The 42,911-nt window shown below is 42.2% G+C and carries 39 protein-coding genes and 1 pseudogene; 19 read left to right on the forward strand and 21 right to left on the reverse strand.

The annotated features are described in order from the left end of the window. Both HC723_RS17455 and HC723_RS11105 read left to right on the forward strand, forming a co-directional pair. A partial coding sequence (locus tag HC723_RS17455; protein WP_238925462.1) for a hypothetical protein occupies nt 1-260 on the forward strand: 260 nt, incomplete at its 5' end. Nucleotides 261-267: 7 nt separating this feature from the next. Further along, a complete protein-coding gene (locus tag HC723_RS11105) occupies nt 268-597 on the forward strand; it encodes a TusE/DsrC/DsvC family sulfur relay protein (RefSeq protein WP_153447063.1) in 330 nt (109 codons plus the stop codon). A gap of 24 nt (nt 598-621) precedes the next feature. Here the strand turns inward: HC723_RS11105 and yccX are convergent, their stop codons facing one another. Beyond that, nucleotides 622-894 carry an acylphosphatase gene (gene yccX / locus HC723_RS11110; protein ID WP_153447062.1) on the reverse strand — a complete coding sequence of 91 codons (273 nt, stop codon included), beginning with the start codon at nt 892-894 and terminating at the stop codon, nt 622-624. Nucleotides 895-1,056: 162 nt separating this feature from the next. On the opposite strand from yccX, the gene HC723_RS11115 reads away from it, so the two are divergent. Both HC723_RS11115 and HC723_RS11120 read left to right on the forward strand, forming a co-directional pair. Next, nucleotides 1,057-2,244 (forward strand): class I SAM-dependent methyltransferase, encoded by a 1,188-nt coding sequence (locus HC723_RS11115; protein WP_190339129.1) that lies wholly within the window; start codon nt 1,057-1,059, stop codon nt 2,242-2,244. Between the two features lie 103 nt (nt 2,245-2,347). Next, nucleotides 2,348-2,698, forward strand: coding sequence for a DUF2750 domain-containing protein (locus HC723_RS11120; protein WP_190339130.1), 351 nt, complete (start codon nt 2,348-2,350; stop codon nt 2,696-2,698). A gap of 141 nt (nt 2,699-2,839) precedes the next feature. Here HC723_RS11120 and HC723_RS11125 read toward each other — a convergent pair whose 3' ends face one another. The 4 genes from HC723_RS11125 to HC723_RS11140 form a co-directional block, all read right to left on the reverse strand. Further along, entirely contained in the window at nt 2,840-3,184 is a 345-nt protein-coding gene (locus tag HC723_RS11125) for a rhodanese-like domain-containing protein (protein WP_153447059.1), read from the reverse strand. 75 nt (nt 3,185-3,259) lie between these two features. Next, the gene (gene queC / locus HC723_RS11130; RefSeq protein ID WP_153447058.1) at nt 3,260-3,949 is read right to left on the reverse strand and encodes a 7-cyano-7-deazaguanine synthase QueC; all 690 of its coding nucleotides are present in this window, start codon (nt 3,947-3,949) and stop codon (nt 3,260-3,262) included. Between the two features lie 23 nt (nt 3,950-3,972). Next, complete coding sequence (locus HC723_RS11135; protein WP_190339131.1) at nt 3,973-5,457, reverse strand: bifunctional NUDIX hydrolase/phosphatase PAP2 family protein; 1,485 nt, start codon at nt 5,455-5,457, stop codon at nt 3,973-3,975. 17 nt (nt 5,458-5,474) lie between these two features. Next, a complete protein-coding gene (locus tag HC723_RS11140) occupies nt 5,475-5,951 on the reverse strand; it encodes a GNAT family N-acetyltransferase (RefSeq protein WP_153447056.1) in 477 nt (158 codons plus the stop codon). A 214-nt stretch (nt 5,952-6,165) separates the two neighbouring features. Between HC723_RS11140 and HC723_RS11145 the strand changes: the two genes are divergently transcribed. Beyond that, nucleotides 6,166-6,789 (forward strand): LysE family translocator, encoded by a 624-nt coding sequence (locus HC723_RS11145; RefSeq protein ID WP_153447055.1) that lies wholly within the window; start codon nt 6,166-6,168, stop codon nt 6,787-6,789. Nucleotides 6,790-6,979: 190 nt separating this feature from the next. After that, nucleotides 6,980-8,368 carry an L-cystine transporter gene (locus HC723_RS11150; RefSeq protein ID WP_153447054.1) on the forward strand — a complete coding sequence of 463 codons (1,389 nt, stop codon included), beginning with the start codon at nt 6,980-6,982 and terminating at the stop codon, nt 8,366-8,368. Nucleotides 8,369-8,508: 140 nt separating this feature from the next. Here HC723_RS11150 and HC723_RS11155 read toward each other — a convergent pair whose 3' ends face one another. Further along, on the reverse strand, nt 8,509-9,057 hold the full coding sequence (locus tag HC723_RS11155) for a 3'-5' exonuclease (protein WP_153447053.1): 549 nt from the start codon (nt 9,055-9,057) through the stop codon (nt 8,509-8,511). A 309-nt stretch (nt 9,058-9,366) separates the two neighbouring features. Here HC723_RS11155 and HC723_RS11160 point away from each other — a divergent pair, with 309 nt between their 5' ends. From HC723_RS11160 to HC723_RS11175, 4 genes are all read left to right on the forward strand, one after another. Continuing rightward, nucleotides 9,367-9,993 carry a DUF2760 domain-containing protein gene (locus HC723_RS11160; protein WP_153447052.1) on the forward strand — a complete coding sequence of 209 codons (627 nt, stop codon included), beginning with the start codon at nt 9,367-9,369 and terminating at the stop codon, nt 9,991-9,993. Then, the gene (locus HC723_RS11165) at nt 9,993-11,876 is read left to right on the forward strand and encodes an Hsp70 family protein (RefSeq protein ID WP_190339132.1); all 1,884 of its coding nucleotides are present in this window, start codon (nt 9,993-9,995) and stop codon (nt 11,874-11,876) included. Before HC723_RS11160 ends, HC723_RS11165 begins: the two co-directional genes overlap by 1 nt. 99 nt (nt 11,877-11,975) lie before the next feature. Further along, nucleotides 11,976-14,780 (forward strand): Hsp70 family protein, encoded by a 2,805-nt coding sequence (locus HC723_RS11170; RefSeq protein ID WP_446751402.1) that lies wholly within the window; start codon nt 11,976-11,978, stop codon nt 14,778-14,780. A gap of 483 nt (nt 14,781-15,263) precedes the next feature. Then, on the forward strand, nt 15,264-15,857 hold the full coding sequence (locus HC723_RS11175; RefSeq protein WP_190339134.1) for an HD-GYP domain-containing protein: 594 nt from the start codon (nt 15,264-15,266) through the stop codon (nt 15,855-15,857). A 2-nt stretch (nt 15,858-15,859) separates the two neighbouring features. Here the strand turns inward: HC723_RS11175 and HC723_RS11180 are convergent, their stop codons facing one another. From HC723_RS11180 to HC723_RS11220, 9 genes are all read right to left on the reverse strand, one after another. Continuing rightward, a complete protein-coding gene (locus HC723_RS11180; RefSeq protein WP_190339135.1) occupies nt 15,860-17,251 on the reverse strand; it encodes a mechanosensitive ion channel family protein in 1,392 nt (463 codons plus the stop codon). A gap of 44 nt (nt 17,252-17,295) precedes the next feature. After that, nucleotides 17,296-17,679: a VOC family protein gene (locus HC723_RS11185; protein WP_190339136.1), complete on the reverse strand. Its 384-nt coding sequence runs from the start codon at nt 17,677-17,679 to the stop codon at nt 17,296-17,298. Nucleotides 17,680-17,824: 145 nt separating this feature from the next. Next, on the reverse strand, nt 17,825-18,301 hold the full coding sequence (locus HC723_RS11190) for a DUF2947 domain-containing protein (RefSeq protein WP_190339137.1): 477 nt from the start codon (nt 18,299-18,301) through the stop codon (nt 17,825-17,827). A 51-nt stretch (nt 18,302-18,352) separates the two neighbouring features. Further along, nucleotides 18,353-18,967: a GNAT family N-acetyltransferase gene (locus tag HC723_RS11195; protein WP_238925463.1), complete on the reverse strand. Its 615-nt coding sequence runs from the start codon at nt 18,965-18,967 to the stop codon at nt 18,353-18,355. Then, nucleotides 18,967-20,568 carry a transcriptional regulator TyrR gene (tyrR, locus tag HC723_RS11200; RefSeq protein WP_190339138.1) on the reverse strand — a complete coding sequence of 534 codons (1,602 nt, stop codon included), beginning with the start codon at nt 20,566-20,568 and terminating at the stop codon, nt 18,967-18,969. Before tyrR ends, HC723_RS11195 begins: the two co-directional genes overlap by 1 nt. Nucleotides 20,569-20,636: 68 nt before the next feature. Continuing rightward, a complete protein-coding gene (locus tag HC723_RS11205) occupies nt 20,637-21,803 on the reverse strand; it encodes a YcjF family protein (protein ID WP_190339139.1) in 1,167 nt (388 codons plus the stop codon). Continuing rightward, nucleotides 21,800-23,206 (reverse strand): YcjX family protein, encoded by a 1,407-nt coding sequence (locus HC723_RS11210; protein ID WP_190339140.1) that lies wholly within the window; start codon nt 23,204-23,206, stop codon nt 21,800-21,802. The genes HC723_RS11205 and HC723_RS11210 overlap by 4 nt, the downstream gene beginning before the upstream one ends. Nucleotides 23,207-23,336: 130 nt before the next feature. After that, entirely contained in the window at nt 23,337-23,531 is a 195-nt protein-coding gene (locus HC723_RS11215; RefSeq protein WP_153447042.1) for a hypothetical protein, read from the reverse strand. A 119-nt stretch (nt 23,532-23,650) separates the two neighbouring features. After that, on the reverse strand, nt 23,651-25,168 hold the full coding sequence (locus tag HC723_RS11220) for a fumarate hydratase (RefSeq protein ID WP_153447041.1): 1,518 nt from the start codon (nt 25,166-25,168) through the stop codon (nt 23,651-23,653). Nucleotides 25,169-25,422: 254 nt separating this feature from the next. Here HC723_RS11220 and HC723_RS11225 point away from each other — a divergent pair, with 254 nt between their 5' ends. From HC723_RS11225 to HC723_RS11240, 4 genes are all read left to right on the forward strand, one after another. After that, nucleotides 25,423-26,892: a chorismate-binding protein gene (locus HC723_RS11225; protein WP_153447040.1), complete on the forward strand. Its 1,470-nt coding sequence runs from the start codon at nt 25,423-25,425 to the stop codon at nt 26,890-26,892. 69 nt (nt 26,893-26,961) lie between these two features. After that, nucleotides 26,962-27,558 carry a CoA pyrophosphatase gene (locus HC723_RS11230; RefSeq protein WP_190339141.1) on the forward strand — a complete coding sequence of 199 codons (597 nt, stop codon included), beginning with the start codon at nt 26,962-26,964 and terminating at the stop codon, nt 27,556-27,558. A gap of 224 nt (nt 27,559-27,782) precedes the next feature. Then, the gene (locus HC723_RS11235; protein WP_190339142.1) at nt 27,783-29,039 is read left to right on the forward strand and encodes an aromatic amino acid transport family protein; all 1,257 of its coding nucleotides are present in this window, start codon (nt 27,783-27,785) and stop codon (nt 29,037-29,039) included. 84 nt (nt 29,040-29,123) lie between these two features. Continuing rightward, complete coding sequence (locus HC723_RS11240) at nt 29,124-30,485, forward strand: L-serine ammonia-lyase (protein ID WP_153447037.1); 1,362 nt, start codon at nt 29,124-29,126, stop codon at nt 30,483-30,485. 121 nt (nt 30,486-30,606) lie between these two features. On the opposite strand, the gene HC723_RS11245 is transcribed toward HC723_RS11240, so the two are convergent. Continuing rightward, a complete protein-coding gene (locus tag HC723_RS11245) occupies nt 30,607-31,200 on the reverse strand; it encodes a hypothetical protein (RefSeq protein WP_190339143.1) in 594 nt (197 codons plus the stop codon). Between the two features lie 278 nt (nt 31,201-31,478). Between HC723_RS11245 and asnS the strand changes: the two genes are divergently transcribed. Beyond that, nucleotides 31,479-32,879: an asparagine--tRNA ligase gene (gene asnS, locus HC723_RS11250; protein WP_153447035.1), complete on the forward strand. Its 1,401-nt coding sequence runs from the start codon at nt 31,479-31,481 to the stop codon at nt 32,877-32,879. A 126-nt stretch (nt 32,880-33,005) separates the two neighbouring features. On the opposite strand, the gene HC723_RS11255 is transcribed toward asnS, so the two are convergent. From HC723_RS11255 to HC723_RS11265, 3 genes are all read right to left on the reverse strand, one after another. Next, nucleotides 33,006-33,347 (reverse strand): hypothetical protein, encoded by a 342-nt coding sequence (locus tag HC723_RS11255; RefSeq protein ID WP_153447034.1) that lies wholly within the window; start codon nt 33,345-33,347, stop codon nt 33,006-33,008. Continuing rightward, the gene (locus tag HC723_RS11260; RefSeq protein ID WP_190339144.1) at nt 33,340-34,533 is read right to left on the reverse strand and encodes an MFS transporter; all 1,194 of its coding nucleotides are present in this window, start codon (nt 34,531-34,533) and stop codon (nt 33,340-33,342) included. The genes HC723_RS11255 and HC723_RS11260 overlap by 8 nt, the downstream gene beginning before the upstream one ends. 123 nt (nt 34,534-34,656) lie before the next feature. After that, nucleotides 34,657-35,319, reverse strand: a complete 663-nt coding sequence (locus HC723_RS11265; RefSeq protein WP_190339145.1) for a YoaK family protein — start codon at nt 35,317-35,319, stop codon at nt 34,657-34,659. A gap of 243 nt (nt 35,320-35,562) precedes the next feature. Between HC723_RS11265 and HC723_RS11270 the strand changes: the two genes are divergently transcribed. From HC723_RS11270 to HC723_RS11285, 4 genes are all read left to right on the forward strand, one after another. Beyond that, nucleotides 35,563-36,753, forward strand: a complete 1,191-nt coding sequence (locus HC723_RS11270; RefSeq protein ID WP_190339146.1) for an amino acid aminotransferase — start codon at nt 35,563-35,565, stop codon at nt 36,751-36,753. Between the two features lie 295 nt (nt 36,754-37,048). Then, nucleotides 37,049-39,202, forward strand: a complete 2,154-nt coding sequence (locus HC723_RS11275) for an FAD-dependent oxidoreductase (RefSeq protein WP_190339147.1) — start codon at nt 37,049-37,051, stop codon at nt 39,200-39,202. Nucleotides 39,203-39,441: 239 nt separating this feature from the next. After that, nucleotides 39,442-41,376, forward strand: coding sequence for a DUF294 nucleotidyltransferase-like domain-containing protein (locus tag HC723_RS11280; protein ID WP_190339148.1), 1,935 nt, complete (start codon nt 39,442-39,444; stop codon nt 41,374-41,376). Nucleotides 41,377-41,387: 11 nt separating this feature from the next. Beyond that, entirely contained in the window at nt 41,388-42,107 is a 720-nt protein-coding gene (locus HC723_RS11285) for a 3'-5' exonuclease (protein ID WP_190339149.1), read from the forward strand. Nucleotides 42,108-42,189: 82 nt separating this feature from the next. Here HC723_RS11285 and HC723_RS11290 read toward each other — a convergent pair whose 3' ends face one another. Next, nucleotides 42,190-42,489 carry a hypothetical protein gene (locus HC723_RS11290; protein WP_190339150.1) on the reverse strand — a complete coding sequence of 100 codons (300 nt, stop codon included), beginning with the start codon at nt 42,487-42,489 and terminating at the stop codon, nt 42,190-42,192. Nucleotides 42,490-42,708: 219 nt separating this feature from the next. Then, nucleotides 42,709-42,911 (reverse strand): annotated as a pseudogene (locus HC723_RS11295) (IS5/IS1182 family transposase); the annotation flags it as partial.

Here is a 42,911-nt window from a genome sequence, read left to right on the forward strand (position 1 = left end):
GTAAATGTGACTTAACGAAGAGTAAAAGGCTTTTAGCCGAACCCTTCGGGCTGCGTTTGTTGGTCTTTTCTACTTCGTCATCGGCTTTTCGTGTAGCCAGCTACACCACAAAGCCTCTTCCTTGTATAAAAAACCAACAATTCGCAGCAAAAACAACCACGAAAGATCAACAGCCCCTAAGGTATTTTTCTGGCGATAGCTTGGCGCAAGCGACAGATTCAGATATTCTGCATCACGTCTATCGTCTCAACATTTTCTAGGTGCTTCATGTATCAACTTAACAATCAAAACATTGCCGCCGATGCGCAAGGCTATTTACTTGACCATACACAATGGACGCCAGAACTGGTGCCAATTTTAGCTCAATCGGAAAATATCGAACTCAGCGAAGCTCATTGGGAAGTGATTTTGTTTGTGCGCGATTTCTATCTTGAATTTAATACTTCTCCGGCGGTACGCATGCTGGTAAAAGCAATGGCAAAAGCCCACGGCCCAGAAAAAGGCAGCAGCAAATATTTATTTAAGTTGTTTAAAAAGGGCCCAGCGAAACAAGCCACTAAGCTCGCAGGCCTACCTAAACCGGCTAAATGTTTATAAAGCCATTCCTTAGATCCTCAGCCACTAGAGAATACTAAAATCTCGGGTGACTTGCTTGTCGGTTGGCTGCTCAACTAACTTGGCGACAAACGCGCTGCGAGGCCCTTTTTTAAGCCAAGCAACAAATTCATCTACCTTATTGGCATCACCGCATACTAAGACTTCTACATCGCCATTGTTTAAGTTTTTGGCGTACCCTGTTAATCCCAACGATAAACCTTGGTGCGCGGTTTGATAACGAAACCCGACCCCTTGAACTGAACCCGATACAAAAAATAATCGATTACAAAATGCCATATATGCTCCTTTGACTATAATTATGCTGCTATTGCTATTTTTCAAAGTCATTGTTACCACTTTATCATTAAAATATTAGCAATAATTACGGTTAAATTTGCTTTCCTTGGCACATTAACTGAAAATACTCCCTTTCCTTTCTATTTAGGCAATTCAATCATTATGACTCCAGCTATTTACCTTGTTAAAGGCCGCGAAAAAGCCCTTCTTCGTCGCCATCCTTGGATCTTCTCACGTGGCATTCAAAAAGTGGAAGGCAAGCCCGAACTTGGCGATACTGTGGATGTATTCTCGAACAATGGTCAATGGTTAGCAAAGGCGGCCTTTTCTCCACAATCTCAAATTCGCGCCCGAGTTTGGTCTTTTGAAAAAGAAGACATTGATACCGATTTTTTTGTTAAACGTCTACAAGATGCGCAAGCAATGCGTGAGCCAATTATTACTCGTGGTGGCTTAACCGGTTACCGTTTAATCGCCGGCGAATCTGACGGCTTACCTGGTATTACTATTGACCGCTACCAAGACTTTTTAGTTTGTCAGTTATTAAGCGCTGGCGCTGAAGCCAAACGTGAATTGTTGATTGATGCTATTAAGCAAGTCTTTCCAACTTGCAGTATTTATGAGCGTTCTGATGTTTCTGTACGTAAGAAAGAAGGTCTAAAAGAACGTCAAGGTATTATCCACGGTGAGATGCCGCCAAGTTCACTGGTGATTGAAGAAAACGGCGTGAAGATCCAAGTTGATATTGTCAAAGGTCATAAAACCGGTTTCTATCTTGATCAACGAGACAGCCGTCAACAAGCGATGAAATACGTTGAAGGTAAATCAGTATTAAACTGTTTCTCATACACTGGCGGTTTTGGTTTATACGCATTAAAAGGCAATGCGGCACATGTGGTTAATGCCGATGTTTCTCAACCGGCACTGGATAACGCCAAAGCAAATGCCGAACTCAATGGTTTTGATGTTTCTAAAGCTGAGTTTTTAAATGCGGATGTGTTTAAGTTATTACGCGAATATCGCGAAAACGGCACAAAATTTGATGTAGTGATCATGGATCCGCCTAAATTTGCCGAATCAAAAGCTCAGTTAAATGGTGCATGTCGCGGCTACAAAGACATCAATATGCTGGCGATGCAAATCTTAAACCCTGGTGGCACTTTATTAACCTATTCATGCTCAGGCTTAATGGAAACCAACTTATTCCAAAAAATCATCGCCGATGCCGCACTTGATGCAGGTCGTCGAGTTCAGTTTATTGAACGTTTTGCCCAAGCGGCCGATCATCCGGTCGATAGCGCCTATCCTGAAGGTTTTTACTTGAAAGGTTTTGCTTGTCAGGTTAATTAAGCCCGACCAGATAACCTATTTATTCAAATTGCCACTTGCTTAGAATGAAAGAAAATAAGTACGTGGCTATAAACCAATATCTACATTCATTAGAGAGTGAACCATGTCAAAACTAACGAACGATATCGAAGCAAATCTAGCCTTATTTGTACAAGAGACTCAAGACACTAAATTGGTTTGGGGCCTAAGAAATGAAGATGGTTGGCTAGCGTGTGATTCAACCGAATTTCAAGAAAGCGAAGTGATGCCATTTTGGTCAACTAAAGAAGATGCTCAAGCTCATAATGTGGAAGAATGGTCAGATTTTGAAGTACTAGAGATCCCACTGGATATTTTTGTTGAAGACTGGTTGATCACCCTTGCAGAAGATGGTGTTTTGATTGGCACCAACTGGAACGCTCAATTAGAAGGCAAAGAACTTGAGCCTTCTGAATTGGCAAAGCAATACCTATAAACTCATATAGCTCAATAATATGAAGTAATATTGCTGTTTTTTTATCTCAGCGGTTGATTCAATAAACCCCGTGACTGTGCTTGCCACTGTACGGGGTTTATTTTTTATATCGAGAAACCAATAAGTTTCCCCAGCTTAACACTAGTCTGGTTTACTGGTTTCCAGACCTCTCGCTTTACGAGCATCTTCAATACTACCTTCATTGAATACCTTGTTATACCCAGCTTTATTTAGCACAGACTTGGCTATTCCAGCCCGATTCCCACTGCGGCAATACAAGTGGATTTCTGTTTCAGGGTCTGGGTATAACTTACTGACCTTGTCGAGTATTTGGGTGTGAGGAATAAATACATCACCTTGTATATGGTCAACCTTATACTCAGCAGGCGAGCGCACATCAATCCAGACGCTCTCAGCTTGTGCCAAGAGAGGAAACAACAAGACGAGAGAAACCAAACTCCCTTTCAACATGTTTTTTATATTCATAACTCTATCCTTAAGTTAATAGTTCATCATTTTTTTGGAGATCGAGGCAATAGCCTGCAAATTTCTGCTTGGAGATTACCTATTTTGCATTGCGGCCAATTGCGCCATGACAGTGTTTTTATTAGCTAAATATTCATCTAGCCCTAATTTGCGTAAATCGCACGCTGGGCAGTCGCCACAACCATCACCAATAATACCGTTATAACAGGTTAGCGTTTGTGTTCTCACCAAATCGAGCGCATCGTTTTGATCGGCTAAAGCCCATGTTTGCGCCTTATTTAACCACATTAATGGGGTTTTTATCTCAAATTGTCGGTCCATACCGAGAACCAAAGATTGATTAATCGATTTAACAAACTCATCACGACAATCAGGGTATCCTGAAAAATCGGTTTCGCACACCCCAGTGATCACCGCCTTGGCCCCAACTTGGTAAGCATAGATGCCTGCCAGGGTTAAAAATAGAATATTTCGACCAGGTACAAAAGAATTGGGTAAACCGTTATCTTGTAGTTCATGTGATACTTCAATATCATCACGAGTTAACGAGCTGATCGCCAGTTCATTGAGTAAACCCACATCCATCACTTTGTGCGCATCAACGCCTAATTTTATCGCCAGTTGCTGCGCCACTTCTATTTCTAACTTATGGCGTTGGCCATAATCAAAGGTGATGGCATGAACTTCATCGTACTGTTTCAATGCTTGGATCAGACAAGTAGTCGAGTCTTGACCACCACTAAAAACCACAACTGCTTTATTCATAATTTACATCCCATTAGAATTATTTAATAGCGATAAGCGTTTTGATGGGCTTGAACTCGCCCAAGAGTCATCGCATTGAGGGTTAAGATCAATACCATTAAGTAATGAATAAGGTAAGTGAGCACCCCACTGTATGAGAAGATATCCGCCAGTTTATGGTATCCAAACATTACTAATATAGCCACAATCCAAGTCAGTAGCAGTTGTCGCTTAATGGTACCCACTTTTCCTAAATGCCATCGTCTTGGTTTAATCGTTAAAATTACAGCAAAGGCCAATGTCATTGCCGCTAATTCGCCAATTAATAATGAATGGCTATAAAAAGCAAATCCGTTTAGCAGTATCGTTAATAGCCACCACAAAGCAGGGCTCGCCATAGTATTTAGCGCGTGTAAGTTTTTTTGCTGCTCGATGCGAAGATAATGCCAAGCAATAAGCAAACCTAGGGCATAACCAAAAAACACATCCGACCAAAAATGCGTCCCTAGCCAAACACTAGCAAAACCTTGAGCCAATATCAGCAGTACCAATAAAGGTAAGTTTTTATGGTATTCAAACTCTTCATATTGCTCGACCAAGCCATTAAATATATAGCTAAGCCAAACCACACTCAAAGTGGCGCTTAAACTTGGTGTGCCAAAGCCGGCTTTTTCCGACATTTGCAGATCAGGTAAATAAGCATCTGGTCGAGGCAACTTCAATCCGATTTGAGTAAAAAACACCAAGACAGCGGCAATCACAACAATTAAACACAAATGAGTAGTAAACTTTGAGCCAAACAAATAGTTAAATAACGGCAGCATAAAGAGAATAAAGAAGAAACCTGACATGGTATCAAGCATCGTCATTACCAATGAAAATGCCTGACTGAATGGGTTATCTAAATCTCGAACACTGCTTTGCACCATTTGGATAAAAGGTAATTCTATTTGATGCAATGCGGGCGCGGCCGTAATTGCGTCATTGATATATTGGACCGGTTGATTATCAACATCATGGCCAGAAACCTGCTGTTTCCATTGGGCAGGAAAACGATATTGATTGGCCGACATATAATTCGGTGAGGCTAAATAAACACGGCGAGATTCAGAGCCAAAGCTCGGCGCAAACCAAGCCGGTAAACTATGGAATCCTTCTTTATTTTGAAAACGAAAAGCGACAATCGCGGAATCGGCGCTACACTCAAAAATATAGGCGGTATCGGTTTGGGTCAGCAGTTTCTTCACATGCACCACCAAACCACTTTCTTCCCAAGTTTCTCGCTCAGCTGCCGCCGCGGGTGTTTCTCCTGCTTCAATCGTTCCCCCTGGCAGAGAGTAGCGATTGGTGATCATTTCTTGTACAAACACCACTTGCTCGTCGGCTTTAATAAAGCACAACGCCCCTTTTAATTGAGGCGTGTTTGGATTTACTGTTTGTGCACTGCTCTGAATTGAGAAAATTAAGGTGAACATAGCGAGCATCGCAATGATGGCTTGATTCAATTTACGTTTCCATGTGAATGACATCAGATTGGGTACCATGCTTATTTAATCAATGATTTTCGGAGATAATGGATGTGAGACTCAAATTCCATTTTGTTATAAAAGGCTTTACCCGCTTGGTTAAAATCCCAAACTTCGACAAACAATTGCACCACGCCATAAGCAAATAACGTCGATTCTATACGTTCAAATAGCGCAACCGAGACCCCTGTATTTCTATGCTCTGGCAGTATAAAAAATTCATCTATACTCCCCATTGGTAATGGCTTACAGATTGAAGAGATTAGCTCGCAAAAGTGGCCAGTAATAAAACCAAGGATTTTTTGATCCTTTTCTGCCACGAAGACCAAACATTCTGGGTGCTCGATATAACGCGCGATGCTTTTTTCTTGTTCGACGTCTTGCGCGGTTTTAAACAATTCAGGTTGAGCCTGATGATGATGGTCATGCAATTGGTACATTAACTCATTCAAACACTCAAGATCTTGATTGGTTGCAGATCGGATTGTCACTGGCATCTTGTTGATAACCTATTATTATTTTTAACAAAAAAAACAGTGACTTATTTTACTGTAAACTGCCTTGCTTGTATTTAACAATTCCATGATTTGTCAAAATAATTTCAAATTTATCCCTAGATGTTATCAAATTTTAGTTAATCATTATTAATACTTGTTCAAATTCGATCTATTCATTTACACTAAATTTCAAACTCATCAATAAGAGTCACTCATGCTCGATTATGCCCTGCTTTCTGCCTTTATTCCGACCTTCTTTTTTGTCTCAATCACACCAGGGATGTGTATGACTTTAGCCCTGACCCTTGGAATGAGTATAGGGGTTAAACGTACTTTATGGATGATGGCGGGTGAATTAGTCGGTGTGGCTCTAGTGGCGACTTCAGCGGTGATCGGGGTGTCTGCCATTATGCTCAATTATCCGGGTTTATTTCTGGTTTTGAAATGGATTGGTGGTGCTTATCTGATGTGGATAGGCATTAACATGTGGCGAAATAAAGGGAAAATGTCGCTCAATTTAGAGAATATCGACCAACCAACCCAACGCTTACAATTGATGAGCCAAGGTTTTATTACCGCCATAGCAAACCCAAAAGGATGGGCATTTATGATCTCGCTATTGCCACCTTTTATCAATGTCGATAAATCGGTCCCTCATCAAATGATGGTGTTGATAAGCATCATTTTATGCACTGAGTTTGTGTCTATGCTGGCGTATGCCACCGGTGGCAAAAGTTTGCGACTATTTTTGAGTAAAGGAAACAATGTCCGTTTTCTTAATCGTATCGCGGGTTCTTTAATGATTGGGGTGGGGATATGGCTGGCGATGATTGATTAACCTGCCATTTGACTAAATAACAATACATTCTCGCTCATTTATTACTCACTTTGAGAGCTTATAACCAAATATGATATTTAATGCCTTATTCTGCTTTGTGCACCAGTTCAAAGATTGGTACTTTGTTATTAACTTGTTTAACAATAACAATCTGACCTGCGTGCAGGTTATCAATAAAGGATAATATATTATGTCGCTTGCTGTTATCGCCAATCTCGCGGTATTTGTGTGCATTCTCTTTTTCTTGTTCCAACAACAAAGAAAAGCCAGCACCTTATCTCGTCAAGTTTTATTCGGTTTAGTCTTTGGTAGCGCCTTTGGTCTTCTTATTCACCTCTTTTATGGTGAAGGCAACCCTATCATCAAAGACACGCTTGAATGGGTGAACGTGGTAGGTAGTGGTTATGTTGGCCTATTAAAAATGGTGATCATGCCATTAGTATTAGTGTCTATGATTGCTGCAGTGGTAAAACTTGAAAGTTCAGGTTCGCTAGGAAAAATTAGTGGTTTAACTATTGGTATTCTTCTTTTCACCACTATGATCGCGGCATTAATTGGTATTGCGGTTACTCAAATATTTGGCCTTTCTGTCGCTGGACTTTCTGAAGGTGTACGTGAAACGGCGCGCATGAGTGTGCTTGAATCCCGCATGGGCAGTGTGGCCGATCTCACGATTCCACAAATGCTGGTCAGCTTTATTCCAACTAATCCATTTGCTGATTTAACCGGTGCACGTTCAACCTCCATTATTGCGGTAGTCATATTTGGTATTTTAGTGGGTGTCGCTGCTCGTCGTGTGATGATTGAGAAAAAAGAACTCGAATCGCCAATTCGCACTTTCATTGAAGCGGCGCAATCTATTGTTATGCGTCTAGTGAAAATGATTATTGCTTTAACGCCTTACGGTATTGCCGCATTAATGACCAAAGTGGTGGCAACCTCAAGCCTAGGGGATATTTTAAGTCTGCTTGGGTTTATCGTGGCGTCTTATGTGGCTATTTTCTTAATGTTTATCGTGCATGGCTTGCTTGTCTCGCTGGTCGGGGTTAGCCCAAAAGAATACTTTAAACGTATTTGGCCAGTACTGACCTTTGCCTTTACTTCACGCAGTTCTGCGGCAACGATCCCGCTGAATGTTGAAGCGCAAATCGCGAAGCTTAATGTTCCGCCTGCGATTGCCAATTTATCCGCAACCTTCGGTGCCACTATTGGTCAAAATGGTTGTGCGGGTATCTACCCTGCAATGCTTGCTGTTATGGTGGCGCCAAGTGTTGGTATTAACCCAATGGACATCAACTTCATTCTTTCGCTAGTGGCTATCATTGCCATCAGTTCATTTGGTATTGCCGGTGTTGGTGGCGGCGCAACGTTTGCCGCGCTTATTGTATTACCTGCAATGGGTCTACCTGTCGCTATCGTGGCACTGTTAATTTCAATTGAACCTTTAATTGATATGGCGCGTACTGCTCTTAATGTGAGTGGCGCAATGACCGCCGGTACCATCACCTCGCGCTTATTAGGTGATAAAAAGGCCATCAATAAAGAGTTTAAAGCGATCTCAACCCAAGCGGCTGAGTAAGATTTAGCAAGCGAAAAGGGCTTAAGCGAAGGCGTTGACTGATATACGCTTAACCACATAAAACACAAAAACCCGTAATGCATATTCTGAAAAACAGAATTCATTACGGGTTTTTTATATCTATGATTTAGCTACAATCGTTATAAGATCGCTAACGCCACTTTGGCAAGGTTATAGGCATCCACATAACCAGAATGTTGACGCCCTTCCCACTCAATATTCAAACTTTCTTGTGCAGCGCGATGACCAATTCGTTTGTCTTTTAAGCGCGATTTCAAGCGATAGATGGTGGCTAAATTAACAAATTCTTTAAACGGAAAATCTAAGCCTTTTTGCTCACATTCTGCGCGTAAAATCTCGTCATCACGACCCCATGAAGCATAGATTTTTCGTGGTCCGCCAAAGTTTTTCACTAGCGAATGTAAAACATCTTCTAATGGACGGCCTTGTTTTTGAACTTTTCTTGGTGTGATGCCAGTAAGCTCATAGCAAAAACCTGAAATTTCATCATGCTCTGGTTTTACAAAAAACTGTGCCCGTTTCACAATAACACCTTGGCTAAGATCGATCTCCGCTAAGCCAATTTCTATAATCTCACCGGTACTTTTTGTGCTACGTTGATTGGCGATATCATCTTTACTCCAGCAGCACATTTCTAAATCAAAGCATACGACTCGGTTATAATTCATTGCATTGGACTCAATTTCAAAAAAAAGGATTCTAACAAAATTCTGCTTATTATTAGTAAAAAGTTTTCTTCACATCGCTACTTCGGCGACATTTTCACCGTTACTTTGTTCAGCTTTCGCCTAAGCTTATAAAAATGCATTGTTTTAGTCGATTAAATAAGCAATAGCATCGCAATGTATAACGCGACAAACCCACTTATGATAAAATAATGCCAATTTTATGACTGACTCTTATCTTTTAATCGGCCTTGATTTTTACCGTTAAGCCCAAAGATAAGCAATTGAATACTTTCTTATAGAGACATCATCATGACTTTTGATTTATCCGCAATGCCAACCACCTTTGATCTTCTCCATGTTATTTTAGCCGCCACCACCGTGCTATTTTTATTGCTGTCTTTGCGCAGTAAAACGGTTGAAAAAATCGTTGAGAAACCCGTCGAAAAGATTGTTGAGGTTGAAAAGCCAGTCGAGAAAATCGTTGAAGTCGAAAAAGTCGTCGAAGTGGAAAAAATCGTTGAGAAAATTGTCGAGGTTGAATCTAAACTCAAAACTTCGCCAACCGATTCTGCATTGCAATTGATGTCACTTTTCCAACAAGAAGCCCGTTTGATCGATTTCTTATCGGAAGACTTAACGGGCTTTAGTGATGAAGAAGTGGGCGCGGCGGCTCGCGTTATTCATATTGGCGGTCAAAAAGTGCTGGCTGATCATTTCTCTCTTTCTCAAATTCGCAGCGAAGATGAAGAAACGCGTATTACCGTGGCCGAAGGCTTTAACGCCCAACAGATTCGTTTGATCGGCAATGTATCGGGCCAAGCACCTTTTAGCGGCACGCTTATTCATCGTGGTTGGAAAGCCGATTCGATTACCCTGCCTAAATTATCTGAAAACTACGACGCTTCGGTATTAGCGCCAGCAGAGGTTGAGCTTTAATGGATATCAATACCCGCTCTCATTTATCGTCATCGGACCAAAATAACGTGGCTCAATTTTTTGTTGGGATCGATTTAGGCACCACCAATTGTGTTTTATCTTATAGCCCAATGAATGATGATGCGGCGCAAGTGAATATCTTCCCTATCGCGCAATTAATCGCGCAAGGGCAAGTACAAGACTTAAATCAATTACCATCATTTTTATATCAAGCGCATGAAACGGAATTGTCTGCTGGCAGCACTACGCTACCTTGGACTGAGCAGCCGAGTGCGTTAGTCGGTGCGATTGCTCGCCAAATGGGCAATAAAACGCCAATGCGATTGGTTGCCAGTGCCAAGAGTTGGTTATGCCACGGTGGTGTTGATCGCCGTGAAGCATTCTTACCGCAATCAGGTCAAACCGATGCGGACGACATTGCTAAAGTCTCGCCTTTAAAAGCGACCGAATTGTATTTGTCGCATTTAATTTCGGCTTGGGATCATCAACATGCCACTGCGCCTTTGCGTGATCAGCATGTCACCATCACCATTCCTGCCTCTTTTGACCCCGCGGCAAAAGAGCTTACTGCTGAAGCGGCTCGTAATGCTGGTTTGCAACATGTGACACTATTGGAAGAGCCTCAAGCGGCGCTTTATAGCTGGATTGATAGCAATAGTGCCCAATGGCGTGAGCAAGTTGAACTGGGCGACTTAGTATTGGTGGTCGATGTGGGCGGCGGTACTACCGATTTATCTTTGGTGTCCGTAACAGAACAAAACGGCAATTTAGCTTTAGAGCGGATTGCGGTCGGTGAACATATTTTGCTTGGTGGCGATAATATGGATCTGGCGCTCGCTTATCGCCTAAAAATGAATTTAGCCCAACAAGGTAAGCAACTGCAACCTTGGCAAGTACAAGCGATGGCGCATTTATGCCGTGATGCCAAAGAAGCGCTATTATCAGATAACACCTTAACTTCTGTACCTATTGTGGTGCCAAGTCGTGGTTCGAAATTACTAGGCAGCACATTAAAAACCGAATTAACCCAACAAGATGTACAACAAACCTTGGTTGACGGTTTCTTCCCTCAAGTTGCGGTCACGGAACATCCAGTACAATCGACTCGCGCAGCATTAAGTCAATTAGGTTTGCCTTACGCGCAAGATGCGGCCATCACGCGTCATATTGCCGCCTTCTTGACCCGTCAGCATCAAGCGCAGCAAGATCACAATCATCAAGATCAAGCTGCAAGTTTTATCAAACCAACCAAAGTACTATTTAACGGTGGGGTTTTAAAATCAGATTTATTATCCAAGCGCTTATTAAGTACCATCAATGGCTGGTTAACGTCAGATAATAGCGATGGTATTTCGGCCTTAACTGGAGTTGACCTTGATTTAGCGGTCTCTCGCGGCGCTGCCTATTATGGTTTTGTGCGTCACAACATGACCAATAACAATGCCGGTGTGCGTATCCGAGGCGGTATCGCCAACAGTTATTATGTTGGGATTGAAAGTGCGATGCCAGCCATTCCAGGTATGGCACCACCAATGGAAGCGATTTGTGTTGCCCCATTTGGTTTAGAAGAAGGCAGTCACGTTCAAGTTGAAAACCAAGAGTTCGGCTTGATTATAGGTCAGCCAGTGCAATTCCAATTTTATGGTTCTACCACGCGACGCGAGGATAGTGTCGGTACCCATCTTGATTTTTGGATGCCGGAAGAGCTAGAAGAGCTGCCTGAAATTCAGGTAACGCTAGACGCTCAACAAGATCGAAATATTGGGGATGTGGTAGTGGTAAAACTTGCCGCAACAGTCACCGAAATAGGTACATTAGAACTTGAAGCGATCGCCAAAGATAACGGTCAGAAATGGCATGTTGAATTTAGCGTACGTCAGTAAATAACATCCAACAATGGCACTTTAACTCTGCGTAAAGTGCCTTTTTTATCGCCTCATTGATTGATTAAAATAGGTCCGACTATGTCATCATCTTCTCGCATAACCAAAGCCCATTACTTAATTGGTATCGATTTAGGAACCACCAACAGTGTGCTGGCGTATTGCGAAATCCAAGATGATCTTACCCATAGCCCCGTTGCTATTTTTGATATCGACCAATTGGTGGGCCCAGGTGAAGTCACTCGTAAGCCACTATTGCCTTCCTTTCGGTTTCATCCGGCCAATAATCAATTTCAAGCGCACGATCTCACCCTCCCTTGGGAAAACCAAAATGTCAGTGGTGATTTACCTCAGGCTATTATTGGTGAATGGGCGCGTGAACTTGGCGAAAAAGTGGAAGGTCGTCAAGTTTCCAGTGCCAAAAGTTGGTTATCGCACGATGCAGTGGATCGAGGTTCGGATATTCTGCCGTGGTCTAGCGGCGATGATGTCGAAAAAGTCTCACCAGTAGTGGCCAGTGCCAGTTACTTAAATCATATCCGTCAAAGTTGGAACCATCATCATCCAATCCATAGATTAGAACAGCAAGAAGTGGTCATCACCATTCCGGCTTCCTTTGATGAATCGGCGCGAAATTTGACCTTACAAGCGGCCAAACTTGCCGGTTTACCTCATGTACATTTGCTCGAAGAGCCACAAGCGGTATGTTATGACTGGTACAGTCGCCATCTTGATAGCGCGTCCGATCAATTAGCCAATATACCTTCTATTTTAGTCTGTGATGTGGGTGGTGGTACGACCGATCTTAGTTTGATTTCAGCTACTTACACCGATGGCAATTTAAACTTGAATCGAATCGGGGTCGGCGATCACTTAATGTTAGGTGGCGATAATATTGACCTTGCTTTGGCTCATCTTGCCGAGCAACGTCTGGCCGATATGGGGTCAAATTCAAGCAAAAAACTCAATGCCGCTTCGCTGATGAAGCTGATCCAACAAACCCGTAAAGTCAAAGAAGATTTATTGCGCCCTGATGCACCCGAGCAAGCCAAAATATCCGTATTAGGTTCGGGATCGCGTTTAATTGGTGGCACTAAAAGCGCGCCAATCTCCAAACAAGAGATCCATCAAATTGTGTTAGACGGATTTTTTCCTTTAACCGAAAAGGAAGAAATTTCGCAAAAACGCCGCACCGCTATGGTTGAATTTGGCCTGCCTTATGCCGCTGATGCTGCGGTGAGTCGTCATATTGCTGAATTCATTCAAAACCATTCTCCTGATAAACAAATTCCAAGCGGATTATTGTTAAACGGCGGCGTATTTAATAGTGAGTTAGTTGAAAACCGCATGGTGGATTTACTCAGCCAATGGCAAGGTTCCCCCATCACACTCTTAGATAATCCAAGTCCAGATTTGTCGGTGGCTTTTGGCGCAGTCGCTTATGCCAAAGCTCGCCGTGGCGCTCAACTTAAAATTGGTGGTGGCTCTGCGCGATCTTATTTCTTGCACTTAAAGCATAAGAAAAAATCCTCACAAGCACTGTGTTTGTTGGCTAAAGGTACTGAAGCAGGTCAAGAGATACGTTTAACCGGACGAAAGTTTTTACTGACCTTGGGCGAGCCGATCCAAATTGATATACTGACCTCAACTCAAGAGCAGTTTATTGATGATGCCAATCGACTTACCCACCCACAAAACAGCTTATTGTTAAGTGTCGATCGTAATATCGATCAAGCCGTTTTTCGACCACTGCCCCCTTACATTGCCACTCTAGATAGCCAAACCTCGCGTGAGGCGCTGCAGGCCAATCAAAAAGATCGAGTGGAAGTGATGTTAGCTTGTCAGTTAACCGAAGTGGGCACCTTAAAATTAGAATGTGTCAGTTTAGAAGATGACAGCCAGCGGTGGTTGTTAGAATTTGATACTCGCAAGCATGAAGAATTCGAGCAAGCACAAGCTCATCCAAGGTTAGAGGCCGCTCAAGTGCTCATTTCCAGCGCTTACTCTGCCAATAAAAAAGTTGATAATCCAAAGTTAATAAAAACATTAAGCAAAGATTTAGAAAAACAATTAAGCAAACGCGAAAATTGGGACTTCCCTACTTTGCGTCAGTTGTTCGACAGCTTCGCCTTAGGCAAGAAACGTCGTCGCCGCTCAGCCGATCATGAAAAGCAATGGTTACGTTTAGCCGGTTTTTGCTTACGCCCAGGTTTTGGCGATCCCACCGATGAATGGCGCTGTGAACAAACATGGGCGCTGTACCAACAAGGTATTCAATTCCCATCCAGCCAAACTTGGTCCGACTGGTGGATATTCTGGCGTCGTATTGCGGGCGGTTTACACCAAGAACAACAAGAAACCATTTTAGCCGATATTGCTAAATACTTGCATCCCGGTGCTCATCGCGCTAAAGCCGCAAGTAAGGAAGTCAGTGAGCATGGTTACGAAGCGATGGTGCGTTTGTCTGCCTCATTAGAGCATTTAGACAGTGAAGACAAAATTTTATTGGCCACTTGGTTTTTTAATCGCGCGCAAAAAAGTACCGATTTCATCCAAGCTCATTGGTGGGCCGTCGCGCGCTTGGCTTCTCGCAGTCAGCTTTATGGCAGCCAACACAATATTATTCCCGCCGCTCAAGTGAGCCAATGGTTATTAAAAATGCTCGAACTGGATTGGAAGCAAGAACCGACTATTGCTTTTGCTGCCGTTATGATGGCGCGTAAAACCGGCGACCGAAGCTTGGATATTGCCGATGATATTCGCGTAGCATTAATTGAAAAACTCAAAGCCAACCGCGCTAGCCAATCTTGGGTTGATCTGGTCAGTGAGGTCACACAATTGAGCTCCGATGAATCGAAGAAAATTTTTGGTGATTCCATTCCTGCAGGGATCATATTGTTATAACTAGGTCTGTTTGATTGACATAACATTTAAGACCACAACTTGATTAAACCCAACGACCATACATGTAATGGTCGTTAGATTAAAATTAAGTTGATATTTGCTGATCGTCCACTTTCCCGAGCAAAAGACCTAGGTCGATGTAATCTTTATCACCAACTGATGATAAGTTGACCCACGACACCACTCCTACCCCCTACTCATACATCACCAAAGTAGTAGGTGAATGTATAAATTCAGATATATATCACAACACAAAAATATTAAATTATATATAACAATAGCTTATGCTCTAAATAAGCGAGTTGATAATAAATTGACATTGTTTAGCTTAATAATCATACAATTTTAATCTATACTTTACGCAAATAGAGCCTAGCCAAATCATTGATGATAATACTGGCCGCTTTCGATTGACATGGATGTTGTAATTTTAATGGCTAATGCCTTAATTGTGAGTCCCTACATAGATGAATCAACTGCCTTATGTTCGCGACAGCCTTTAACTACACTTGTCATATCACTAACACAACCTCTTATACTATGCTGCTGGTCGCGCACTTAGCCAAGCAACATGCCCAAATAACACCTTTATTTAAAACGGCGATCGAAATTGCCGCCTTGTGGCACGATATCGGAAAACAATTTCTACCCGAAGAGATTTTAAGCAGTTCAAATAAACTCACCGATGATGAATTTACTCTGATCAAGACCCATACCACATTGGGTAAAGAATATATTGATACCTTGAGCTTAGATATTGATGAGCAAACTTATCAGATTTTGTCGGATGTGATTTTATATCATCATGAAAAGTTTGATGGCTCCGGCTACCCTATGGGAATAGCAGCCAATGAGATTCCATTGAGTGCTAAAATCGTGGCATTAGCCGATGTATTTGAAGCGCTAACCTCAAAACGCAGCTACAAACCGGCCTTTAGTTTTGAAAAAGCCAAGCACATTATCGTTGAGGGGAAAGGAACGCACTTTGACCCTGTGGTGGTGGAAGCTTTCTTATCCATTCAAGAACAATTTAAAGCTCATCTGAAAAGCCTTAATTGTGGCCAGTGCGCCGCATAAATTTATTCCGGCGGGTGTTGATCTGCTTTATCTGATTGATGGCCTTTCAACATCCGAATTTCACGTTGTGGGAATGGGATCTGGAAGCCGTTGGCACGCATCGCTTCAAAAATCATAAGCAGTAAATCACCACCCACTCGATTCTTACCATCATCAATCCCTAACATCCAGAACTCGACAAACATATTGACCCCTGAATCGCCAAATCCATCGATTTCGCAATCGGGTTGCTCTTCAAATGGAACCCCTTCTCCGCTGATCACTTGCTCGTGTGAGGCGACAGTTTGTTTAATGATATCAACCAATTTTCGGATGTCTGAATCATAAGCCACAGAAAAATCGACACGATAGCGTTGCTTCTTATTTTTATGAGTCCAGTTGGTAAAGCTTTCAGTGACAAACTTTTCATTCGGCACCATGATATCTTTACCATCAAAGGTTTCTAAGGTAGTCGAGCGTAAAGTTAATTCGCGTACCACTCCGGTTCGGCCATCTTGCAGTTCAATATAATCATCGACTGAAATAGATCGGTCGAGCAAGATAATAATACCGGAAATAAAATTAGAGGCGATGGCTTGTAATCCAAAGCCTAACCCGACACCGAGTGCCCCACCAAATACCGCCAGAGCAGTTAAATTAATCCCTAAAATTTTCAATAAGAATAGGAAGATCACCACAAAGATAGTCACTTCAAACAGTTTAGCGGCCACCTCTTTGGTTCGAAAATCCAAGCTATGCTGGCGACGAATGATTTCTTTTCCTGTCGAGTTAGAAATACGGCCGAACCAGAACAATAACGACCCAAACAACAAAACACGCACGATTCCATACGCGGAAATATTGATTTCGCCTAAATTGATTTCAATTGATTCTAAAATGGTGACAATCGGTTTCAACCAATCGACCGAATGTAAAAACAGCAACGGTAGGCCAATCCAACGAAACACAAAAGCAATAAAGCGGTATTTGACGTTATCATGGATAATGCGATGGCAAACCAGTAATAGTCCGATGGTTAGAGCGGTACTCACAAGCCAAGACTGCCCAATCAGTTTATGACTAATTTCCACCGCAAAATTCATCATAAAAATAGCGAGCAATGGGAAAATTAAATTGCCTATTTTAGCGCTAATATTGCGCAACGGGCTGACTACCGCACTTTGATTAAGCTGACTTGCTTGTTGCTGTGCGGATTCTAATTGTTCAATACTGAGTGAACTGGGTAATGGCGCGAAAGTTGGAAAGGCTTTTCGCAGTGACTTTGCCACCCAAAAAGCACAACCGAACACAATAAATACCAATGCTAATTGAGTATAAGTATCGCTATCCTTTAATACCAAAAGGATCTGATGACTATTATCAGATATGATTTTTTGATAATGCTGAAAATCCATTAGCTTGCTCCTAAATCACTACCAAACCTTCATAGCGAATCGTATTAAGTCATTGAATGCAAACCAAACATATTCCCTTCAGTGTCGATAGCTAAACTGATAAAACCGTATTCACCAATTGGCATCTTAGCTTGCTGGATTTTCCCACCAGCGGCAACCACACGAGAGGACTCAAGCGCGCAATCTTGACACGAAAAATACACTACCGTGCCATTACCACTCACGTTATAGCCATCCATTTTTACTAATGCCCCGGTCGCGCCATAAGTTTCCATATTTGAAGGAAAAGCGAGCATTTCAATGCCTTTATGTTTGGTTGGATCCCCCATAGGTTCTAACTTGATATCAAGCACTGATTGATAAAAAGCCTTCGCTCGATCTAACTCATTCACATAAATTTCAAACCAACCAACGGGATTACTCATCATTTTATTATTCCTATCAGATATATAGAACCTTAAGTATAGGCTGCTATTTCTGGTTTAGATGGGAAAATAACAGTTTTTAGAGACAAAAAAAGCCGCCACTGGCAGCTTTGATTTTATATGTAAACCGTTGATTTAGTCTGTGCAATTATAGTATGCGTTGACCTATTTTGACCGTTCCGTTGGTATTAAACCACAAGGCTTCCGTACGACGGCGACCAATTAAAATCGGACCATCATCGAAAAATAGAAAGTTCTTCCAATGCTTTTTAAAAATCGACCACTTGGTTTCGATGATATTGTACTTCTCATAGCAAAAGTACACTGTCACGTCATCTTGCCAATCAATATGCTCGAGAATTTCTGCTGGTAATTCTGGTGCGTCGGCTTCCCACGCTGCAGACCAATCAACCTCATCACTCCAATTACTGGCTTTAGATGGCCAGTCAGATGAGCTTAATCGTTCGGCATCTGGGCTTTGTTTACTGATGTTTTCCATCCATAAATGCGCAGCACGTTGTTGTGTGATCGGTTTAATATGGATTAAGTCTTGCTCAGAAACCGGCATCGATTGGTGAGTAAAAATCCACTTTCTTTGGTATTCATCCAAAGGTAAATATGCCATACAGCCCTACTTTTTTAATTAATTATAAATTGATTCAGTATCTCACTGACTCTATTTTGTCGTCATTTCTGGTGCTTGCCAATGGTGATTGGTTAAAGACATCAAGTGATGTGTTTGCCAGTCCCCATCAATCAGCAAATAATCTTTTGCAGTGCCTTCATGGATAAATCCAAGATTTTTTAGCACTCTTTCACTTCGGATATTATCAGGAATATAGGCTGCCATGATTCGATGCTTATTAATACAGTCGAACATCCATTGATTAGTCAAAGTGAGCGCTGTTTGCATCAAACCTTGTCCTTGCGCATTTTCAGCTAGTGCATAGCCTAAATTACAAGCATAAAAAGGATAGCCTGAAAGGTTGGTATAATTGATCACTCCATAAACTTGCAACTGCTCTTTATCAAGTATGATAAATGAAAAGCTGAGTTTATGTTGATGAGCAATATTTAGTGTTTCTATTCTTTTTGCCCAACCAGATTCTGAATAATACACATCATCGCGTATTGGCTCCCAGGGCTGCAAGTGAGGTTTATTTTGTGCGTAGAACTGGCACATCAACTTAGCATCATTGCTCTTTAATAAGCGTAAACAAAAATTACTAGCCTGAAAAGTCGCACCATCACACATAGCTTGATGGGGATACGTTAATTTCGGTGTCACCATTAAGCTTTCCTTATTCCATAATCACGCAGTTTATTGGCAATTGAAGTATGAGAGACCTCTAAACGCTTGGCCAATTTCCGGCTTGAGGGAAACGACTGATACAAACGTTGTAGAATTTGAGCCTCATAATTTTTCATCATTTCATCTAAGTTACCATCAAGATTAAAGCTAGGTAAATGTGCTTCAAATGCCGATACACTCGGTTGTAATTTTGGCAACTGGAAGTGTTCAAAATTCAGTACATCACTATCCAATTGTGTCATAGCGCGGAGCACCGAATTTTCCAGTTGACGAATATTGCCCGGCCAAGGATACAAGCTTAATTGTTCGACCAGATGTTCTCCATAACTAGGGGTTAGCAACCCTAATTGTTGCGCGTATTTTGCCACAAACATATCGAGTAAAGGCAAAATATCACTGCTACGTTCACGCAATGGTGGAATAGACAAATTAAGCACGTTCAAGCGATAGTATAAATCTTCTCTGAAACTGCCTTCTTGGGTTAACTGCGATAAAGTTTGCTTGGTTGAGGCAATCACTCGTACATCAACATGCATTTCTTGCTCTTCACCCACTCGGCGAAACGAACCATCTTGCAAGAAACGCAATAATTTAATCTGTAAGTGGGGGCTCATTTCGCCAATTTCATCAAGAAAGACTGTGCCTTGGTCCGCTTGTTCAAAAATGCCTTTATGACCCGCTTCATTATTAAATGTTCCTGGCGCATGACCAAACAGTTCGGTTTCTGCAACATCATCAGGCATTGAAGCGCAGCTAAGTACTAAGAAAGCATGATTCGCTCGTAATGATCGATTATGACAAGCTCGCGCTAGCATTTCTTTGCCGGTGCCGGTATCGCCTTCGATTAAAAGCGGTTGATCTAACATCGCCAGTTTTTTAGCTTGATTGATCAAACGTTGATGCATATTAGAACTGCCAACAAAATGCTCAAACCCTAATGGATTGTACTGTGATACTGCCTTTAATTTCACTTCTGATGCGACAATTGGTTTTAATGTCACGACTGCGCCCGCCAGCAAAGACTCACCTGATCTTTGCATAATAATCACCGGCATCACATCCATTAAATAGTTGAGGCCTTCAATGGTAATGTTATCGCGATAGCGTAATAAGCTTTGATCTAACTGAGCAGGTTTTATTTTAGGTTCGCCGCTTTTAATAGCATGAAACCAAGGCGCAGATTGTAGTTTAGGAATGTAATGAAAAATGCTGAATGACTGAATTTGCTCCACCGTCACTTTAAATAAGGCTAATGCTGACTCATTGGCCATATCGATCTCGCCTTGCAAACCAATCGAAATGATGGGATCCGGCAAGGTATCTAAAATGGCATTCAGCTCGCGTGTTTCGCGCTCACTGGGGATGAAAGGAATTTTCCGGACATCGGTCACGGTCGGGATCTGACGAATTTTAGCCATCAACTCACTAAAAATCTCAAAATTAAGCGCTGGACAATTGAGGTAGATAACGCCATTACCTGCAAATTCCATCGCCCGCAATTCGACCTGATACGACGTTAATAACGCCACTAATGGCTGCGTAATATTGGTGTGATCTTCACATAAGACTTCTAATCTCACGGTACTGCCTTTAAAGTGTCACGAAAAGTTGACACTAGTTTGAAACAAGCTAAGCAGAGGGTCAAGATTTACTTGTTCTTACCCACCACTCGTAAGACGATCTGTTTGCGAATTTCAGCTAGGCGAACCGCTTTGTCTTTTTGCCAGGGCAGTGGTCGTAATAACGCCATCGCTTTAATACCAAGGCGCGCGGTTAATAATCCGACGCCAATACCTTGCGCGGCGCGTGCCGATAATTTACCAGCAATATCCATCGATAATGCATGCATGCTGGCATCCACCACTAATTCACTCGCCCCTGCGGCGGCCATATTTACAAACACTAATTTGACTAAACGTAAACGAGAGAAATAGCCAAGCTCAACGCCATAGATTTTGCCTAGCTCATCAATTAATTTGAAATTACGCCAAGCAATTAACGCCATATCGGCAATGGCAAGTGGGCTTATCGCCACTAAAACGGCTGCTTCACAGGCATAATTAGCAACCAGTTTTTTAGCTTTCTGATCTTGCACGCTGACCACCATCGCATCATATAATTCAATCACATCCGCATCATTATGGTTGGCAGTGACAGAGGTTTTCCAACGATCAAAGCCGACATGCTCAAGGGTAATACCCGCTTCTTGAGCAATAGATTCACAAAAAGGCACGGCCTTACCATAACTTGAAGCGTGTGAGGCTTTATTGTCTGGTGAGGCAAACATCATATCCATCGCTTTTTCTTGATGACTCAGTTGTTTACCCAGACGACGTAATTTCCATAATTCTTTCAGCGTAACGGCAATACCAAATGATGCCGCGCTCGCGATCAGTGCCGACCACCCTAGTGATAGCCAATCATGGGTTTGATAGGCGGTTAAAACATTATCAACACATTGCCAGCCTAATAACCCCGAAAAGGATAATCCGCCTAGGCTCCAAAATATCCGCCGCTTACCTTTTGGCCGTATGACTGCCACTATTTTTTCTTCAAGCGCTAGCTCGTTATCTGATGCCGCTTGTTGTTCTAACGTCATCGGTGTGAATTGCGTGTGATCGTTAAAGTGGACTTGGTCATTAAAATGCAGCGAGGCGTTTAGCTTACCTAAAGGTTCGGCTTCGACATAACCGGTTTGTTGTGTCGCTTGCGCCAACCGATCTCTAGGATCTTGATTTTGTTCACGCTTATCCGACTTGGGGGTAACATCAGCTTTATCAGTTGAGAAAACTTGTTTCGATTTATATTCACTCATCGTAGTTTATCTCCTAATAAAAACTGCATCGCTTTGTCCATTCGAATGTGGGGTAATGATTGACCTTGCGGGATCTTAAGCGGTCTAAACTGATGAAAATCAAAACCATGTTGTTGCCAATACGCTTGGTTGGGTAGCGTTGAGGGCACTTCTCCGGGATAAAGTGTTAAGGTTTCTTGCTCTAGAGTGGTGCCTTTTATCGCTTGTAAGGTGGTATCACCGCGACTGGCATAACCTGGCATAGTGGCTTGAATCGATGACAAACTCATGCACTCCATATCAATGCCTTCATAAGACACATGTTGCCAAGCCTCATTAACCAATTGTTGGAGTAACGACACCATATTGCCATGTTGATCTGGGGTGACATGATCGGCTTTCGTTGCAGCGAATAACACTTTATCAATTTTGGCTGAAAACAGGCGTTTTAGAATCGAATTACGTCCATATTTAAAGCTTTGTAATAATTGCGTGATCGCCCCGCTCATATCATTAAATGAGTCGTGACCGGCATTGAGTGGTTGCAGACAATCCACCAGCACGATTTGACGATCAAAACTGGCAAAGTGTTGCTGGTAAAAGGCTTTAACGATTTTCTTTTTATATTCATTAAAGCGAGAACGCAGCATCGCATAAGCACAGTTTTTGCTGATGTCTTGTACCGGTTTACCATCCGAATCTAACTCAAGAATGGCAGGGAAAAACTGCAGCACCGGCGCGCCTTCAAGCTCACCGGGCAACACAAAGCGACCCGGTTGCACCCAATGTAAGCCTGCTTTTTTACATTCATGCAAATAAGCGGTATAGGCACGAGATAACTCAGCCACCCGATTTTCATTTGCCTGCTGATATAAATCAAAATGGTTTAACTTTACCAACCATTCTTTGGCTAAACGAGCTCGAATGCTGGTGGCGTTATCACCTTGCAGATTTTTTAATTGTTGTTTCGACCATTGCTCGAAGCTCATATCGAGTAAAGGAAGATCCAACAACCATTCTCCTGGGTAATCAACAATATCCAAATATAAAGTGGAGGTTGATTTCAGTAGACGCCGCGCCCCTTTGTTCGGCTTAAAACGTATCGCCAAGCGGATTTCACTAACATCTCGGGTCGGTTCTGGCCACTGCGGTGGGGTTTCATTAAGTTGCTCAATCGCTAAATCATAATCAAAGCGTGGCACCATTAAGTTGGTTTGCGGGATCCGCTTTGCGCCTAATAATTGCTTATTACGACTTGCTTCAAATAGAGGTAAATTATCTTGGGTCGAACTATGAAGTAATTGATTCACTAAAGAGGTGATAAAGGCCGTTTTGCCTGCACGAGACAAGCCCGTCACCGCCAAACGTAAATGGCGATCAAGACTGCGTTTGACTAAATCATTCACTTCTTGTTGTAACTTCATTTACTACCTCAACTCATACCTGTGCGACGAGAGTCTATATTATCACTGTCTAATCTAAAAACGAAAAGGCCCACATAAATCTATGTGAGCCTTTGTAAGCGTGGTTTTGATAACCTAATCGAAGAAGAAATTAATCTTCTTCAATCATTTTATAAATCACAAACAGTGCTAACTCTAAGAATAAAGCTAAAACAATGGTCATGGTGACAAAGGTGCCAAGTGGTTGGCTAAAAATAGATACACCAAAGCGTATAATTTCAAAACCAGTGTAACCACCAACGATGATTGCGATAAGAATTTGTAATACTCTTACAAAACGTGGCATTTTATCTCCTAAATATTTAACCTCATGGACTTATGTGACTTATGTGACTTATGTGACTTAAGTGACTTAAGTCCATGTTCAATAACTAAACTATAATCAATTTCAGTTAATTAGTCAGGTTATTTTTCCATTTCTGCGATTTTTACTTTCCAAGTATCTGGGCCAATTTGGTGTGCATTTGCACCAGTGGAGTCCACGGCTACCGTAACTGGCATGTCTTCGACTTCAAATTCGTAAATCGCTTCCATTCCTAACTCTTCAAATGCCACTACGCGCGCTTTCTTGATAGCCTTCGCCACTAAATATGCAGCGCCACCAACCGCCATTAAATACACCGCTTTATGGTTTTTGATTGATTCAATGGCCGCAGGGCCGCGCTCAGCTTTACCTATCATGCCAGTTAATCCCGTTTGGCTTAACATCATGTCAGTAAATTTATCCATGCGGGTCGAGGTGGTTGGTCCTGCTGGGCCGACCACTTCATCACCAACCGCATCAACAGGACCAACGTAGTAAATAAATTTACCGGTAAAATCGACCCCTTCAGGCAGACCTTCGCCACTTTCTAATAAGCTTTGAATACGTTTATGCGCCGCATCACGGCCGGTTAATATCTTACCTGACAGCAGCACGGTTTCGCCTGTTTTCCACTCTTGCACCTCTTCTTTAGTCACTTGATCAAGGTTAACCCGGCGAGTATTGGCCCCCGCTTCCCAAGTGATTTGTGGCCAATCTTCTAATTTCGGTGGCTCGAGTTGCGCCGGACCTGATCCATCAAGAGTGAAATGGACATGACGCGTCGCAGCACAATTTGGAATTAAACAAACCGGTTTAGAGGCCGCATGGGTTGGCGCTGTTTTAATTTTCACATCGACCACGGTTGTTAATCCGCCTAAACCTTGCGCGCCTATGCCTAATTTATTAACACGATTAAAAATATCAACCCGCAGTTTTTCTTCTGTGGTTTCAGGGCCGCGTTCAATCAGTTCGGCAATATCAATATGTTCCATTAGCGATTCTTTGGCTAGCACCGCAGCCTTTTCGGCCGTTCCGCCAATACCGATACCCAGCATGCCTGGTGGACACCAACCCGCACCAAGCAGTGGCATCGTTTTTTCAACCCATTCAGCTACATCATCCGACGGATTCAGCATCACCATTTTGGTTTTGTTTTCAGAGCCGCCACCTTTGGCCGCAATTTGGATATCTACTTTATTACCCGGCACCATATTGATATGAACCACACCCGGAGTATTGTCTTTAGTATTGATTCGCTTACCCGCAGGGTCAGATAAAACAGAAGCACGCAATGGGTTATCAGGATTGGTGTAAGCTTGACGAATACCTTCATCAACCATTTGCTGTACCGTCATGTCGGTTTGATCCCACGACACTTCCATACCAATATTGACAAAGCAGGTCACAATGCCGGTATCTTGACAAATTGGGCGGTGACCTTCAGCAGCCATACGCGAGTTTATTAAGATTTGCGCGATGGCATCTTTTGCCGCTTGGCTTTCTTCTTTGTTATACGCTTTCTCAAGCGCCTGAATAAAATCGAGAGGATGATAATAAGAGATATATTGAAGTGCGTCAGCGACACTGCTGATCACATCTTGCTTACGAATAACAGTCATAGTTGCCTCAGTTATAATTATGCTCCATCAGCAAAATATCGCATTACAGTGGTGCAGATATCGGAAAAGATAAAGACTTTGCATTCATTACCAATTTTTTATGCCAATGCTGATGGAATTTTATTAGATTATTGGGTTACGGCCTTGTAACTCGATTGCTTTGTGCCAAATTATGATACTCTTGCTGCTCACCAGATACCATGTAGTGATTGAACCTTTGTCACACTTTAACCAATGAAAAATTAAATAAAAGCATGAAGATAGCCCAACCACATTCTGTTTGCGTTCAATCGCTTGAGTATTCAGCAGATTTAAGTCTGACCTATTTCTCTCATCTGCAACATTTACCCTGGGCAATGTTGTTACGCTCAGCGGCGCAAGGTCATCCCAATAATCGCTTTGATATTTTAGTCGCCAATCCGATCGCAACTTTAGTCACTCACGCTGCAACGACTCAGATCACGATATCTTCCGATGCTGGTAATCCCATTTACTCAAGCCAAGATCCATTTGAATTATTAGCCCATTACCAAGATTTATTATTGCCAAGCCTTGCGCCCATTGACGACATTCCTTTTATTGGGGGCGCGCTGGGTTACTTTAGTTATGATTTAGGTCGTCAGGTTGAGACCATGCCAACCACTGCTAGCGCCGATATTCCTACTGCCGATATGGCGGTCGGTTTATATGAGTGGGCTCTGGTCGTCGATCATCAATTGCAACGTGCCTATCTAGTCGGCCAGAACTTACCTCAGTATCAGCAATGGCTAGAAAATCAAAAATGTCTTTATCAACAGCAAGTCGATATCAATGAATCGTTTAGATTAAAGAGTGACTGGTCATCCAACATGACCAAATCTGAATACGGGCAAAAATTTTCGCTGATCAAAGAATACTTAGCCGCCGGTGATTGTTATCAAATCAACCTAGCGCAGCGTTTTAATGCCGCTTATCAAGGTAGTGAGTGGCAAGCCTATCAAGCATTAGAAACCAGTAATCATGCGCCTTTTTCTGCTTTTATTCGTACCGATGAAATCGCAGTGCTAAGCATTTCACCTGAGCGGTTTTTGTCATTAGAAAATCAGCCTTGTGTCGCTTCAGTTGGACCACTCTCAGTTGACCCTCTCACAACCGATTGCAAACCATCAACAAAACGGGTGATCGAAACCAAACCGATCAAAGGTACTCGCCCGCGCAGTCTTGATCCAATCGAAGATGCGCAACTTGCACAACAACTCCAACGCGCCCAAAAAGATCAGGCTGAAAACTTAATGATCGTCGATTTGCTGCGTAACGATATTGGCAGAGTGGCAAAACCAGGTAGCGTCACCGTGCCAGCATTATTCGAAGTAGAGAGTTTTCCAGCAGTGCACCATTTAGTTAGCACCATTCGCGCTCAACTTGATGACAATCAAACCCCTTCTTCTTTATTACGCGCTTGTTTTCCAGGTGGTTCAATCACGGGCGCCCCCAAAATTCGTGCCATGCAGATCATTGAAGAATTAGAACCCCATCGTCGCAACATATACTGTGGCAGCATTGGTTATATTAGCCGTTGTGGAAACATGGACAGCAACATTACCATTCGTACTCTGATTGCCTATCAACAGCATTTATACGCTTGGGCAGGCGGTGGCATTGTGGCAGACAGTGAAATGGAAGCCGAATATCAAGAAACCCTTGATAAGGTGAGTCGAATTTTGCCCATATTATCGAAAGTCTAATCAAGCTCACTTCAAGACCCAGCGAACAAATCTATAATAAAGGAATGGATTGAGCTTTAAGGATAAAGCATGACGCGAGATCAACTGCTGCGACAATTTTCATTAACGGCGCCAAGTCAATATCATGCTGACAGCTTGCGCAGGATCTCGCATCTTAATAAACAGTCATTGCGAAAAGCGGCGGTACTTATTCCTTGTATCGATCGACCTGATGGCATCTATGTTCTATTTACCAAACGAGCTTCGCATTTAAAGCACCATGCGGGCGAAGTGAGTTTTCCGGGTGGCAAATATGAATTATTTGATCGCTCGCTTGCCGATACCGCATTAAGGGAAACCAACGAAGAGGTCGGCGTCTTAACCAACCAAATTCAACTGCTTGGTCAATTGCCCTCTTTAGTTACCGTTAGTCAGTTTGAAATTACGCCATTTGTCGCGTTAGTGAAACAGGATTATCGTTGTGTGATCGATCCGAATGAAGTCGATAGCGTATTTGAAGTTCCTGCCAACTACCTTTTTAATCCGCAAAACTTGCACACCTCAACCATGATCCTACGCGGAAATCAGCATCCTATTTTTTCTATTCACTATCAAAAATACTTTATTTGGGGTGTTACAGGACAAATCATTCAATCACTTCAAAATCAGTTGCAATTTAAACCTTAACAAAAGTTTACAACTTCAAAAAATCTGTAGCGCATAATAACCACTGATTATCATTTCATTAGTAAAACTAATGCGAATAAAGCTAATTTTGTGACACGGCGCAAGTTATGTGCCCCTCCCTTTCATTATCTGAAATTACTTGATTTGGATCGTGTTTTTTAGCATTCAAACGCGCATAATCTTCGCCAATTCTTCCTGTTCCCAAAATTAAGAGAATTCATATTATGCAAACTACAACCAATACAACAACGCAAAGCGCAGCAGCGTCGAGCAAATGGACCTATAAAGATTTTTCATGGGTTTTATCACTTTTCGGTACCGCGGTTGGTGCTGGCGTATTATTTCTTCCAATCAAAGCCGGTGCGGGTGGTTTTTGGCCATTAGTCATTTTGGCTCTCATTGCAATGCCTATGATTTGGCTAGCGCATAAAGGCTTAGCACGTTTCGTTCTCTCTTCTAAAAATCCTAATGCAGATATTACCGATGTTGTTGAAGAACACTTTGGTAAAACTGGCGCGACCATCATTACTTTTGCATATTTTTTTGCAATCTACCCTATCGTACTTATCTACGGTGTGGGCATCACTAATACCGTAGATTCTTTCTTAGTGAATCAAATCGGCATGGAATCCATTCCTCGTTGGTTACTGTCTGGTGCATTGATTTCATTAATGACTTGTGGCGTGATCTTCGGTAAAGATTTAATGCTGAAAGTAACCTCTGCCATGGTTTACCCATTAGTATTCATCTTACTTGCGCTTTCTATCTTCCTTATTCCAGAGTGGAACACTTCAATGGCTGAAGTCACGCCAGATTGGGTTGCTATGCCTAAGATCATTTGGCTTGCTATTCCTATCATTGTGTTCTCTTTTAATCACAGCCCAATCATCAGCCAGTTCTCGAAAGAGCAACGTCGTACATACGGTGATAACGCGGCTAAGAAAACCGATATGATCACAGGTGGCGCAGCGACTATGTTGATGGTTTTCGTTATGTTCTTCGTATTCTCTGTTGTTCTTTCTTTAACTCCTGCACAACTTGGCGAAGCACAAGCACAAAACATCAGTGTTCTGTCTTACCTGGCTAACATTCACTCTTCTCCAATGATTTCTTACTTAGGTCCAATCGTTGCTTTCGCGGCGATCACGTCAAGCTACTTCGGTCACTTCCTTGGTGCACATGAAGGTTTGGTTGGTCTAGTAAAATCTCGTTCAGGAATGGAAGAGAAGAAAGTAAACAAATTGTCTCTTGTGTTTATCGTGTTGACAACTTGGATCATCTCTATCATCAACCCAAGCATCTTAGGTATGATTGAATCTATCGGCTCTCCAATGATTGCTGCTATCTTGTTCATTCTTCCTATCTACGCAATGCGTAATGTTCCTGCGATGGCGAAATTCAAAACTTCACCTATTGCACAAATCTTCACTGCAGTATGTGGTGTTGCCGCTATTACTTCAGTAATCTACAGCCTTTTCTAATCACTGCACATTTAGCTAACCATTAGAAAACTATAAATAATATAAGCCTCTTACTTTTAAGGGGCTTAATTAGAGGTAAATAACATGATCAGTGTTTTTGATATCTACAAAATTGGCGTTGGCCCTTCGAGCTCTCACACTGTTGGCCCAATGAAAGCCGGTAAACAATTTATTGATGACCTTCGCGGCATGGGTACATTGCGTGATATTACTAAAATTACTGTCGATGTTTACGGTTCATTATCGCTGACAGGGAAAGGTCACCAAACTGATATCGCTATCATTATGGGATTGGCAGGAAATACGCCAGAACATGTAGATATTGACGCTATTCCAGGCTTCATTGCGCGCGTGGCTGAAACCGAGCGTCTACCGGTTGGTATGCATTGTCATACGGTAGAGTTTCCTAAAGAAGGCAGCATGAACTTCCATAACTCTAACTTGTCTTTGCATGAAAATGGTATGCAAATTCACGCATGGGTGGATGGTGAAGTGTCTTACAGTAAAACTTACTACTCTATCGGTGGTGGCTTTATTGTCGATGAAGAGCACTTTGGTAAAGAGCAAGAATCTGCATTTAGTACCCCTTACGAATTTAATTCAGCTACCGAGTTATTGAGCCTATGCAAAGAGCATGGTTTGTCGATCAGTACCTTAGTGATGAAAAATGAAAGCGCGCAACATTCAAGTGATGATGTTCGTACCTATTTTGCTAACATCTGGAAAACCATGCGCGAATGTATGGAAAAAGGCATGAATACAGAAGGTATTTTGCCTGGACCATTGCGTGTGCCGCGTCGTGCTTCTGCATTACGTCAACAGCTATTAACCTCATCCAATACCTCAACCGATCCAATGGCAGTAATCGATTGGGTCAATATGTACGCTTTTGCGGTGAATGAAGAAAATGCGGCGGGTGGTCGTGTGGTGACAGCGCCAACCAATGGGGCATGTGGCATTATTCCTGCGGTATTAGCGTATTACGATAAGTTTATTCAGACCGTGACCGAAAAAGATTACATTCGCTATTTTGCCGCCTCTGGCGCAATTGGCGGTTTATACAAACAGAATGCTTCAATTTCTGGCGCAGAAGTTGGTTGCCAAGGTGAAGTTGGTGTGGCTTGTTCTATGGCGGCAGCGGGTCTTGCAGAATTGTTAGGCGGCAGTCCTGAGCAAGTGTGTATGGCGGCTGAAATTGGCATGGAGCATAACTTAGGCTTAACTTGCGATCCTGTGGCAGGACAAGTGCAAGTTCCGTGTATCGAGCGTAACGGTATTGCGGCAGTGAAAGCAATCAACTCGACTCGTATGGCAATGCGCCGCTCATCTGAGCCACGCGTTTCATTGGATAAAGTGATTGAAACCATGCTAGAAACCGGTAAAGACATGAACTCAAAATACCGTGAAACCTCACAAGGTGGATTGGCAATTAAAGTGATTTGTTAAAACCTAATATCTGAGACCGACGATTAATAATCTACACTAAAAAAAGCGCGTTTAACTTTCTGTTTGAAAATTAAACGCGCTTTTTGATTTTGCTATCTCTAAGTATCTAAATCTCTATATTTTATTTCTGCATTGCTTTTAATTTTTCGACCTGTTTGAGTAAGGCATCCAAGTTCATATCAAACACCCAACTGACCGGTTTTTCGACCACAATATCACAACGATTTTTATCACCAACAAAATGTAAGCTTAATGGCCCTTCTGCGGCAGCTTTCAATTGCTGAGGCGAGATATCCAACGCGAAATTTTCATACACCACCGAATCGGATTTATTTTCAGGTTGATAAACCGTCACCTTATATTGCTCGCCATCATCATCAAATGCTTTGTTGATGCCGTAAGGGCCTTGTGAGGACTTCAACCGAACATACAGTTGCGTTTGTTGATGGCCATTGGCGTAAACCGATGTGCGATATCGATACCCCGCCCCATCAAATTTGCCATCACATTTGGTCCAATAAGACGCCGTTTGTAAGTCAGCGCTTCGAGTGAGAGGATCTTGTTTTAAAGTTATATTTTGGTTAATTTCGTCGGCTGAGCCAATTGAAACCTGATCGCCACCAATGGTTGAACACCCACTGACGAGTATCGCAACGCTTAATCCTGTGGCTATCTTTACATTTGATAGGCTTAAATTCGGTAATCGATATTTCACATCCACCTCTTTATTTGAACGCTTCAATGTTTCATGTCTATTGTCATTGTAACGAGAGTTGAGCCATTAGTTTGCTTGTAATTAACACTAATTTATCGAATTAAGGATGCAAATCGCGTTTAACAGGCTAAAAATGCAATGAAACCCACAATTAAAGGTTGAAGCAGAGGCTATGACAGGTAATATATCAGGTAATTGCGATGCGATTTTCATCGTACAAATTTAAGACAGATTGCACCCTTTCGTCGTCAATGATGGGTGTTTTAATGGAGAATAAAATGACTTACGCGCCTGTAACAGACGTTCTAAACGGCAAATTAGCGGTAGACAGTGAAATCACTGTTCGCGGTTGGATCCGTTCACGTCGCGATTCCAAAGCTGGGATCTCTTTCCTTGCCATTTACGATGGTTCTTGTTTCGACCCGATCCAGGCCGTGGTCCCAAATGAACTGAATAATTACCAAGACGAAGTATTAAAACTCACGACCGGTTGTTCTGTTGAAGTGACAGGTAAGATTGTTGAGTCTCCTGCTAAAGGTCAAGATTTTGAACTTGCCGCTACCGCAGTAAAAGTCGTTGGTTGGGTTGAAGATGCTGATACTTACCCAATGGCTAAAACACGTCACTCAATTGAATACTTACGAGAAGTGGCTCACCTTCGCCCGCGTACTAACGTGATCGGCGCTGTGGCTCGCGTGCGTAACTGCTTATCACAAGCTATTCACCGTTTTTACCACGAGCAAGGATTCTTTTGGGTTTCTGCTCCGCTTATTACTGCATCCGATGCAGAAGGCGCGGGTGAAATGTTCCGCGTTTCAACACTGGATCATAACAACCTGCCTTTAGATGACAAAGGTAATGTCGATTACAACGAAGACTTCTTCGGTAAAGAAACTTTCCTAACCGTATCAGGTCAACTTAATGCTGAAGCTTATGCTTGTGCCTTAAGTAAAGTGTACACTTTTGGCCCAACCTTCCGTGCTGAAAACTCGCACACCAGCCGTCACTTAGCAGAATTTTGGATGGTTGAACCTGAAATTGCTTTTGCTGATCTAAACGATGCCGCAAAACTTGCTGAAGATATGCTTAAATATGTCTTTGCTGCCGTACTTGAAGAGCGTCGTGATGATCTTGAATTCTTTGCCTCTCGCATTGATAAACAAGCCATCACTCGCCTAGAGCAATTTGTTGATTCTGACTTTGCTCAAGTGGATTACACCGATGCTATCCAAATTCTACAAGATTCAGGCCGTAAGTTTGAATTTGATGTTGAATGGGGAATCGATATGTCTTCTGAGCATGAACGTTACCTTGCAGAAGAGCATTTCAAAGCACCGGTTATCGTGAAAAACTACCCGAAAGACATTAAAGCGTTCTACATGCGTCTAAACGATGATGGCAAAACTGTGGCAGCAATGGATGTCCTTGCACCTGGTATCGGCGAAATCATTGGTGGCGCACAGCGTGAAGAGCGTTTAGACGTGCTTGATGCTCGTATGATTGCGATGGGTATCGACCCTGAACACATGTCTTGGTACCGTGATCTACGTCGTTACGGCACCGTGCCTCACGCTGGCTTTGGTCTTGGTTTTGAGCGTTTAGTGTCTTATGTTACTGGCATGGGCAACGTTCGTGACGTGATCCCATTCCCACGTACACCACGCAGCGCAAGTTTCTAATTCAGAGTTTCCTAATTAGAAATTTAACCATATAAATAATAAAGCCTGTCCAATCAAAATGGATAGGCTTTTTTGTTGAATGTGTCTCGTCCTAAATAAGGTTGACACTTTCCAAACTTAAAAATTTCATAACAAACTGTGCGTTTTATTAATTTTAAGCCAAAAGCTCTCTTGGCATATATTAATGAAATTTTTTCGCTTTGGTCTGATATCCAAAGAAGTCGGTTCAGATATTAATTCATAACTAATAAAACATTCTTGGCAAACAAGATCTGAATCCATTTCACCAATCTCTCGCTCTATGCTTTGTTTGATCACAACGCCATTATGAAAGAAGAAATCATATTCTTTGATCTCAGTAACAACGCCATCCTCTTCATTTAATTCTTCTGATTTACATTCCCACTTTTTAATTTTATGGGTCTCATCATTTTTTATGGCGGCGACATAGTTAAATAAATTATTCATCAATTGTTACTCTACGCCCGGCAAATAAACCTAATGTTGCAGAAGTGACGCAAACTATCACTATCATGGTGATCATTTCACTCCAGCCATTATTGAGCGTGTGTAAATAACCCCCTAACATAGGGCCAATAGCCGCTAATGAATAACCAATAAATTGTGCCATGCCTGAAAGCGTTGTGGCTTGTAATGGACTGTTGGTGCGAAAACTAATAAACGACAAACCTAAAATAAACCAAGCCCCAGAGCATAAACCTAATAAAAATGACCAAACATAAGCAAACTGCGGTAAATATAATAATCCAACAGCGCAAGTTGCCGCGATAGCACAGATCCCAAACGCAGGTAAACGCTGATCATTTAATTTTGCCATTAACGGGATAATAAAGATGCCTGGTAGTGCGGTGCCGATTTGAAATACGCCGTGTACCATTCCCGCTTCTTCAGAACTAAAACCAGATTGTATTAACAGGCTCGGCAGCCAAGCAATCATAGTGTAAGTAAAATACGATCCCAGACCTAAGTAAAATGATACTTGCCATGCCAACGCTTTACTCCATAGATTAGTAGACGTGCTTCCTGACGTATTGACAGGGCTGGGTTTACTATTATAGCGCAGTTGCGGTAGCCAAAAAATCATCGCAATAAAGGTTAAGGCCGATAATGCAGCCAAAGCTCCTTGCCAGCCCCAACCATAATCATTCGCCAGTGGAATTGAAAATGCAGAGGCCGCGCCGGAAGCTATCCCCATTGCCAAAACATAACTCGAGGTCATGATCGCCACTTTCATTGGGAAATCTCGTTTGACCACAATCGGCAACAACACATTACCGATACTGACTCCAAGGCCAATTAAGGCGGTACCAATAAATAGCGCACTGACACTGCCAAATGATCGAAACAACAATCCTGCCGCAATAAGAACCAATGCAGAAAATATGGTGTATTCCAAACCAAATTTTTTAGCCAAATAAGCCGATGGTGGAGCAAATAATGCAAACGCAATCAGCGGCAAAGTAGTCAACATGCCAGCTTGAGTCGACGACAAATGAAAAGAGTTTGAAATTAAATCAATCATCGGCGCAATGCCAGTCACTGGCGCTCGGAGGTTTGCTGCGATCAGCATAACGCCAATGACAAGTAACATCGCTTTATTGCGCTGGGTAATGAATGTGCTGTGATTTGTCATATTGCCAAAAATGTTAATAGTAAGTTACGTCCAGTATATAGGAACCAACTTCATATTGTATACAATGTGGTGAGTGGGAATTTTAATTTCCTGTTCAATTTCTATTTATGCGTTAGCTATGCTTTAGTTATGTTTCGATATTAACCGATGACCACGATAGCTAGTGGCAAGCATGACGCAAGCGGCAGCCGGAAAATACAGCGCACTGACGTTATAAAATGTGAATAAATAATGCCCTACAATGCCACCGGCAATGAACCCTGTGATGATCACCAAAAACATCACGCACTTTCTATGGTCAAACTCTTCACCTTTTAAAGCATTGCCCAGCATAATACCAAGATCGGTAAATATACCGGTTAGATGCGTGGTACGGATCACTGCCCCACTGTAGGTTGTGGCTAACGCATTTTGCAATCCACATGCCATCGAAGCAAAATAAATACCATAATAGTATGAATGGCTTAGCATGTAAGCCGACATAATCAATAACGCACCTTCAATTAACAGCAATGAATCGTAATGCTGACCTAGCTTTAAAGAAGCACAAGGTAATAAAAAACCAGAAATAGTGGACCCAGCCACAAAGCTTAAAACGATCATCGCCAAATACCAACTGCTACTCAAATTGCTCGTTAATTGTGTTGAAAATAACGTCACTGTGCCGGATAAATGAGAAATAGCTTGATGCTGAAATCCGAGCAATCCGATGGCATTAATCACCCCGGCGATCAATGCTAATGTAAATGCGCCATATTCGACCCATTTGGGTAATTTTGTAAACATAACAACCTCACTTTAAAGCGAAATTATACGCTTCATAAACATAGATTTTAATGATTATTTCCCCTTAAACATTGTTGCAACGAAATCAAACATCAAAAATAATTTTGGCTTTCATTTCAAATTCTCGACTGAAGCAGGGTTAACCAGTATTTAATTGATAAACCAAGTCGATTTACGGTTGAATCCCCGAGAGGTTAACGGTATAAATAATCGAATCAATTACTCATATACATGGACGGATTTATGTTTGAAAAAGTACCTGCAGCACCTGCAGACCCTATTCTCGGTTTAACTGAAGAGTTTAAAAGTGATACACGCGCCACTAAAATCAACTTAGGGGTAGGCATTTACAAAAATGAAGCCGGACAAACCCCTGTTCTTGCGACCGTTAAAAAAGCGGAAGCGGCACTTTTAGAATCAGAAAAAACCAAATCATACCTGACGATTGAAGGTACGGCTGAATATGGTCTTGCTGTCCAGAAATTACTATTTGGCGCTGAGGCTAAAATCATTAGTGACAAATTAGCCAAAACCGCACAAGCTCCAGGTGGTACTGGCGCGTTGCGTGTCGCAGGTGAATTTATTAAACGTGAATTAAACGCCGGTAAAATCTGGATTTCAAACCCAACATGGGCCAACCACATTGGGGTCTTTACCGCGGCTGGTGTTGAAACTGCACAATATAACTATTACAACGCCGAAACTCATGATAAAGATTTCGATGCCATGTTAACTAGCCTTGAAGCGGCTCAAGCTGGCGATATAATCCTATTACACGGCTGCTGCCATAATCCAACCGGCATCGATCCAACCGCGGCAGAATGGCAACAACTGGCCAAACTGTGTGCCGATAAAGGTTTATTGCCATTATTTGATTTTGCTTATCAAGGCTTTGCTAAAGGCGTTGAAGAAGATGCAGCCGGCCTGCGTGTTTTTGCTCAATACTGCGAAGAAATTTTGGTGGCGAGTTCGTTCTCGAAAAACTTTGGTTTATACAACGAACGAGTTGGCGCTTTCACTCTGGTCGCAAAAAATACTGAAGTCGCGACCACGGCATTTTCTCAAGTGAAGAAAATCATTCGTTCTATTTACTCTAACCCACCCGCACATGGCGCGGCAGTCGTAACGCACATCTTAAACGATGCAGCGCTACGCAGTGAATGGGAACAAGAAGTGGCAGAGATGCGCGATCGCATTCAAGAAATGCGCACTTTGTTCGTGCAAACCTTAAAAGATGAAGGTGTAACTCAAGACTTCAGCTTTATTGAAGCGCAAAACGGCATGTTCTCTTTCTCTGGTTTAAATAAAGACCAAGTGGGACGACTAAAAGATGAGTTTGCAATCTACATTGTTGGCTCTGGTCGTATCAGCGTGGCAGGCATGACCAAAAACAACATGGGGCCATTATGTAAAGGTATCGCTGCGGTTTTATAACCCATACAAAAAATAAAGGTCAGCATCTACTGGCCTTTTTACCTCTTATCCCTCCACTCACATGAACATGCCAAATATCATAATTAGCAATGTGAAAATACCATCCCACTCACCCCACCAATACATCGACATATAATCTTATTTTTTTTGTAGGGATCTTCTGAAAGCCTTTTAGTTTCTTGCTCACACAATTAAAAAAGATGATATAAATTTGAAATTAATAAATAAAAAAACCTTTCTTAATTATTAATCGAGAGTAATTGGATTTTCTCGCCACATTATAAATGGAATGATTATGTTAAAAAAAATAGTGATACTCACAAGTGCCGTTGTCTTGGTCATCGTGTTTTTTGCACTCGATCTTCATCATGTGTTAACACTTGATGGGATTAAGTATCGCATGGACGACTTCCAACATTGGCAGCAGACCTCCCCTATTCTAGTAGCTTCTGCCTTCTTTTTTATCTATGTCATTGTTACCGCGTTATCTTTACCTGGCGCCGCTATATTAACCCTCGCTGGCGGTGGTTTATTTGGGTTAGCCACTGGCCTATTGATCGTCTCGTTTGCGTCGACCATTGGAGCAACATTGGCCTTTCTGGTGTCTCGCTATTTATTACGCGAATCGATTGAAAAGAAATTTTCTAGCCGTTTAAAATCCATTAATCAAGGGATTGAAAAAGATGGCGCTTTTTATCTGTTCACTTTACGTTTAGTGCCAGTGTTTCCTTTCTTTTTAATTAATCTATTAATGGGGTTAACCAAAATAAAAACCCTCACTTTTTACTTAGTCAGCCAAGTTGGGATGCTGGCGGGCACGATTGTCTATGTCAATGCAGGAACTCAACTGGCTCAATTAGATAGCTTAAAAGGCATACTCTCTTTTAACTTGATTGTTTCTTTTGCTTTATTAGGCATTTTTCCTTTGATCGCTAAATCCATCATCTCATCGATTCAAAAACGTCGTGTCTATGCAAAATGGACCAAACCTAAGCAATTCGATCGAAATATGGTGGTGATTGGTGGTGGCGCCGCAGGTTTAGTCAGTAGTTATATTGCCGCCACCGTGCGCGCAAAAGTCACGTTAGTCGAGACACACAAAATGGGTGGCGATTGCTTAAATTATGGCTGTGTACCCAGTAAAGCCATCATTAAAAGCGCCAAGGTTGCCGAACAATTTCGTCATGCTGAAAATTATGGATTAGACAGTCACAACCCGACCTTCTCGTTTAAAAAAGTGATGCAACGTGTGCACGATGTGGTGGCGCAAGTCGAACCGCATGACAGCATTGAACGTTACACTGGGCTTGGAGTTGAGGTAAAAACCGGTTACGCCACTATCGTGGATCCTTGGACGGTGGAAATCAAAGCTCAAGATGGCAGTATCGAACGTTTGACTACCAAAAGTATTGTCATTGCCACCGGTGCGCGACCATTTGTGCCGCCACTGCCTGGTTTAAATGATGTGGGTTATGTTACCAGTGATACCTTATGGGAAACCTTTGCCAAACTCGATACGCCCCCTAAACGCTTAGTGGTGTTAGGCGGTGGCCCTATTGGCTGTGAATTATCTCAAAGTTTCGCTCGCTTAGGATCAAAAGTCATTCAAATTGAAATGGCTGATCGTATTATGTTGCGTGAAGATTTAGAGGTATCTGAGCTTGCGCACACCGAACTTAGTGCCAGCGGCGTTGAGATACTGACCAATCACAAAGCATTGCGCTGCGAATTACGCGGTGAGATTAAAATCATGGTGGTTGAACATAATGATGAAGAGATCGAAATTGAATTTGACCAACTATTGTGCGCGGTTGGACGCTCTGCTCGCCTTGAAGGTTACGGCCTAGAACAATTGGGCATTGAAACCAACCGCACAGTTCAAACCAATGACTATTTGGAAACCCTTTATCCCAATATTTTCGCCGCCGGAGATATTGTCGGCCCCTATCAATTCACTCACGTTGCCGCCCACCAAGCATGGTTTGCCGCGGTGAATGCGTTATTTGGCAACTTCAAAAAATTTAAAGTCGATTACCGAGTGATCCCGTGGACTACTTTCATCGACCCAGAAGTCGCTCGGGTTGGATTAAATGAAACCGAAGCAACACAACAAGGCATTGATTTTGAAGTCACTCGGTTCGAGTTTGAAGAGCTCGATCGCGCCATTGCTGAAAGTAGCACCAAAGGTTTTATCAAAGTGATCACCCCAAAAGGAAAAGACACCATTTTAGGCGTTACCATTGTCGGTCAACAAGCCGGAGATTTAATCGCCGAATTTGTGCTAGCAATGAAACATGGATTGGGATTAAACAAGATATTAGGCACAATCCATGCTTACCCTACCTGGGCTGAAGGTAATAAATATACCGCAGGTGAATGGAAAAAAGCCCATGCACCACAAACGATTTTAAATTGGTTGGAAAAATACCATACTTGGCGTCGCGGTTAATTAATCCCACTGATACTCAAAACGAGAGACGGTAAAAGTGGAGGGAGTCATTCACTGATACCCAAAATGAGAGGCAATAAAACTGGGGAGATCATTCAATGATATTGAGCGATCTCCCCAATTTTTTGCTTGTCATTTCAGCGCTTCAACATCAATCAGCATAAATCAATAAAAAGGCTTTAGATCATCGTCTTGATTGCCTATAGTTAAGCTATATCCCATTAGCAGTTGTGGACCTCATGGAAGCAGAATTACAAGAAATTCAGAACTTTATTGCTCAATACCCGCCCTTTGATGCATTACCGGAAGAAAAGCTGGCCTATATTGCTCAAAATACCGAAATTTCCTATTACCGCGAAAAAACACCCATCATTAAATTTGGCGAACATATACAAGATTTATACATGGTGCGATCGGGCGTGGTAGAAATATATCGTCGTAAAGGTGAGCTGTATAACCGGTTAGATCAAGGCGATATCTTTGGTCAAATGGGTTTACTGATGAATGGTAAGGTGCGTTTGCCAGCCACTGCTATCCAAGATTCTTTACTGTACTGTATTCCAGTTGCAGTATTTAACGAACTGTATGAAAGTGAAGAAAGTTTTGCCGATTTTGTCGAATTAGAAAACAACGCAAGATTGCGCCAAGCGATCTCGGAAAACAATAATGCTAATGACTTAACCACCTCAAAAGTAAAAACTCTGATCACCCGTGATGCTTTTACCCTCGATAAACACCAAACCATTCAAGCCGCGGCTAAATTGATGGCCGATGAAAATATTTCGGCGTTACTGGTAATTGATGACACTATTTGTATTGATGAAGAGAATGACAGCCAAGTAGTTGGCATTATTACTGATCGAGACTTATGTACTCGGGTGTTAGCCGAAGGTTTGGATCCCTGTAATCAAGTGAGTGAAGTGATGTCGAACGAGTTGATTTCACTCGATCATAATGCCTATGTTTATGAAGCAATGCTCACCATGTTACGCTGTAACGTCCATCATCTTCCTATTCTTAAAAATAAGCAGCCAATCGGCATTATTGAAGTCGGTGATATCATACGTTACGAATCGCAAAACAGTTTGCTGCTGGTTAATCAGATTTTTCACCAGCAAAGTATCGAAGAATTAGAAGTGCTTTCTTCACAAGTTAAAGACTGTTTTGTGCGTTTAGTACATGAAGATGCCAACTCTCACATGGTCGGCAGCGCAATGGCGGTCATTGGCCGCAGTTTTAAACAGCGCATGGCTGAACTGGCCGAAGAGCATCTTGGCACTCCTCCGGTTCCCTATTGTTTACTGGCTTTAGGCTCGATGGCGCGAGATGAACAACTGATTGTTACCGACCAAGATAACGCCTTAATTTTAGACAACAGCTATGATGAAGCCAAACATGGTGAATACTTTGCCAAGTTAGCGGAATTTATTTGCCAAGGCTTGGCTCGCTGTGGTTATGAACTCTGTACTGGCGATATTATGGCAACTAACCCGATTTGGCGTATGACACGCACCGAATGGGAAGAATGTTTTGCTGATTGGATTGATAACCCAAATCCTAAGGCGTTATTAAACAGCTCGATCTTTTTTGACCTTGATGGTGTCTATGGGCGCACCAAATGGGCCGAAAACTTAAATGGATTTATTGTGCGTCGTGCGCGTCGCAATAATAAATTTTTGGCCTGCTTGGCTAGAAATGCCAACAACCGTACCCCGCCACTAGGCTTCTTTAAAAGCTTTGTAATGGAAAAAGATGGCCAGCACAATAACTCGATTAACTTAAAACGTCGTGGTACTGCGCCACTTGCCGATTTAGTACGAGTACATGCCCTTGCGGTGGGTTCGCGTTCTCAGAACTCTTTTGAGCGTTTAGATGACATCATTGAGGCGGGTATTCTACCTAAAGGTCGTGGACAAGATCTGCGTGATGCAATGGAATATATTTCTATGGTGCGTATTCGTCACCAAGCGATCGATGTCGAAAATGAGATCGAGCCCGATAACAATATCGAACCCGATAATATGTCAGATTTTGAACGCCGTAATTTAAAAGATGCCTTTCAGATCTTAAGTAATGCCCAAAATTTCTTAAAGTATCGTTATCATGGCAATTCATTTAAAAATACCCCTCCTCCGGCTCAGACGCAAAAAAACGCCATTCGACGCATGCGCTAGGGGGATAAAATATGGATGAAAAAGTATATCTAGAGCCTAACTTTAACTGGCAACATTATTTTAAACAGCAAGTGGGTAAAGTCAAAGATCATCGCCTGCGAGATTTCTATCGCGCCGGTGTGGTGGATCCAAACACCCCACTCAGCCAAGTCGAATTTGTGGCACTTGATTTTGAAACCACCGGTCTGGATAGCGATAGCAGTGCCATCATCAGTATTGGATTAATTCCTTTTACCTTGCAGCGTATTTATTGCCGTCAAAGCAAGCATTGGTTGGTCAAGCCGCGTAAACCGATGAATGAGGATTCTGTCATCATTCACGGTATTACTCACAGCGATTTATCCGACGCTCCTGATCTGCGAAGAATTTTAGAAGAAGTGCTCGACTCCTTAGCCGGAAAAGTAGTCGTGGTTCACTATCGCAACATTGAGCGCGAGTTCTTTTATAAAGCGTTAAAACTGCGTTTAGGTGAAGGCATTTTATTTCCTATGGTCGATACACTGGAAATTGAATCGATCGTGCAAAACCGAGCCGTCAGTGGTTGGTGGAATAAATTGCGAGGTAAGAAGCCGGATTCGGTTCGCTTAGGCACCAGTCGGACTCGTTATAACCTGCCCGCCTATCAACCCCATCACGCACTGGTTGATTCCATCGCCACGGCAGAATTATTACAAGCACAAATCTACCACCACTATTCACCCGACACCCCAATTAAAGATATTTGGTGCTAGGGCTATGAGCTAATAAAAACGAGCGCGATTGACAATGATAGTCATATTTCTAAAGATGTGCTTAGAAATAAAAAACCGCTCGCTAGACATCATAAAATTGCCCAATATAAACAAAAATCAAAGAAGAAAAATTAAGCAAAAAATGAATCGACGCCGAAGAAACCAGCCCTAACCATACTTTAATCTCCGACCATACAAGGTATGAAATAGAAAATACAAAAAATGAAAATAATGTCATCACACCCCAAAGAGGAAAGGCTAAGCTATGAAGATAAGACATAAAAATCGCAACCATAATAGCCTTTAAATTTCTACTTTCAACAAACCATCCCAAAATGGAAATCAACACATATATAATTAATGTTGCAATAATAGGTGACACAAAACTCCCTCCTATAACATCATAGAACGTGATATTTTCTGACGGAGATTCATTTGGAAGAGTATAGAAGTAATCAATCACAAGCGTTATAGATATAGCTACGCTGGCACATAAAATGAATGATTTAATAATGTAATAAACTATTGACTGATTAGAATTGTATAGGGGCTTTGTTGCGTAATTCAAATTTAGAGGTGACAACACTAGAATGGTGTTATTTCAATCAATTCGGTAAGTTTTAGGCATACCTAGCCCTGTTAGTTTATTTAAAGCTTTGATCATTGCGTAAGCTTCCCCAACTTGGGCATTATAATTTCTTAAGCTGAGTGTTCCGCCCAATAGCTTTTTCACTCGATGCATTGCCGTTTCTGAAATTGACCTTTTATGATACCCAAACCGTGTTTTCCACTGCTTATTAGAAC

The sequence above is a fragment of the Vibrio sp. S11_S32 genome (assembly GCF_014694465.1).
Lineage (GTDB): Bacteria > Pseudomonadota > Gammaproteobacteria > Enterobacterales > Vibrionaceae > Vibrio > Vibrio algicola.

Bases quoted from the DNA above. Each gene is read 5' to 3' on its own strand.
- HC723_RS11275 (WP_190339147.1), top strand. From the start codon at position 37,049: ATGTTAAAAAAAATAGTGATACTCACAAGTGCCGTTGTCTTGGTCATC.
- HC723_RS11190 (WP_190339137.1), bottom strand. From the start codon at position 18,301: ATGGCATATTTACCTTTGGATGAATACCAAAGAAAGTGGATTTTTACT.
- HC723_RS11135 (WP_190339131.1), bottom strand. From the start codon at position 5,457: ATGTCATTCACATGGAAACGTAAATTGAATCAAGCCATCATTGCGATG.
- HC723_RS11285 (WP_190339149.1), top strand. From the start codon at position 41,388: ATGGATGAAAAAGTATATCTAGAGCCTAACTTTAACTGGCAACATTAT.
- asnS (WP_153447035.1), top strand. From the start codon at position 31,479: ATGACTTACGCGCCTGTAACAGACGTTCTAAACGGCAAATTAGCGGTA.
- HC723_RS11105 (WP_153447063.1), top strand. From the start codon at position 268: ATGTATCAACTTAACAATCAAAACATTGCCGCCGATGCGCAAGGCTAT.
- HC723_RS11235 (WP_190339142.1), top strand. From the start codon at position 27,783: ATGCAAACTACAACCAATACAACAACGCAAAGCGCAGCAGCGTCGAGC.
- HC723_RS11205 (WP_190339139.1), bottom strand. From the start codon at position 21,803: ATGAGTGAATATAAATCGAAACAAGTTTTCTCAACTGATAAAGCTGAT.
- HC723_RS11255 (WP_153447034.1), bottom strand. From the start codon at position 33,347: ATGAATAATTTATTTAACTATGTCGCCGCCATAAAAAATGATGAGACC.
- HC723_RS11270 (WP_190339146.1), top strand. From the start codon at position 35,563: ATGTTTGAAAAAGTACCTGCAGCACCTGCAGACCCTATTCTCGGTTTA.
- HC723_RS11265 (WP_190339145.1), bottom strand. From the start codon at position 35,319: ATGTTTACAAAATTACCCAAATGGGTCGAATATGGCGCATTTACATTA.
- HC723_RS11120 (WP_190339130.1), top strand. From the start codon at position 2,348: ATGTCAAAACTAACGAACGATATCGAAGCAAATCTAGCCTTATTTGTA.
- HC723_RS11160 (WP_153447052.1), top strand. From the start codon at position 9,367: ATGACTTTTGATTTATCCGCAATGCCAACCACCTTTGATCTTCTCCAT.
- HC723_RS11185 (WP_190339136.1), bottom strand. From the start codon at position 17,679: ATGATGAGTAATCCCGTTGGTTGGTTTGAAATTTATGTGAATGAGTTA.
- HC723_RS11230 (WP_190339141.1), top strand. From the start codon at position 26,962: ATGACGCGAGATCAACTGCTGCGACAATTTTCATTAACGGCGCCAAGT.
- HC723_RS11165 (WP_190339132.1), top strand. From the start codon at position 9,993: ATGGATATCAATACCCGCTCTCATTTATCGTCATCGGACCAAAATAAC.
- HC723_RS11215 (WP_153447042.1), bottom strand. From the start codon at position 23,531: ATGCCACGTTTTGTAAGAGTATTACAAATTCTTATCGCAATCATCGTT.
- HC723_RS11175 (WP_190339134.1), top strand. From the start codon at position 15,264: ATGTTCGCGACAGCCTTTAACTACACTTGTCATATCACTAACACAACC.
- yccX (WP_153447062.1), bottom strand. From the start codon at position 894: ATGGCATTTTGTAATCGATTATTTTTTGTATCGGGTTCAGTTCAAGGG.
- HC723_RS11260 (WP_190339144.1), bottom strand. From the start codon at position 34,533: ATGACAAATCACAGCACATTCATTACCCAGCGCAATAAAGCGATGTTA.
- HC723_RS11280 (WP_190339148.1), top strand. From the start codon at position 39,442: ATGGAAGCAGAATTACAAGAAATTCAGAACTTTATTGCTCAATACCCG.
- HC723_RS11115 (WP_190339129.1), top strand. From the start codon at position 1,057: ATGACTCCAGCTATTTACCTTGTTAAAGGCCGCGAAAAAGCCCTTCTT.
- queC (WP_153447058.1), bottom strand. From the start codon at position 3,949: ATGAATAAAGCAGTTGTGGTTTTTAGTGGTGGTCAAGACTCGACTACT.
- HC723_RS11125 (WP_153447059.1), bottom strand. From the start codon at position 3,184: ATGAATATAAAAAACATGTTGAAAGGGAGTTTGGTTTCTCTCGTCTTG.
- HC723_RS11210 (WP_190339140.1), bottom strand. From the start codon at position 23,206: ATGAAGTTACAACAAGAAGTGAATGATTTAGTCAAACGCAGTCTTGAT.
- HC723_RS11240 (WP_153447037.1), top strand. From the start codon at position 29,124: ATGATCAGTGTTTTTGATATCTACAAAATTGGCGTTGGCCCTTCGAGC.
- HC723_RS11225 (WP_153447040.1), top strand. From the start codon at position 25,423: ATGAAGATAGCCCAACCACATTCTGTTTGCGTTCAATCGCTTGAGTAT.
- HC723_RS11140 (WP_153447056.1), bottom strand. From the start codon at position 5,951: ATGCCAGTGACAATCCGATCTGCAACCAATCAAGATCTTGAGTGTTTG.
- HC723_RS11195 (WP_238925463.1), bottom strand. From the start codon at position 18,967: ATGGTGACACCGAAATTAACGTATCCCCATCAAGCTATGTGTGATGGT.
- HC723_RS11220 (WP_153447041.1), bottom strand. From the start codon at position 25,168: ATGACTGTTATTCGTAAGCAAGATGTGATCAGCAGTGTCGCTGACGCA.
- HC723_RS11150 (WP_153447054.1), top strand. From the start codon at position 6,980: ATGTCGCTTGCTGTTATCGCCAATCTCGCGGTATTTGTGTGCATTCTC.
- HC723_RS11180 (WP_190339135.1), bottom strand. From the start codon at position 17,251: ATGGATTTTCAGCATTATCAAAAAATCATATCTGATAATAGTCATCAG.
- HC723_RS11155 (WP_153447053.1), bottom strand. From the start codon at position 9,057: ATGAATTATAACCGAGTCGTATGCTTTGATTTAGAAATGTGCTGCTGG.
- HC723_RS11145 (WP_153447055.1), top strand. From the start codon at position 6,166: ATGCTCGATTATGCCCTGCTTTCTGCCTTTATTCCGACCTTCTTTTTT.